This window comes from Chondromyces apiculatus DSM 436, assembly GCF_000601485.1.
In the GTDB taxonomy this organism is placed as follows: Bacteria; Myxococcota_A; Polyangia; order Polyangiales; family Polyangiaceae; genus Chondromyces; species Chondromyces apiculatus.
The window spans coordinates 1-57,671 of sequence record NZ_ASRX01000048.1 but is presented as its reverse complement, the minus strand read 5'-3'; the positions used below and the strand labels follow the sequence as shown (position 1 = coordinate 57,671).

General features: G+C 68.0%; 34 protein-coding genes and 1 tRNA gene (1 of these 35 running past the window's edge). 18 read left to right on the top strand and 17 right to left on the bottom strand.

Annotation, left to right across the window (positions count from 1 at the left end):
* On the bottom strand, positions 1-414 hold the 5' portion of the coding sequence (locus CAP_RS45610; RefSeq protein ID WP_156041173.1) for a hypothetical protein. The gene continues 156 nt to the left of window position 1, outside the view; 414 of the gene's 570 nt are visible here — the first part of the coding sequence; the start codon lies at positions 412-414; its stop codon lies beyond the left edge, outside the window.
* Between the two features lie 34 nt (positions 415-448).
* Between CAP_RS45610 and CAP_RS27040 the strand changes: the two genes are divergently transcribed.
* A complete protein-coding gene (locus tag CAP_RS27040; protein ID WP_156041172.1) occupies positions 449-1,111 on the top strand; it encodes a DUF4328 domain-containing protein in 663 nt (220 codons plus the stop codon).
* Between the two features lie 85 nt (positions 1,112-1,196).
* On the opposite strand, the gene CAP_RS27035 is transcribed toward CAP_RS27040, so the two are convergent.
* Positions 1,197-2,423 (bottom strand): DUF1015 domain-containing protein, encoded by a 1,227-nt coding sequence (locus CAP_RS27035; protein ID WP_044246306.1) that lies wholly within the window; start codon positions 2,421-2,423, stop codon positions 1,197-1,199.
* 267 nt (positions 2,424-2,690) lie between these two features.
* Here CAP_RS27035 and CAP_RS27030 point away from each other — a divergent pair, with 267 nt between their 5' ends.
* The 6 genes from CAP_RS27030 to CAP_RS27005 all read left to right on the top strand — a co-directional run bounded on the left by CAP_RS27030 (position 2,691) and on the right by CAP_RS27005 (position 13,597).
* A complete protein-coding gene (locus CAP_RS27030) occupies positions 2,691-3,896 on the top strand; it encodes a hypothetical protein (RefSeq protein WP_044246230.1) in 1,206 nt (401 codons plus the stop codon).
* A 107-nt stretch (positions 3,897-4,003) separates the two neighbouring features.
* Complete coding sequence (locus CAP_RS27025; RefSeq protein WP_052376017.1) at positions 4,004-6,487, top strand: hypothetical protein; 2,484 nt, start codon at positions 4,004-4,006, stop codon at positions 6,485-6,487.
* 98 nt (positions 6,488-6,585) lie between these two features.
* Positions 6,586-8,262, top strand: coding sequence for a helix-turn-helix domain-containing protein (locus CAP_RS27020; RefSeq protein WP_044246229.1), 1,677 nt, complete (start codon positions 6,586-6,588; stop codon positions 8,260-8,262).
* The gene (locus CAP_RS52615) at positions 8,255-10,099 is read left to right on the top strand and encodes a glycosyltransferase family 39 protein (protein ID WP_052376015.1); all 1,845 of its coding nucleotides are present in this window, start codon (positions 8,255-8,257) and stop codon (positions 10,097-10,099) included. Before CAP_RS27020 ends, CAP_RS52615 begins: the two co-directional genes overlap by 8 nt.
* Positions 10,096-11,445: a hypothetical protein gene (locus CAP_RS27010; RefSeq protein WP_156041171.1), complete on the top strand. Its 1,350-nt coding sequence runs from the start codon at positions 10,096-10,098 to the stop codon at positions 11,443-11,445. The genes CAP_RS52615 and CAP_RS27010 overlap by 4 nt, the downstream gene beginning before the upstream one ends.
* Positions 11,446-11,653: 208 nt before the next feature.
* Positions 11,654-13,597 (top strand): HD domain-containing protein, encoded by a 1,944-nt coding sequence (locus tag CAP_RS27005; protein WP_081865297.1) that lies wholly within the window; start codon positions 11,654-11,656, stop codon positions 13,595-13,597.
* Between the two features lie 43 nt (positions 13,598-13,640).
* Here CAP_RS27005 and CAP_RS27000 read toward each other — a convergent pair whose 3' ends face one another.
* On the bottom strand, positions 13,641-15,353 hold the full coding sequence (locus CAP_RS27000; protein WP_231511721.1) for an AAA family ATPase: 1,713 nt from the start codon (positions 15,351-15,353) through the stop codon (positions 13,641-13,643).
* A gap of 14 nt (positions 15,354-15,367) precedes the next feature.
* Complete coding sequence (locus CAP_RS26995; protein ID WP_052376012.1) at positions 15,368-16,390, bottom strand: OmpA/MotB family protein; 1,023 nt, start codon at positions 16,388-16,390, stop codon at positions 15,368-15,370.
* 246 nt (positions 16,391-16,636) lie between these two features.
* On the opposite strand from CAP_RS26995, the gene CAP_RS26990 reads away from it, so the two are divergent.
* From CAP_RS26990 to CAP_RS26950, 9 genes are all read left to right on the top strand, one after another.
* Positions 16,637-17,644, top strand: coding sequence for a LysM peptidoglycan-binding domain-containing protein (locus CAP_RS26990; protein ID WP_044246220.1), 1,008 nt, complete (start codon positions 16,637-16,639; stop codon positions 17,642-17,644).
* On the top strand, positions 17,641-18,900 hold the full coding sequence (locus CAP_RS26985; protein ID WP_044246218.1) for a serine/threonine-protein kinase: 1,260 nt from the start codon (positions 17,641-17,643) through the stop codon (positions 18,898-18,900). Before CAP_RS26990 ends, CAP_RS26985 begins: the two co-directional genes overlap by 4 nt.
* Positions 18,901-19,467: 567 nt before the next feature.
* Positions 19,468-20,889 carry an Ig-like domain-containing protein gene (locus tag CAP_RS26980; protein WP_044246215.1) on the top strand — a complete coding sequence of 474 codons (1,422 nt, stop codon included), beginning with the start codon at positions 19,468-19,470 and terminating at the stop codon, positions 20,887-20,889.
* Between the two features lie 122 nt (positions 20,890-21,011).
* Positions 21,012-23,348 (top strand): WD40 repeat domain-containing serine/threonine protein kinase, encoded by a 2,337-nt coding sequence (locus tag CAP_RS26975; protein ID WP_197041371.1) that lies wholly within the window; start codon positions 21,012-21,014, stop codon positions 23,346-23,348.
* 90 nt (positions 23,349-23,438) lie between these two features.
* A complete protein-coding gene (locus CAP_RS26970; RefSeq protein WP_197041370.1) occupies positions 23,439-27,005 on the top strand; it encodes a protein kinase domain-containing protein in 3,567 nt (1,188 codons plus the stop codon).
* Between the two features lie 57 nt (positions 27,006-27,062).
* Positions 27,063-30,623: a protein kinase domain-containing protein gene (locus CAP_RS26965; RefSeq protein ID WP_052376006.1), complete on the top strand. Its 3,561-nt coding sequence runs from the start codon at positions 27,063-27,065 to the stop codon at positions 30,621-30,623.
* A 118-nt stretch (positions 30,624-30,741) separates the two neighbouring features.
* Positions 30,742-32,310 carry a serine/threonine-protein kinase gene (locus tag CAP_RS55175; protein ID WP_052376005.1) on the top strand — a complete coding sequence of 523 codons (1,569 nt, stop codon included), beginning with the start codon at positions 30,742-30,744 and terminating at the stop codon, positions 32,308-32,310.
* Positions 32,311-32,315: 5 nt separating this feature from the next.
* Positions 32,316-33,359: a PEGA domain-containing protein gene (locus CAP_RS55170; RefSeq protein ID WP_156041169.1), complete on the top strand. Its 1,044-nt coding sequence runs from the start codon at positions 32,316-32,318 to the stop codon at positions 33,357-33,359.
* Between the two features lie 302 nt (positions 33,360-33,661).
* Positions 33,662-34,438 (top strand): RNA polymerase sigma factor, encoded by a 777-nt coding sequence (locus CAP_RS26950; protein ID WP_275936538.1) that lies wholly within the window; start codon positions 33,662-33,664, stop codon positions 34,436-34,438.
* 109 nt (positions 34,439-34,547) lie between these two features.
* Here CAP_RS26950 and CAP_RS26945 read toward each other — a convergent pair whose 3' ends face one another.
* A complete protein-coding gene (locus CAP_RS26945; protein WP_044246208.1) occupies positions 34,548-35,459 on the bottom strand; it encodes a DUF58 domain-containing protein in 912 nt (303 codons plus the stop codon).
* A 146-nt stretch (positions 35,460-35,605) separates the two neighbouring features.
* Between CAP_RS26945 and CAP_RS26940 the strand changes: the two genes are divergently transcribed.
* Together CAP_RS26940 and CAP_RS26935 are read left to right on the top strand one after the other, a co-directional pair.
* The gene (locus tag CAP_RS26940; RefSeq protein WP_044246205.1) at positions 35,606-37,510 is read left to right on the top strand and encodes an OPT/YSL family transporter; all 1,905 of its coding nucleotides are present in this window, start codon (positions 35,606-35,608) and stop codon (positions 37,508-37,510) included.
* A 10-nt stretch (positions 37,511-37,520) separates the two neighbouring features.
* Entirely contained in the window at positions 37,521-39,503 is a 1,983-nt protein-coding gene (locus CAP_RS26935; protein WP_044246202.1) for a vWA domain-containing protein, read from the top strand.
* A gap of 114 nt (positions 39,504-39,617) precedes the next feature.
* Here CAP_RS26935 and panB read toward each other — a convergent pair whose 3' ends face one another.
* From panB to CAP_RS26875, 12 genes are all read right to left on the bottom strand, one after another.
* Positions 39,618-40,553 carry a 3-methyl-2-oxobutanoate hydroxymethyltransferase gene (panB, locus tag CAP_RS26930; RefSeq protein ID WP_044246199.1) on the bottom strand — a complete coding sequence of 312 codons (936 nt, stop codon included), beginning with the start codon at positions 40,551-40,553 and terminating at the stop codon, positions 39,618-39,620.
* A 92-nt stretch (positions 40,554-40,645) separates the two neighbouring features.
* On the bottom strand, positions 40,646-41,992 hold the full coding sequence (locus CAP_RS26925; RefSeq protein WP_269324661.1) for a DUF2330 domain-containing protein: 1,347 nt from the start codon (positions 41,990-41,992) through the stop codon (positions 40,646-40,648).
* A 275-nt stretch (positions 41,993-42,267) separates the two neighbouring features.
* Positions 42,268-44,409 carry an HD domain-containing phosphohydrolase gene (locus tag CAP_RS26920; RefSeq protein ID WP_044246196.1) on the bottom strand — a complete coding sequence of 714 codons (2,142 nt, stop codon included), beginning with the start codon at positions 44,407-44,409 and terminating at the stop codon, positions 42,268-42,270.
* A 540-nt stretch (positions 44,410-44,949) separates the two neighbouring features.
* Positions 44,950-49,230 (bottom strand): DNA-directed RNA polymerase subunit beta', encoded by a 4,281-nt coding sequence (gene rpoC, locus CAP_RS26915; protein ID WP_044246194.1) that lies wholly within the window; start codon positions 49,228-49,230, stop codon positions 44,950-44,952.
* Between the two features lie 99 nt (positions 49,231-49,329).
* On the bottom strand, positions 49,330-53,463 hold the full coding sequence (rpoB, locus tag CAP_RS26910) for a DNA-directed RNA polymerase subunit beta (protein WP_044246192.1): 4,134 nt from the start codon (positions 53,461-53,463) through the stop codon (positions 49,330-49,332).
* A gap of 323 nt (positions 53,464-53,786) precedes the next feature.
* Positions 53,787-54,170, bottom strand: a complete 384-nt coding sequence (rplL, locus tag CAP_RS26905; RefSeq protein ID WP_044246190.1) for a 50S ribosomal protein L7/L12 — start codon at positions 54,168-54,170, stop codon at positions 53,787-53,789.
* 103 nt (positions 54,171-54,273) lie between these two features.
* Positions 54,274-54,798, bottom strand: coding sequence for a 50S ribosomal protein L10 (gene rplJ / locus CAP_RS26900; protein WP_044246188.1), 525 nt, complete (start codon positions 54,796-54,798; stop codon positions 54,274-54,276).
* Positions 54,799-54,800: 2 nt separating this feature from the next.
* Positions 54,801-55,505: a 50S ribosomal protein L1 gene (rplA, locus tag CAP_RS26895; RefSeq protein ID WP_044246185.1), complete on the bottom strand. Its 705-nt coding sequence runs from the start codon at positions 55,503-55,505 to the stop codon at positions 54,801-54,803.
* A 161-nt stretch (positions 55,506-55,666) separates the two neighbouring features.
* On the bottom strand, positions 55,667-56,110 hold the full coding sequence (gene rplK, locus CAP_RS26890; protein ID WP_044246183.1) for a 50S ribosomal protein L11: 444 nt from the start codon (positions 56,108-56,110) through the stop codon (positions 55,667-55,669).
* A 117-nt stretch (positions 56,111-56,227) separates the two neighbouring features.
* Positions 56,228-56,758, bottom strand: coding sequence for a transcription termination/antitermination protein NusG (gene nusG, locus CAP_RS26885; protein WP_044246289.1), 531 nt, complete (start codon positions 56,756-56,758; stop codon positions 56,228-56,230).
* Between the two features lie 28 nt (positions 56,759-56,786).
* Positions 56,787-57,407, bottom strand: a complete 621-nt coding sequence (secE, locus tag CAP_RS54050; RefSeq protein WP_081865294.1) for a preprotein translocase subunit SecE — start codon at positions 57,405-57,407, stop codon at positions 56,787-56,789.
* Positions 57,408-57,458: 51 nt separating this feature from the next.
* Positions 57,459-57,531, bottom strand: a tRNA-Trp gene (locus CAP_RS26875).
* Positions 57,532-57,671 lie beyond the last annotated feature (140 nt).

Sequence of the window (57,671 nt, the reverse complement as noted above, 5' to 3'; positions counted from 1 at the left end):
GCCGGTGTTCTCGCAGGTCACCGCGCTCCCAGGACCCACCACGGCCTCGCACGACCCCACGGAGGCGCAGGAGACGTCGCTCGCCGCCCCCGCCTTCACCTCGCACCGGCTGGCGTTGTCGCAGGCGTACCGGCAGCCATCCCCGCAGGCGGTGCCGCAGGCATCGACGCTGCTGCAGGTGACGTCGCAGTCGCGCCCGCACTCCGAGGCGCAGGAGGGCGTGCCCCTGCAGTCCACCGAGCAGCCATCGGCGCAGAGCGTGTCGCACGCGTCCGTGCTCTCGCAGTCGATGGTGCAGTCGGGGGTGTCGCCGCAGTCGATCGCGCACGTGGGCTCGTCGACGCAGAGACACTCGGGCCCATCGCAGTAAGGATCGTCGGTGCCGCACGCGACCAGCAGACCGGAGAGGAGCACGCTGAGGAGCCCCCTGCTCTGGTAGCCTCGCTCCGTGGCCCCGCGCGGATTCCAGTCACCCCGTCGTCTAGCCCAGATCTCCATCGCGCTCCTCTCCTTGGTACTCGCGCTCGATGTCGCGAACATCGTCTCGTACCTCATGCAGGTCGGCCTGCTCGAACAGATCGCGGCCGGGCAGAGCATCGACCAGGCGGTGGGCGAGTCCAACGACGCCCGCATCGAGGCGCTCACCCTCATCTACAACGTCGCCCTGCTGCCCGCGGCCATCGCGTTCCTCACCTGGTTCCACCGATTGTACTCGAACCTCAGGCCCATCACGGACGAGCCGGTCCTGCACTCCCCTGGCTGGGCGGTGGGCTCATTCTTCGTCCCCTTCATCAACCTGGTAATGCCTTACCAGCTCATGCGGCACGCCTGGTCCCACAACGCTCCGCCGAGCGAGAGAGACCGCGCCCCCCTCCTCGGCTGCTGGTGGGGAGCGTGGGTCCTGCGCCTCGTCGCCAGCCGCGTCGCTGCCGTCTACACCGAGATGGCCGGCGAGGACATCCATCGGCTCATCGCGATGACCTGGCTCCACATCGCCTCTGGCGTGATCAGCGTCGCGGCCGCCGTCCTCGCGATCCTGGTGGTGAAGCGCCAGACCGACCACCAGATCGCGCGCGCCAGCAGCGGCACGGTGGCCGACGTCTTCGGCTGAGCAGGGCGCACCGCCTGCACGCTGCGGGCTGGGATGAGCCGGATGGCAAGGCGGGCCGAGGGGACGCGCGTCCCCTCAGGGAGACTCAAAATGCGTGGACGAACAGCCCGCTCCGGAGCTTGGGCTCGAACCAGGTGCTCTTCGGGGGCATGAGCAGGCCGGCATCACTCACCGCGAACAGCTCCGCGATCTGCGTGGGGTACAGGTGCACGGCCAGGGTCATCTCGCCGCTGTCCACGCGCCGTTCCAGCTCCTTGATGCCGCGGATGCCGCCCACGAAGTCCACGTGCTTGTCCCGCCGCGGGTCCTCGACGCCGAAGATGGGGCCGAGGAGCTGATCCTGGCAGATGGAACAGTCGAGCGAAGCCACGGGATCTGCGGTGTCGTAGCTGCCCTGCCGGACGCGCGCCGTGTACCACTGTCCGCCGAGGTAGATCCCGAACGCCTTGGGCCCGCGCGGTGACGCCGCCTCGCCGCTCTCCGCGGGCGAGACGTCGAGGCGCTCCTTCAGCGCCGCGAGCAGCGCCTCTGTGCCGCGCCCCTCGCGGTCCCGGACCACCCGGTTGTAGGGAAGGATCTGCATCTGGTCGTGGGGGAACACGACGGCCAGGAACACGTCGTGCTCGCGACCGTCGCCGCGCAGCTTGCGGTGCACGCGGGCTGCCGCGGCGCTCCGGTGATGCCCATCCGCGACGTACAGGGCGGGGACCGCCATGAAGCGCTCTTCCAGCGCCGCCGTCGCCTCGCGGCCGAGCACCCAGAGGCGGTGCTCCACGCCGTCGGCGGTGGTGAAGTCGTAGATCGGGGGCATGCCCGTGGACGCCTCCGCGATGAGGCGATCGATCTCCGCGTCGGCGCGGTAGGTCAGGAACACCGGCTCGTCGTGGGCCGCGAGCGTCTCGATGTGGCGGGTGCGGTCGTCTTCCTTGTCGGCCCGGGTCTTCTCGTGCTTCTTGATGACGTCGCGCTCGTACTCGGCCACCGACGCGCACCCGACGACGCCGATCTGCCGGTGCGCGCCCATCTTCTGCGCGTACAGGTAGAGGTGCGGCTCCGGATCCTGCACCAGGCTGCCGTGCGCGATGAGGTCGGTGAGGTTCTCCGCGCCGCGCGCGTACACCTCGTCGGCGTGCTCATCCACCCCTTCGGGGAGGTCGATCTCCGGCCGCGAGACGTGCAGGAAGCTGTGCGCGTTCCCCTCGGCGAGGGCGCGCGCCTCGGCGGTGTTGATCACGTCGTAGGGAGGGCTGGCGACGACGGGAGCCAGCACGTGCGGTGGGCGAAAGGCGCTGAAAGGTCGGACGGTGGCCACGAGACCCGCGTAGCCGCAAACGACCCGAGCGTCGAGCACCAGCCGATGGGGCTGGCCAGAGGTCGGCAACGCGCCTGATCCCCGCGCGCCAACCATGCCGGCTTCACCGGGGCGTCAGCCGCTTTTCATCATCCCGTCATCGCTGTTCATGCTCCGGTCAGCTTCGCTTCGGCGTTCTATCAGCTCACGTGACACGCCCCGATTTCGGTATGCGTCGCGACACGTGCCGCCTTCACTGCGCTCGCTCCTGTCTGCTAGCTGCTTCGGATGAACCAAACCAGAGCTTCTCGCTCGCCCTTCTTCTTCCTGACGGCTGCAGCCCTGACCCTCGCCCTGACGGGGCTCGCGGCAGGCTGTTCCGACGATGGCTCCGACGACACTGGACCCACGACCACCACCACCACGACCGGCACCGGCGGCACTGGCGGCACTGGCGGGGGCGACTGCCAGACGATCTCGCTGGATGGCATCGAGCTGGTCAGCATGCACGAGGACCAGTTCGATGCCTCCGACTCCGTCCCCGTGATCAGGACCCCCGGCTCGCTCGCGAACCTCTCGGGTGACCCGGCGAGCGCCGACCGCCTCCGCATCCTCTTCGACGGGGATCTCGGCGTCGGTGTCCACGCGATGGACGGCGATCCCAACCAGGCGCTCCCCGACTACGCGGCCACGTTCGTGCCGAACTGCACCGCCTGCGCCGTGCTCCAGGAGGATCGCGATCCCAGCAATGCGTACCTCAAGACCTACACGGTCAGCTCGGGCGAGCTGGAGATCACCGACATGGTGACACCACACCAGACGGCGGGCGTCGCGCGCAACCTCGAACTCCGCGAGGTCGAGGAGACGGCTGAGGGCACCTATGCCTTCGTCCCCGGCGGCACCTGCTACCGGATCCAGGAGGCCACCTTCGACGTGCGCCTGCCGAACGGCTGCAAGCCCTTCGTGGCGGGCTCCTGTCCGGCAGACCAGTACTGCATGCCCCTCAACGCCGTCGGGACCGATGGGCAGTGCGTCACCGGAGGCGACGTGGCCCTCGGTGAGCCCTGTACCCGCGCGAGCACGACCTCGTGGGACTCGGACTGCCAGCTCGGCTTGCGCTGCATCGGCGACACCGGCGAGGACCCTACGTGTCAGCAGGTCTGCGACGTCCTCTCGGCGACCCCCGGCTGCCCTTCGGACACGCTCTGCGGCGGTGGCTACAGCATCTGCATGGACGTCTCGATCCTGCAGAACAGCGGGACCGATGACGCCCTCGTCGGCGAGGTCTGCGCCACCGACCCCGAGGCGCTCTACTGCGGCGGCGCAGGTCAGCGCGGGCTCTGCTACGACGACGACGGCGACGGCGCGCTGGAGTCGATGTGCGTGCCCTTCTCGTCCGCACCTTCGCAGTGCCCCGCCGGCAGGACCGCGGGCTACGTGGCCTACAAGGCGGGCATCGACCGGTCGACCCTGTTCTGCATCCCCCCGCTCTGATGCCGATCGCGCGCTGAGACACGTGGCGGGGGACGCGGTCCCCCGCCGCCCCGCCCTGACAGCACCGCGCGTGGTACGCTCCGCGGCCTCTTCACCTGGAGGCCACGGTGATCTTGCGCCGACCCACGCTGACCGCAACCTGCTCGCTCTCGCTCGCACTGACCGCACTCACCGCGCTCACCGCCCTCACCACGGGGTGTGATGGCTCGGACGAGGATCCTCCTCCGCAGGAGACCACCACTTCCTCGACCGACTCCAGCACCGACACGGAGACCGGCACGACCACCGAGACCGATCCGCCGGACGAGGACCACTCTGTCGGCGGCGAGGTCGTCGGCCTGCAGGGCATGGGGCTCGTGCTCCAGAACAACGGCGGCGACGACCTCACCATCGACGCGAGCGGCGACTTCACCTTCCCGACGGCCCTCCCGCAAGGCTCTCCCTATGCGGTCACCATCCTCACGCAGCCCGAGGGTGGGGCGCAGCGCTGCTGGGTCGAGCAGGGCGTGGGCACCATGGGCCCCGTCGACGTGTCGAACGTCCGGGTGCGCTGCGACATCGACCCGAGCACCATCGACGTCACCAGCGCCGACCGCTGCGACATCCTCGACCCCGGCTACTGCCTCTTCCCCTTCCCCAACGATCACTTCACCGTCCCCTCGGCGGACACCGACACCGGCCGCCGCGTCGCGCTCGACGTCGCCTCCATGCCCGTCAACGCGCCGGTCGATCTCTCGGGGCTCCTCGGCCTGCCGCCGGGCACCTACGTCACCGAGGGGGACCTCCCCCTGAACCCCGCGGAGTGGAACCGCAACGACGGCTTCTCGCCCGGCCAGATGATCCTCACCCTGGTGCCGGGCCTCGACCTCGCGCAGAGCGGCGTCGGCGGCATCACCCACATGGAGCGCTCGCTCCAGGTCAGCTCCCCCGTGGTGGTCCTCGACGCGGACACCGGCGAGCGCCACCTCGTCTGGGCCGAGCTCGACTCCTACGCCACCACCGACGCCACGCGCGCGTTCATCATCCACGCCGGCACGAACTTCCGCGAGGGGCACCGCTACATCGTCGCCCTGCGCGACCTGCGCGGCGCCGACGGCCTCCCCCTCGAACCCTCGCCAGCGTTCCGCGTCTACCGCGACGCCGTCCCCTCCGACATCCCGGCCATCGAGGACCGCCGCCCCCACATGGAGGAGCTCTTCGCGCGGCTCGACGCGCTCGGTGTCGATCGCGAGAACCTCTACCTCACCTGGGACTTCACGGTCGCCAGCGAGCGCAACCTCTCCGAGCGGATGCTGCACATCCGCGACGATGCCTTCGCCACGCTCGGCCAGGCCGCGCCGGCCTTCACCGTGACCAGCGTCACCCAGAACCCCGACGCGAACCGCTCGCGCCGCATCCAGGGCACCTTCACCGTCCCCAACTACCTGAACCAGGACGGCGGCGTCTCCGGCGCCTCGTTCAACTATGCCCAGCCGGACGACGGCCTCCCCGACCAGCTCGGAGGCACCGGCACCCTCGAAGCGAACTTCATCTGCAACATCCCCCGCGCCGCCCTCGCCGACGGCAACGTGCCGGATGGCCCCGTCGTCCCTGGCCGCGCGGCCATCTACGGCCATGGCCAGCAGGGCGCCGCGAGCCAGGTCAACGGCGGCGCCGCCACCGGCGAGCTGTCGAACCAGTACAACTACGTCTTCTGCGCCACGGACTTCATCGGCATGGCCGAGAGCGACGACCTCAACATCGTCAACCTCGTCACCGACTTCACCCGCATCAACACCCTCGCAGATCGCCTCCAGCAGGGCCTGCTCAACAACCTCTTCCTCGCGCGGCTCCTGGTCCACGCGGACGGCTTCGTCTCGCACAGCGCCTTCCAGGGCGGCAGCCCTGCCCAGCCCCTCATCGATACGAGCGAGGTATTTTATTACGGCATCAGCCAGGGCGGCATCCTGGGCGGCGCCCTCGTGGCCATCTCCCAGGACATCAAGCGCGGCGTGCTCGGCGTGCCGGGCATGAACTACAGCCTGCTGCTCGACCGCGCGACGGGGTTCGACGACCTCCGGCCGCTCATGGACACCGCCTACGGGAACGAGATCGATCGCCGCTTCATCTTCTCGGCGATCCAGATGCTCTGGGACCGCGGCGAGTCCAACGCCTACGCCCAGCACATGACGGGCGACCCGCTGCCCAACACGCCGCCGCACGAGGTGCTCCTCCACGTGGCCTTCGGCGATCACCAGGTGACCCACTGGTCCGCCGACGTCGAGGCCCGCACCATCGGCGCCTTCATCCACGACCCTGCGATCACCGCTGGCCGCTCCGAGGACGTGACGCCCTACTTCGGCATCCCCTCCATCGACGACTACCCCTACGCCGGCTCGGCCATCTTCATCTGGGACACGGGCCCCTTCGACGACGCGACCAACACCGGCACGCCCCCTCCTCCCTCCATCAACCAGCCTCCCCGCGACGGCGTCGACCCGCACAGCCGCCCCCGCGTGCAGCCCGGGGCGCGCCAGCAGATCTCCGAGTTCCTCAAGACCAACGGCGTCGTCATCAACCCCTGCGGCAACGCCCCCTGCATGGCGCCGTGACAGCCCTGCCCGCCTGACGTCCCGACGCACCCGGCGCCCCACCCGCGAGGGATCTGCGGCTTGACCCGCGCTCCCCGAGCCAGCACGGTGGCGGCGCCTTGTCGACGCCGTTCGATCCTCTCCGCCCGCCCGTACCCCCGACGCTCCCGCCGCCGCCGGGGGAAGACGAGGACGATGAGCTGACTTACCCGGGGAATTACGAGGTCCCCGGGGACCTGCCGGCGTTCAGCGCCCCGCGGACCCGCCGGGTCATCGCGGTCGGCGGGGGCCGCGGAGGCGTCGGCAAGACCACGCTCACCGTCAACCTCGCCGTCTACTTTGCCCAGCTCGGACGGGAGGTCGTGGTCATCGACACCGATCCGTTCAGCACCGGGCTGCACGGCGCGCTCGGGCTGGAAGCGCCGCCGCTGGTGAGCCGCACCGATGTCGAGGAGGGGCGCGCCGAGCCCGTGGCCACCACCGTCCCGGGGCTGCGCCTCGTCCCCACGGCCTTCGATGCGCTCAGCGCCACGCCGGTGAGGCCGAGCCGCGCTGCGTACTGGATGAAGCTCATCCAGGAGCTGAACGTGGACTACGTGCTCATCAACCTGGGCCCGTCGATGAGCTCCTCCACCATCGACCTCTACCTCTGGGCGGACGTGGGCATCGCGGTCACCATGCCCGAGCCGCTCGCGGTGGAGCACACCTACCGCTTCTACCGGGCGCTCTACCAGCGCACCTTGCGCCGGGCCCTCATGAAGGAGCGGTTCAAGCTGCGCCTCGTGGAGAAGGTCGCGTCGTCGCTGCCGCCCCTGTCCACGCCGAAGGACTTCATCACCGAGGTGAAGCGCTTCGACGAGAACGTGGCCGCCCTGGCCACCGCGCAGCTCCCCCGGATCACCCCGCGCCTCGTGGTCAGCCAGACCCGCGTCCGCGCCGACATCGAGCTCGGGCTCTCCATGAGCGCCGTCTCCGAGCGCTTCCTCGGCATCTCCATGGAGTACCTCGGGCACATCGAGCACGACGACGCGGTGTGGCTGACCATCCGCCACCGCCAGCCGCTGCTCGTCGAGAGCCCCACCTCGCGCGCGGCCCGCAACGTGGAGCGCGTGGCCCGGCGTATCCTCGCGCTGCTCGCCGCGCGCGACAGCCGGCCGGCGGAGGCCCAGGAGCGCGCGCTCGCCAACGTCAGGCCGCCCATGCCGCCGACCCTGTACGACGCGCTCGGGGTCGCGCGCACCGCCGCAGACGACGAGATCCGGCGCGCTTACAAGCGTCAGCGCGACATCTTCCGCGAGGGCAGCCTTCCGGTCGCCACCGTCCTGCGCAAGGAGATGCTCACCAAGGAGCAAGCCCGCATCGAGGAGGCGCACGACACGCTGCTCGATCCGGTGCGCCGCCGGGCTTACGATCTCTCCACCTACCCCGACGATCCCCGCCGCGCCGGCCAGAGCCGCGGGGAGAGCGCCGCCGCCGCCGCCGAGCTGGCCATGCTGCAGGCCGAGCTGGCGCGGGAGATCAACGCCGAGACCCAGTTCAACGGCGCCCTGCTCCGCAAGGTGCGGGAGTCACAGGGCGTGGAGCTGAGCGACGTCGCGCAGCGCACCAAGATCTCCATCACCCACCTGAGCGCCATCGAGAACGAGGCCATCGGCGACCTGCCCGCCGCGGTGTACGTGCAGGGCTTCGTGCGCGAGTTCGCCAAGTACCTGAAGCTCGATTCCACCCAGGTCTCCAAGACGTACATGCGACGGCTCCGCGACGTCGCGGCCGGTACGCGCGCGAAGCATGGCTGACGCGAGCACCGAGCGTGCCCCGCACGCCACGCCTGATGCGCCTGATGCGCCTGATGCGCCTGATGCGCCTGATGCGCGCGAGACGACCTCCGCGGACGCCGCGGTCCATCGCGACCTCGGGTTCTCGGCCGTGGCGTTCGTGCTCGCGCTCTTGCCGCGGCTCTACGTGGCCGTCGCCTGGGCGCGGGAGCCGGTCTGGGACGGGCACTACTACGACTTCGGGGCGCGCCGCATCGCCGAGGGCTTCGGCTACTCGGACGACATCCTCGTGGGCGGCCGCGCCGTCTGGCACCCGTGGTGCCACTACCCCGTCGGGTACAGCGGCTTCCTCGGACTCGTGTACCGCATCTTCGGCGATGGTCCCCACGTCGGCCCGGTGACTGGCGCCATCGTCGGCGCGCTCCTCGTGGCCGCCGTCCACCGCCTGGCGCGGCTCGCGACGACGCCGCTGCGCGCCCGCATCGCGGCCCTCCTCGCGGCGCTCTCGCCGGGCCTCGTGCTCTACGCAGCGGTGCTCATGACCGAGCCGCTCGCCGCCATGGGGCTGCTGCTCACCGGCTGGCTCTTCGCGCGCGACGTCCACGCCTCTCCCGGCGCCACCATGCCCGCCGCGCCCGCGAACACAGACGCCGCGCCCGCGAACGCCACGCGCGCTCCGTGGACATCACGCACGTCACTCACGTCAAGCGTGCGCGCCCTCCTGCGCCCCGGTCCTGTGCGCGGCGCGTTGCTCGCGGGCATCACCCTCGGCCTGACCACCCTCGTCCGACCGCAGACCCTGCTCTGCGCGCCCGGACTGGTGCTCATCGCCCTCGCTCGCCGCCCGGGCGCGAAAGGTGCCGTCACCGCTCCTGCCGACCTCGCCGCCCCTGCCGACCTCGCCACGCCTGCCGACTCCGCCGCCTCTGCCTCCCCTCGCCCCTCCCTCTGGAGCCGCGCCGCGCGCTCCCCTGCGGGCCGCGCCGTGCTCGCCGTGGGTCTGACCATCGCCGTGGCCCTGCTCGTGGTCGCGCCGTGGACCGTGCGCAACTGCCGGGTCATGGATGGCTGCGCCCTCGTCTCCACCAACGGCGGCTGGAACCTGGCCATCGGCGCCTTCCCGCGCGCCACAGGACGCTTCGAGACCCTGCGCGCCACCGACGGGTGCCCCGTGGTCCGCGGCCAGGTCGATCAGGATCGGTGCTGGATGCACATGGGCCTGCGCTGGATCGGGGAGGATCCCGTCCGCTGGATGGGTCTGATGCCCATCAAGCTCGGGTACACCTTCGATCACGAGTCCTTCCCGGTGGGCTACCTCGGCGAGGCGAACCCTGCCGCGTGGCCCGAGGAGCGGAAGGCGCGCTGGCGAGGCATCCTGTCCACCGCGCACCGGGCGCTGCTCGTCGCGGCGGCGCTCGGTGTGGTGGCCAGGCCGCGCTGGCCGGGTCGATCGCGACGTGGCCTGGTCGCCTTTGCGGCCCAGGTCTCCGCGATCCTCCTGATCCTCGGACTTGGCCTTCACGGCGCCCTCTCGGATGCCCATCCGTTCTGGCCGCTGGCCGTGGCCATCCCCCTTCTGGCGGCGATCCACCTGCCCGGTCGTCCGGACAATGGTGGCGTATCTGGCTACCTCGTGCTCGCGATCGCCTCGGTGGCGATCACACACGCAGTGTTCTTCGGCGAGGATCGGTATCATCTGGTGGTGACCCCGGCGCTCTGCATCCTCGCTTCCTGCGCGCTCCGGCCTGGTGCCTCCACCTCCGCGGGGGCGCCCGCGTACGCCTCGCGGCGCGCGTCACGGCGTGCATCACGGCGTGCATCACGGCGTACATCACGGCGATCCGAGGCGGGAGCATGAGCGCCTCTCCGCCCAGGAGAGGCCCCCGCGCGGCGCACCGACCACCGCCTTCCCAGCCCTTCGGGGGCGCGGCGCCGCCTCCTGAGTCGACCCGCCACCCCGGCGGCATCGCGCCGCCTCCCGAGTCGACCCGCGCCCTCGGGGGCATCACGCCGTTGCCCGACACCGTCCGCGCCCCCGGTGGGCCGTCGCCGCTGCCCGAGGGGGCGCGCGCCCTCGGGGGCATCACGCCGCTGCCCGATACCGTCCGCGCCCCGGGCGGGACCACGCCGCCTCCGTCCGAGATGGGGCGCGCCCTCGGTGGGACCACGCCGCTGCCCGAGACCATCCGCGGCCTCGGCGCGACCACGCCGCCTCCGCCCGAGGTGACGCGCGCCCTCGGCACCATGCCGCCGCCCTCGGACGTGATGCGCTCCCCGGCCGGCCCCGCCGCGCCTCCCGAAGCAGGCCGCGCGCTCGGCGGCACCATGCCCCCGCCTTCCGACGTCATGCGCTCGCTGGGCGGTACCACCTCGCCGGCCGACACGGGACGCGCTGCAGGCCCCGGGCGCCGCTGGCTGCCCTCGGATCGCCCGAGCAGCACCTCGACCTCAGGGCGCACCGTCGCGCCACCGCCGGAGCGTGCGGCGGAGCGTGCGGCGGAGCGTGCGCTAGACCGTGGGCTCGACCGCGGGCTGGACCGCGCCTCCGGTCACACCGCGTCGCCCACCGGGCGCACCATTGCGCCGCCGCCGGAGCGCTCTTTCGGTACCGTCGCGCCGCCGCCGCCGGAGCGCTCTTTCGGTACCGTCGCGCCGCCGCCGCCGGAGCGCGCTTTCGGCACCGTCGCCCCTCCCCCCGGGCGCACCGTCATTCCCCCACCGCCTGGCGTTCCGCTCACCGTGCCGCCCCCGAGGGCCTCGGAGCAGCCGGTCATCGATCTGGAGCGCGGCGCTCACCTCATCGTCCGCTACGTGGAGGCGTACCGGCTGGTGATCATGACCCGCACCTCGACCGACTACGCGACCCTCGACGAGCTGCGCACCACGCTCGATCGCGTCGGGCACGCGCTGCACGGCATCCCGCGGCACAAGGGGGCGCTGCTCATCGACTCCCGCCGCGCCCCTCCGCGGAACGATCCCGAGTTCGAGCGGGCCTTCGGCCCCCTCCGGCAGAACTTGATGCGCAGCTTCGCCCGCAACGCCTTGCTGATGCAGAGCGCGGTCGGCGTGCTGCAGGTGCAGCGCCACGCGCGCAATGACGGCATCACGGCCGGCATCTTCACGAGCGTGCCCGAGGCGCTGGTCTACCTGGGCCTCTCCCCCGACGAGCGCTTGTTGCAGCTCATCGCCCAGTCCGAATTTTAGCTCTTGCATCGCGACCGTCACACAGACGGTGCTGTGTCTCGGTCTACTCCCCGCCTGAGAGATGCAGGGACTATCGTTCAAACTCCTGCGAGTCCTCGCCGATGCCGGTAATTACGGCTGCCATCCTGGCACTGTTGCAGCGTCTACATGCTTGAGTGTGCTCATGCCGGCAGCTTGACCAAGCGTCTGCCAAGAGTAGCGTCCTCGCATGCCTTCCAACGCTGGACGGTTGCTGCGGCCTTACATCTTCCGCGATCCAGTCCATGGCGATATCGCGTTCCCGCGAAACTCGCACGGAGCCCTCGTCCGTAAGCTCATCGACGACGAACTCTTCCAGCGGCTCCGGAGCATCCAACAAAACGGAGTGTTGAACCTGGTCTTCCCTGGCGCCGAACACTCTCGGTTCGCTCACTCGATCGGTGCCGCCCACCTCGCGGGACGCATGTACGACGCTGCATGCCGGAACAGCGACCGCGATGCCGTGCAAGAAGAGCGCGAGCTGGTCACGATCGCCGCCCTACTGCACGACGTGGGACACGGTCCATTTTCCCATCTCCTTGAGGAGATCCTCGGAAAAAACAAGTTTCATCATGAGACGCTCACGAGCCGCATCCTCGTCGAGGAAGGCTCGTCGATCGCGAGTTCTCTGCGCGCACATGACCAGGGTCTGCCGGAAAAGCTGCTCCCTTTCATCGAATACCAGAAGCGGAAACCAGACCGCTGGTTCTACGCCCTTGTGTCGAGCCAGCTCGACGCTGATCGTCTCGACTACACCGCGCGTGACGCAATGATGTGTGGCGTTCTTAGCCACCGTTTCGACAGAGATCGACTGATCGGTGCGCTTTTCATCGGCGCGAGAACCCCGGACACAGCGGCGGAGACCGGAACTACCAGGGAGTTCATCGTCGTGGATGATCGAGCGCGTGACGTGGTTGAGAACTATCTTCACGCGCTCTACCACCTGTATCAATCAATCTACTTTCATCACACAGCCCGAGCTGTCTCGTGGTTGCTCAATGCGGCCCTGAGACGGGCGCGTGAACTCGCCATGGCAAGCGAGACCGACCGACTTCATCTCTTCGCCCCCGCCAGCAAGCCGGATCCACTCTGGGCACTGATGGAGCATGGGAACGAGGTCTCCCTCTCGGATTACATGCGCCTCGACGAGGCCCATGTATGGAGTCTCGTTCAGCGCTGGCGCGACTCGAACGATCCCACGCTGCGAGATCTCTGCGATCGACTCAAGCACCGTCGATTCTTCAAAGCGATAGACGTTCTGACTTCGGACTTCGACAAGCTCGTGACCCTGCAGGAAGAAGCCAAAGATAGGGTCCGAAAAACATTCCCCGATCTGAATGCCGATTATTACGTCCGTCTCGATCAAACCGACCGAGAGAACGACAAGCCTTACCGATGGGGCCAGGACGACAGTGGGTCCGACCCCATCTTGCTAGTTTCAAAACAAGGGTCGATCCGGCCCATCGAGGATGAAAAGCGTGGCAAGAGCATGCTCGACCTCTTCGATTCAGGCTTCAGGACACAGAGGCTTATCGTTCCCGAAGAGGTGCGAGAGGGCTTGCCGCCAAAGTTGTTGAAGGGCGAAGTCGAAGTGAGGAGAGCGGAGTTCATGTCGACGTTCCAAGATCAGCTTGACCTGGCATCGATGCTCGCGCTGATGGTCACCAAGGCGCGCAGGCTTGATGGGCGCCTCCGCGTTCAGAAGCTGATGTACCTTCTCCAACAGCGGGGGGCGAAGCCACTGCAGCCATTCCTGTTCCAGTACCATCACTACGGCCCCTTTTCGGCTGAAGTCGCTGACGCCATCAAGGGTGCAGTGAAGTCGAAGCTCATCGATGAGCGAGAAGAGAGCGACGAAAGTGGATGGAAGCGGTACGAGTACACGCCAGCGCAGCAGGCTGCGACGTATGCCGCCCGGGTCGATGGACCGACAACAACGCTCGTTGAGCAGGTACTCACGCTGTGCGAGAAAGCACACTGGCGTACGCTGGAGCTTGCGGCCACGATCGATTTCCTTCAGAGGACCGATCACCTCGAACGCGAGCAGGCGGTGCGTGAGGCTCTGGAACGAAAGCCTCAGTGCGCGAACTATGAGTCTCAGGCTCGTGCCCTTCTGAGCGATCTTCACCTGTAGAGCCTCTCCGAGTCGTCAGCGCGGTCGTGCGCGGGACTAGGCTTCAGGCCACCGTACGCACCCACACCCGCTTGCCCTCGAAGGCCACGGCGAAGGCGTGGACGGGCGTCGCGCCTGCCGCCGCGAGCGCTGCGGTGTAGGCCTTGCTCTGGATCTGGAGGGCGGCCTCGGAGAGCACCTGCTCGGGGGACCTGCCGGGCTTCACCACCTTCAGCTCCAGCACCACCCCGGGCTTTCCCGGCTGCCGGGGCTGCACCGTGACATCTGGGCGACCGAGGCCGGATTCACGGTTCGAGCGCACCAGGTACGCAGGCTCCAGCGTCGCCAGGAGGCCGATCACGAACGCATGGACCACCTGCTCCGTGCGCAGTGGCGTCGTGGTCTGACCCGGCGCGTTGACGAGGGCCAGGTCGTGGTACGAGAGGAGATTCACGGTGAAGGCGGTGAGCTGCTCCTCCAGGGCCTCGGCGTCGCCCGAGAGCAGCGCCGCCGTCAGCCGCTCCACGTCGCTGCCCTGCTGAACGAGGCACTCCTCCATCCACTCGCGGAACGTCTCGCTGTAGACCTGCCTCACCTCGCGGTTGGGGATCGACAGCCGGTACGGGGGCTCCTCGCCGTCGATGCCCTCACCCGCCTCCGCCTTGAGGTAGCCCGAGAACACCAGCAGGTTGAACAGCGCGCCCTCGCGCGTCGACAGCTCGTTGAGGGACACGTTCTCGTCGAGGCGCCGCTCGACGCTCCCGCCTTCGAGCAGTGCCTGGATCGCCGGCTGGTGGCGGAAGGCGCGCTGCCGGAGCTGGTTGCGGATCAGATCGTTCGAGCTGGTGGTCACCCAGTAAGGGCGCAGCATCCTGTCGTCGCTCGCGACGTAGTTGAGGATGGACCATGGGTTGTAGATGACCTGTCCCCCGAAGACGTAGCCGTTGTACCAGGCGCGCACGGTGTCGAGGAGGTCACCCTTGCCCGCGTCGGAGAGCAGGCGCGTCACCTCGGCCTCGGTGAAGCCGAAACAGGTCGAAAACTCGGGGCGGAGGAGGCTGTAGACGGCCAGGTTGTTGAGGCCGGAGAAGATGCTCTCCTTCGCCACCCGCAGGATGCCGGTGAGCACTGCCTTGAAGAGGTGCGGGTTGCCCTTCAGCCCCGCGCCCAGAAAGGGGCGGAGGAACGCGAGTGCCTCGTCGAAGTAGCCATGCACGTACGCGGCATTGATGGGATCGTCGTACTCATCGATGAGCAGGACCACGCGCTGACCGTGATGGCGTTCGAGCGCGCGACAGAGATCGAGCAGCGCGTTCTGGTAGGTCGCACGCTGCGCCGTGCCGTCGAGGATGGCCTGGAAATCGGCCTCCTCATGCGCCGAAAGGCAGCCGGAGCCCAGGAGGTCGCGGTGCTCGTCGAACAGCCGGGCGATCTTCTTCTGGATGGCCCCCCAGGCCATCTCCCAGGTCGGCGCCTTGATGTCCTTCAGGGTGACGAACACCACCGGGTAGCGCTGGAAGTGCGCGCGGTAGCGGTCCCCCGCGCGCGCTACCTCGAGGTCCTCGAAGAGGCCCCACAGGTCCTCCTCGCGCTTCTCGAAGAAGGAGCGGAGCATCGAGAGGTTGAGCGTCTTGCCGAAGCGCCGCGGCCTCGGCAGGAGCAGCACCTCGGCGCCCCGATCGAGCACCTCCAGGAGGAGCCGCGACTTGTCGACGTACTCCATCCCCTGCTCGCGCAGCTTGCGGAAGTCGTCGACGCCGATGGGGATGGGGCGCACGCCCGGCGCCCTCGTCATTTGCGGGGTGGGGCAGCAGGCGGGGCGGCCTTCGGCTCGGGTGGCTTCACCATCTCCGCGAGGTCGGGCACCAGGGCGATCTCGATGCGCCGGTTCCGGGCCTTGCCCTCGGTCGTGTCGTTCGAGGCGATGGGGGCGAACTCGCCGTAGCCGGCGGCCGACAGGGTGCCCGGCTTCATGCCGCTCTCGATGAGGAGCTTCACGACCTCCACCGCGCGCGCCGTGGACAGCTCCCAGTTGGACGCGAAGCGCGCGCCCTGCATCTTCACGTTGTCGGTGTGGCCGCCGACCTGGAAGCGCCGGTCGGCCATGGTGGAGAGCACCTTGGCCACCTCGACGAGCGCGGCCTTGCCCGCGGGCTTGAGGTCGGTCCGCGCGGAGTCGAAGAGCACGTCGTTGGGTAGCTCCAGGATCATCCGGCCTTCCCGCATGGCGACCTTGAGCTGGCCGGCGTCGACCATGCGCTTCAGGCGCGCCTCCAGCTCGCGGAACTGCGACGCGCGCGCGTCGGCGGCGGCCTGCTGGCGCGCCAGCTCCTCCAGCTTGCCGCGGGTCTCGGCGAGGGCGGCCGCGAGGGTGCCGCGCTCGCCGGCAAGCTCCTGCACGCTCTTGCCAGCCTTGCGGAGGCGCTCGCTCATCTCCGCGTTGAGGAGCGCGGCCTCGTCGAGGCGGCGGATGAGGTCTGCCTGCAGGGTGGAGGCCTCCTGGGCGGCGACCGCCTTCTCCTGCAGCTCGGCGTCGCGGGCCTTCAGGGCCTCGTCGCGCGCGGCGAGATCGGCGCCGGCACGCGCGAGCTGGCCGCGCTGGGCCTCGATCTCGGCGCCGCGCTGCTTCGACTCGGCCTGCGCCTTCTGGATGGCGTCGACGGCCTTGTCGTAGCGCTCGGCGCTGACGCAGCCGGTGGCGCCAGCAGCGAAGAAGGAAAGGGCGAGGGCGAGCGGCAGGAGGGTACGCGCGGCGCGGAGTACGCGCGGGAAGGGGAGTGCGCGCGGGAAGGGGGGCGTCGTCGGGGCTTGCATCGTCTGTGTCGGGCCTGCTTGCGTCGGGCTTGCTTGCGTCGGGCTTGCTTGCGTTGGGCTTGCTTGCGTTGGGCTCGCTTGCGTCGGGCGGCGCGGGAAATGCGCGGGGCCGTGACGCGGAGCCGTGCACGGGACCATGCCACATCTCGCGGCGTGCTTGCAGGACAGCCTCGCTCGCCAGGGTCGAGCACGTCCGCGCCGTGCGCCCCGTTCCTTCCGACCCGGAGCCCGGGTAGCCTCCCGGCGGTGAGCTTGCGCAGAACCTGGATCGTCGCAGGCGCCCTGCTCGGCGCCGTCCTCGCCTGGGGTGGGGCGGCCCGTGCGTTCCCTCACGTGGTCCGCCGCGGGGAGACGCTGGCGCAGATCGCCGAGCGGGTCTACGGGCGCGTGCAGATGGAGCAGGTCCTCGTGGCGGCCAACGGGCTGGACACGGGCAGCGGCGTCCCCATCGTGCCGGGGCTGCGGCTGGAGATCCCCGCCGTGGGCCACCGCCGCGTGCACGCCGGGGAGACGTGGGCGCTCCTGGCCGAGGAGCTGCTCGGGTCCGCGGAGCGGAGCGACGTGCTCGCGCTCGCCAACGACTCCATGCCCTGGCTCGAACCCGCCGACGGCCAGGAGATCCTGGTGCCGTACAACCTCCGCTACGTCGCCGGACCCACCGACTCGCTGCCGTCCATCGCCTACCGCTTCCTCGGGGAGCGGGACCGAGCCTGGATGCTCGACAAGTACAACACCCTCAAGCAGAAGCCGATCTCGCGCGGAGCCGTGGTCCTGGTCCCGCTCACCGATCTGCCCCTCACCGCCGCCGGTCGGGAAGAGGCGCGGAGCGCGGGGGCGCTGGTGCGGGCGGAGGGCGCGGGGCACGTGCGCGAGGCGCAGCGGCGCGCTGACGCGGAGCTCCCGCTGCTCGTCGCGGAGGTGCGCGGGGGCCGGTACATCGACGCGGTGGTGCGCGGCAACAAGGTGCTCGGTTACGGGGAGCTGGCCGCGCACCAGGTGGCGCAGGTGCAGCGGCAGCTCGTGGAGGCGTACGTCGCGCTCGACGCCACGGGGCTCGCCGAGACGGCGTGCGGGGCGTGGCGCAGGGCCGATCCTGCCGCCGAGCTCGATCCGGTGGACCTCAGCCCGAAGATCCTGCGGGTGTGCACGGCCCCGGGCGCGCTGCCCCCCGCGGGCGCGCCGCAGACCTCCGACCCCGACGCTGGACCGCCCGCACCCGACGCCGGAGTTGCCACTCCCGGTGGTCGCCGATGAGCGCGCCGCACGACGAGAGCGGGGCCCGGCGCGCGGGCTTCCTGCCGGGGCAGCGGGTCGCCGACCGTTACCGCATCGATGCGGTGCTCGGCGAGGGGGCCTCCGGCGTCGTGTACCTCGCCCAGGCGGAGGGCAGCGAGGGCGGGGGGCAGGTGGCGCTCAAGGTGATCCACCGGCACCTCTGCGGCGACCGGCAGGTGCACAAGCGCTTCCACCGGGAGGCGGTGATCCTGAAGCGCCTGGAGAGCCCCAACCTGGTGCGGCTGCTCGACTTCGTGGAGCACGACGGCCTCCTGATGATGGCGCTGGAGTACGTGGACGGCGTGTCGCTGGAGGCGCTGCTGGAGCGCGAGGCGCCGCTCGATCCAGGGCGGGCCGTGGAGATCGCGCTCCAGATCGGCGCGGCGCTCTCGGCGGCCCACGGCGCCGGCATCGTGCACCGCGATCTCAAGCCCGCCAACGTGCTGCTGGAGCGGGTGCCGCAGGGCGAGTCGCAGGGCGAGTCGCAGTCGGTACCTGCGGTGCCTCGGGTGAGGGTCGTCGACTTCGGGCTCGCCAAGGTGGTGCAGGGCGAGCAGATGACCACCGGCCTCACCGAGCAGGACATGATCTTCGGGACGCCGGAGTACATGTCGCCCGAGCAGGTGCGCGGGGAGGAGATCGATCCGCGCTGCGACATCTACGCGCTCGGCTGCATCCTCTACGAGATGTCGGTGGGCAAGCCGCCGTTCCCGCGCCGCACGGCCATGGCTTCCATGACGGCGCACCTCGGCGAGGAGGTGCCGCTGCCCCGCGCGACGCGCCGCGACGGCGCGATCTCCTCCGCCCTGGAGGCCGTGATCCTGCGTGCCCTCGCCAAGCGCCCTCAGGACCGCCACGCCGACGCGCGCGCCCTGACCGAGGCGCTCGTCGCGTGCCGGAGCGGCGACCGGGTGGTCGCCTCGCCGGGGTCCGTGACCATCAGCGACATGCGCCGGAGCGCTCTCGAGCACTCCCCTACCCTGCCCAGCGATCCGCCCTCGGACATGCCCACCCCCCTGCCGCCCCCGCGCGCTCCCGCAGGCTTCGCCGAGACCCTCCCCGTGGACTCGGCCCCTCCCGGCGGCAAGCCCGCCGCCCGCCCCGCGCCCCAGGTCCACGTGGCCAGGCCACCCCCCGTACGCAAGGGCCTGAGCGACAAGGTGCTCTGGCTGCTGATCGCCGTGGTGTTCGCGGCGATCGGCATCGCCATCGGGACCCTGGTGGGGCAACGGTAGAACCGCCCGCCGAGATCTGGAGCCGCGCAGAAGGGGAGACGCCGCACGCGCGCCGAGGAAGGCCGTGCGCACCTCAAGGAGACGGTTGCCGACTCCAGGGAGACCGTTGCCGACTCCAGGGAGACCGTTGCCGACTCCAGGGAGACCGTTGCGCACCCCAGGGAGACGGTTGCCGACTCCAGGGAGACGGTTGCCGACTCCAGGGAGACCGTCGCCGACTCCAGGGAGACGGTTGCCGACTCCAGGGAGCCCGTTGCTGACTCCAGGGAGACCGTTGCCGACTCCAGGGAGCCCGTTGCTGACTCCAGGGAGACCGTCGCCGACTCCAGGGAGCCCGTTGCTGACTCCAGGGAGCCCGTTGCTGACTCCAGGGAGCCCGTTGCTGACTCCAGGGAGCCCGTTGCCCACCTCGGAGAGAGGGTGAACGCGCTCCGGGATGTGACGAGAAGGACAGGGGAATTGCCGCGCGGGGTGCCGTCCCGGGAGGATGAGTGGGGGAAGATGGGGGGGACTGCCACAGCTAGCTGGTGTGGAAGAGGGAGATCCCTGACAATTGCCTCCCCGCCCATGCTTGTGCCCAGGCTTCGCCGCCCCCTCATGCCGCGTGTTGCTGCTCTTCCTCTTGCTGCCGTGGCGCTGGGCGCGGTGATGGCGGTCGCGCCAGGGGAGGCGGCGGCGTACGACGTTCTCGCCACGCCCTGCCCGGATGAGCTGCTCACGTGTGAGTCAGCGGCGCTGCGCTACGAGCGGACCAACGCGCTGCCCATCGAGTTCGACTTCGATACGGGGTGGGTGCCGGCGAACTCGCCGCTCCAGGTGCACCTGTGGGCGGCGGTGTACGCGAACACGCAGGTGCGGCTGCAGGGGTCGCTGGATACGGCGTGGCCCCAGGTCTTCGACCTGACCACGCCGGGCAAGCCAGGGGGCGGCAACTTCAGTTACCACTACGGGCTCGATGTGGGCGCGCAGGGGGCGATCCACATCTCGGTCTTCGGACAGGACTACTCGTGGGTGGGCGATATTCCGTACGTGCCCCAGATCGACTTCCAGGTGCAGGCGGACCAGGAGTTCGATGGGTGGGGATGGGATCCGGGGGTGTCGATGTCGAGCAGCACCGATGCGGTGCGGCTGGCGCAGGTCTCCATCGGAGACATCGTGGGAGGGTCGATCCCCGGCATCGACGGTGGCTTCGAGCTGGATGTCGCGCTCGAGGTGGGGGCCAACTACCAGACGGACCGCATCGTGGTGAAGGACGTGGACGGCGTGCCGGTCGCCGGGGGCGACGTGACCGAGGAGGGCGGCATGACGAGCACGGCGTACCCGGGAGGGCCCTCGATCGAGCTGAATGTGCACCCCGAGGGGTCGGTGGCATACGACGGGACGATCCACCTGATCCCCGCGTTCTACGTGGAGCTGCTGGGGCAGAGCTGGTCGATCCCCATCGCGGACATTCCGATCGGGTTTCCGATCACGAACGATCCGTGGATCTTCAAGCCGAAGCGGGTGCACGTGCCGCTGCCGGACCTGGTGGTGGAAGAGGTGGCGATCGACTTCGGGTCGGTGGAGGTGGGGCAGAAGAACCTGGAGCCGTTCCCGCTGTTCAACGCGGGGGAGGCGAAGATCGTGGCCACGGTGCTCACCGATGATCCGACGAACTTCGAGGTGTTCGATCCGACGGTGGAGATCGAGCCGGGGATCACGGTGGACTCGGCGATCCGGTTCGTGCCGAAGAAGAACGGGGAGTTCACGGCGAAGGTGCTGATCGGGTCGAACGATCCGGACGCGCCGGTGCAGGTGGTGGCGCTGCACGGGGTGGCCTTCGGGGGTGCGGAGGAGAACGCGGGCGGGATGGGTGAGCCGAAGCCGTCCGAGGAGGCGGGGTGCGACTGCAGCGCGGCCGGTCAGACGTCGGGCGGGGGCTCCGCGGGTGGGCTCATGGCCATCGCGGGGGTCGCGCTGCTGGCGACGCGGAGGAGGCGCCCGCGCTGAGGAAGGCGGGGCGCGCACCGGGCAGCCACGCGCGCGCGTCGAACAAGGACGCACCGAACGAGGACGCGCCGACGCTGAGCAGAGAGGGGGCGTTCGCGGAGACGATGCCCGCGAGGCCGGCGGTGAGGTCCGAGCCTGCCGCGCCGTGGACGGCGGAGCAGCTCCCCGAGATCGATCCGGCGCGCTACGTGGTGTCGGGGCAGATCGCGCAAGGGGGGATCGGCCGCGTGATGCGCGCCGAGGACGTGCAGATGAAGCGGCCCGTGGCGCTGAAGGAGCTGCTCGATCGCAGCCGGCACGCGGAGGACCGCTTCGTGCGCGAGGCGCTGCTCACGGCGCGGTTGCAGCACCCGGCCATCGTGCCGGTGTACGAGGCAGGGCGCTGGCCGACGGGGGCGCCGTTCCTGGCGATGAAGCTGGTGGCGGGCAGGTCGCTGGCGGAGGTGGTCGAGGAGCCGCGGGGGCTCGCAGAGCGGCTGCCGCTGGTGACGCACGTGCTGGCGGTGGCGCAGGCGATGGCGTACGCGCACGCGGAGCGGATCATCCACCGCGATCTGAAGCCCGCCAACGTGCTGGTGGGGGACTTCGGCGAGACGGTGGTGATCGACTGGGGGCTCGCCAAGGAGCTGACCGCCGACGAGGAGGGGCGAGGGTCGGCGCCGCCAGGCGGGGAAGTCGACGCGGAGGGGAAGGTCAGGGAGGCGCTCACGGTGATGGGCTCCGTGGTGGGGACGCCGGCGTACATGCCGCCGGAGCAGGCGGCAGGGCTGCCCGTGGACGAGCGCGCGGACGTGTACGCGGTGGGGGCGATGCTCTACCACCTGCTCTCGGGGGCGCCGCCGTACGAGGGGATGGCGGGGAAGGTGCTGCGCGAGGTGCTCCAGGGGCCCCCCGTGCCGCTCGCGAGGCGGACGCGAGGGGTGCCCGAGGATCTGCTGGCCATCGTCGATAAGGCGATGGCCCGGGACACCGAGGATCGCTACCCGTCGGCGCGGGAGCTCGCCGAGGATCTGGAGCGGTTCCTCGCGGGGCAGCTCGTGGGCGCGCACCGTTACTCGCGGCGGGAGTTGCTGGTGCGCTTCGTGCGGCGGCACCGGGGAGCCCTGTCGGTCGCGGCCGGGGCGCTGCTGGTGCTGGTCGCGGGCGGGACGTACGGGGTGCTGCGGGTGATGGCCGCGCGCGATCGGGAGGCGGGAGAGCGGAGGCGCGCCGAGAGCGCGCTCGGGCTGGCCGAGGAGGCGCGGGGGTCCGCCGTCATGCGCGCGGATCAGCTCATCCTGGCGCAGGCGCGCACGGCGCTGGAGAAGGATCCGAACGAGGCGCTCGGGTGGCTGCGCAGCCTGTCGCCCTCGTTCGAGGACTGGGCGGCGGTGCGGCGCATCGCGGCCGACGCGGAGGGGCGCGGGGTCGCCCGGAAGTTGCGAGGCCACGAGAAGCTCGTCAGCAAGATCGCGTACGCGCCCGACGGCAAGACGCTGTTCAGCGCCAGCGATGACCACACGGTGCGGGCCTGGGACCTCGTGGGCGGCAAGCACCGGGTGATCACGGCGCTCGAAGGCGAGGTGTGGTGGGTGGACGTGTCCCCCGATGGGCGCCGGATCGCGGCGGCGGGTCAGGACAGAGAGATCCGGATCGTGGATGTGGAGAGCGGGGCGGTGCGCACGCTCCTCGGTCCGGTCGAAGCCGTGGTGAGGGCGATGTTCACCGCTGACGGCCAGGGGCTGGTGAGCTTCGAGTTTTACGGCGTGGTGCGCCGCTGGGATCTCGCGACCGGGGAGAATCGCCGCCTGTGCAGCGATCCCGAGACCTGCTCGAAGGTCGTGGTCACGCCGGACCTGAGGCACGCGGCGGCCACGGGCGTGCAGGGCGCGCTGTCGCTGCTGGACCTCGAGACGGGGGTGGTGCAGCGCGCGGCCGGGGTGCGCGTGTCGACGGACGAACTGCGGCTGATGGTCGGCTCGGTCGCGGCGATCGTGCCAGGTGGACGGCTCGTCGCCGCGGGGGGTGACGATGGGCGCACCCGGGTCTGGGAGCCGGAGACGGGGAAGGTGCGCACGTTCAAGGATCACGAGGCGTTCGTGACACGCGTGCTCCTCTCCGCAGACGGGCGGCGGCTCGTCTCGGCCGACGAGCGCGGGCTGTTGCGGGTGCGCGATCTCGAGGATGGAACTCTGAAGTTCAGCCGCGGGCACGAGGGGTCGGTCGTCGGCGTGGCGCTTGGGACGGTGCGGGTCTGGGATCTCGCGACCGCGCAGGCGCAGGTGCTGCGGGGTCACGCCGGGGCGGTGCTCGATGCGCGCTTCCTGCCGGAGGGGCGGGGCTTCGTCTCGGTGGGGCAAGATGGGACGGTGCGGCTCTGGCGCGATGCGCTGCCGCGCGATGCGGAGGGGCTGCGCGCGTGGATCGCCGAGACGGTGCGCGCAGCGGATCCGGAGGAGGCCGAGGGCACGACGCCATAGCGCGCGTCGGGAACATGGTGGTCCAGGACCCCGCAGGCTGGCGGGCGGCATCCAGAGGCGAGGCGAGCGCGGTACGCTAGGGGTCGTATGGTGCACCCGCTGCGAAGGAACTTCGGGGCCCTCCTCACCCCGGACGACGTGCTGCCTGCCACGCTGTCCGCCGCGGGGTCTTCCCCCAGGGCCACGGTGCTCACGGAGACGATGCCGGCGGGGCCCTCGGGGCGGGCCGCGATGCTTGCGGAGACGGTGCAGGCGGGGCCCTCGGTGCCGGGACACAGGGTCCCCGGCGCATGCACCGCGGCGCTGCTCCCGGAAGTGGACCCGGCGCGCTACGTGGTGTCGGGCCAGATCGCGCAGGGCGGCATCGGCCGGGTGCTGCGCGCCGAGGACGTCCAGATGCAGCGCCCCGTCGCCCTCAAGGAGCTGCTCGACAGGGACGCCGAGGCGGAGGACCGCTTCGTCCGCGAGGCGCTCCTCACCTCGCGCTTGCAGCACCCCTCGATCGTGCCGGTGTACGAGGCAGGGCGCTGGCCGACCGGAGCGCCGTTCATCGCGATGAAGCTGGTCTCGGGGCGCTCGCTCGCGCAGGTGATCGAGGAGCCGCGGGGCCTCGACGAGCGGCTCCCGCTGGTGACCCACGTGCTGGCCGTGGCACAGGCCATGGCCTACGCGCACGCCGAGGGGATCATCCACCGCGATCTCAAGCCCGCCAACGTGCTGGTGGGGGACTTCGGCGAGACGGTGGTCATCGACTGGGGGCTCGCCAAGGAGCTCTCCGGCACGCGGGGGGAAGGGCCGCAGTCGCTGCCGCCCGGAAAGGAGATCCCCGTGGACGAGGCGGCAGCCGGGGCGCTCACGGTGGCGGGCGCAGTGGTGGGGACGCCCGCGTACATGCCTCCGGAGCAGGCATCGGGGCTGCCCGTGGACGAGCGCGCCGACGTGTACGCGGTGGGCGCGATGCTCTACCACCTGCTCTCGGGCGCCGCTCCCTACGAAGGGACGGCGCGGGCGGTGGTGGGCGAGGTGCTGAGGCGGCCCCCGGAGCCGCTCACGGCGCGGACACGAGGCGTGCCGGAGGACCTCCTCGCCATCGTGGACAAGGCGATGGCCCGCAAACCCGAGGACCGCTACCCCTCGGCCCGCGAGCTCGCCGAGGATCTCGGCCGGTTCCACGCCGGCCAGCTCGTCGGCGCCCACCGCTACTCGCGCCGCGAACTCGCCGTTCGCTTCGTGCGCCGCCACCGCGGCGCCCTCTCCGTCGCCCTCGCCGCGCTCCTCGTGCTCGTCGCGGGCGGCATCTACGGCGTCTTGCGGGTCATGGCCGCGCGCGACCGGGAGGCGGGAGAGCGGGTCCTCGCCGAACGCGCGCGGGCGCAAGCCGAGGAGGCCCGGCAGGCCGCGGTGGCGCGTGCCGATCAGCTCGTGCTGGTGCAGGCGCGCACCGCGCTGGAGAAGGACCCGAACGAGGCGCTCGGGTGGCTGCGCAGCCTGTCGCCATCGTTCGAGGACTGGGGGACGGTGCGACGGATCGCGGCCGACGCCGAGGGACGGGGGCTCGCGCGGGCGCTGCGCGGCCACGAGAAGTACATCAACATCATCAGCTACGCGCCCGACGGCAAGGCGCTGTACAGCGCCAGCGACGATCACACCGTGCGGGCCTGGGACCTCACGGGCGACGCCCACCAGGTGATGACGGAGCACGGGGACGAGGCGTGGCGGGTGAGCGTGTCCCCCGACGGCAAGCTGATCGCGACGGCGAGCAAGGACCGGGAGATCCGGGTCGTCGACGCGAAGAGTGGCGTGCTTTTGCGCACGCTCCGCGGTCACGAGTACCCGGTGGTCCTGGTGCTGTTCACGCTCGACGGGCAGGCGCTGGTGAGCGCCGCCGACGACATGACGGTGCGCCGGTGGGATCTCCGGACCGGAGAGCACCGCGTGCTCTGCCGCGGCACGGACGGCTGCGCGAAGATCGAGGTGGCGCCGGATCGGCGCTACGCCGTGGTCAGCGGCTCCGAGAATCACCCCCTGGTGTCGCTGCTGGACCTGGAGACGGGGGCCCTCCAGCGCGCGCCCGGGGTGAAGGTCTTCGCGGACCACCTGCAGCTCATGGGCAACCCGCCGACCGCGGTCCTGTCCGAGGGAAAGCTGGTCGTCGCCGGCACGGGAGACGGACGCCTCCAGCTCTGGAATCCGGCGACGGGCGAGGTGCGCGTGTACGCGGACCACGACGCGCCGGTGATGCGGGTGGTCTTCTCCCCGGACGGGCGGCGGCTCGCGTCGGCCGACATGCGCGGGGTGGTGCGGGTGCGAGACCTGGTGACGGGAGCGTCGCAGGTCAGCCATGGTCACCAGGGATCCGTCAGCAGCCTCGCCTTCTCGCCCGACGGGCGGTGGCTCGCCAGCGCCAGCGTGGACCACACGGCGCGGCTCTGGGACCTCCAGACCGATCAGCAGCGGGTGCTGCAGGGCGCGCGCGACGCGCTGGTCACGGTGGTGATCGCGCCGGATGGGCGCTCGGTCGCCACCGCGGGGGGCGACGGGGTGGTGCGCGTCTACCGGCTCGACAGCGGGTCGAGCACGCTGCTCGGCCAGCACGACAAGGCGGCCTGCAGCCTGGATCTGGCGCCCGGAGGTGGGCGCGTGGCCACCGGCGGCGCCGACGGGACCGTCCGGATCTGGAGCCTGGAAGGTGGCGCGCCCCGAACGCTGTCAGGCCACGAGGGCACCGTGGAACGGGTGCGCTTCTCGCCGGACGGCAAGCTCCTCGCTTCCGCGGACACGGAGCGGTCGGTGCGGGTCTGGAGCGCCGAGGGTCAGGCGCTGCACGTGCTCGAAGGTACCGCGAGGGAGGATGACACCCGCTGGAGGACGCCTCTGTTCGCGTTCTCTCCGGACGGGGCGGTGCTCGCAGCAGGCGGCGCGGCGAACCTCCGGCTCCTGCGGCTGGAGACGGGGGCGGTGCGGGAGCTGCGCGGGCTGTCCCGCACCCCGCGGGAGATCGCCTTCTCCGCCGACGGTCGGCAGGTGGGCGCGACGAGCCGGGGGAGCGACGTGTGGCTGTGGGAAACGGCGAGCGGCGAGGGCAAGCAGCTCGAAGCGCACCGCGACAGGGGCGGCGGCATCGCGTTCTCGCCGACAGGGCGCCTCGTGGCCACGGGCGCGGAAGATCACATGCTGCACCTCTCGGATCTCGCGTCCGGGAGCCGCCGGACGATCCACGCGGGGGGCTACCAGGTGACGAACCTGGAGTTCGCGCGCAGCGGCGACTACATGCTCGGGATCACCGGGCTGTCCGTGGTGCAGGTGTGGAGCGCGAAGGATGGCTCGGTCCTCCACGTGCTGCGGGGGCACGAGGGCGACGTGAGGAGCGCGCACATCGCGGACGACGAGCGCTCGGTGATCACCACGGGCGTGGACGGAACGGTGCGGGTGTGGGATCTCGCCACCGCGCAGGCGCAGGTCCTGCGGGGGCACGCGGGGACGGTGTTCGATGCGCGGTTCCTGCCAGAGGGGCGCGGCTTCGTCTCGGTGGGTCAGGACGGGACGGTGCGGCTGTGGCGCGACGGGCTGCCGCGCGACGCAGAGGGGCTGCGCGCCTGGATTGCGGAGGCGGTGCAGACGGCGGATCCGCGCATGGCAGGGGCGGCGTCGCCGTAGAGGCCGGAATGCAGCGCGGTTGACGTCCAGCGCAGGAGCGGTGTGTAGTTCGGCGAGATGACGCGTGGCCAGGGAGGTGACCCGGAGCGCGAGGTCGTCGCACCGGGAGAGAGGGCATCGGCCGCGAAGGAGGCCATGTTCGCGGAGACGCTCCGGGCGAGCCCGCCGACGGTGACCGCCGTGCCGCCCGGAGCGCTCATGAAGCACGGGGACGACAAGGGCGCCTCGCGGTGGACCGCCGCGCAGCTCCCCGAGGTGGACCCGGCGCGGTACGTGGTGTCGGGGCAGATCGCGCAGGGGGGGATCGGGCGGGTGCTGCGCGCGGAGGACGTGCAGATGCAGCGCCCCGTGGCGCTGAAGGAGCTGCTCGAGCGGGGCGGGGACGCGGAGGACAGGTTCGTGCGGGAGGCGCTGCTCACGGCGCGGCTGCAGCACCCGGCCATCGTGCCGGTGTACGAGGCGGGGCGGTGGCCGACGGGGGCGCCGTTCCTGGCGATGAAGCTGGTGTCGGGGAGGTCGCTCGCGGAGGTGATCAACGAGCCGCGAGGGCTCGACGAGCGGCTGCCGCTGGTGATCCACGTGCTGGCGGTGGCGCAGGCGATGGCGTACGCGCACGCGGAGCGGATCATCCACCGCGATCTGAAGCCCGCCAATGTGCTGGTGGGGGACTTCGGCGAGACGGTGGTGATCGACTGGGGGCTCGCCAAGGAGCTGCCGCCAGAGGGGGCGGTGCGGGCGTCGCTCGTGCCGGGTGAAGAGAGCGCGGCAGAGGAGCCGGCGACCGGGGGGCTCACGGTGGCGGGCGCGATCGTGGGGACGCCGGCGTACATGCCGCCAGAGCAGGCGGCTGGGCTGCCGGTGGACGAGCGCGCGGACGTGTACGCGGTGGGGGCGATGCTCTACCACCTGCTCTCGGGGGCGCCGCCGTACGAGGGGACAGCGCGGCAGGTGCTGCGGGAGGTGATGGTGGGGCGCGCGCCGCCGCTCGGGGCGCGGGTGCGGGGGGTGCCCGAGGATCTGCTGGCCATCGTGGACAAGGCGATGGCGCGGCGGAGGGAGGATCGGTACGCGTCGGCGCGGGAGCTGTCCGAGGATCTGGAGCGGTTCCACGCAGGGCAGCTCGTGGGGGCGCACCGCTACTCGCGGCGGGAGCTGCTGGTGCGCTTCGTGCGGCGTCACCGGGGGGCGCTGTCGGTCGCGGCGGCAGCGCTGCTGGTGCTGATGGCAGGCGGGACCTACGGGGTGCTGCGGGTGATGGCGGCGCGCGATCAGGAGGCCGACGAGCGGCGGCGCGCGGAGAGCGCGCGGGGGCAGGCAGAGGTGGCGCGGCAGGCGGCGGTGGCGCGCGCCGATCAACTGGTGCTGGCGCAGGCGCGCACGGCGCTCCCGAGCGATCCGAACGAGGCGCTCGGGTGGCTGAACAGCCTGTCGCCGTCGTTCTCAGGGTGGGACGCGGCGCGCACGCTCGCCGCGGACGCGGAGGGGCGGGGCATCGCGCGGGTGCTGCGGGGTCACCGGAAGCTCGTCAACACGATGGTCTACGCGCCGGGGGGCGAGGCGCTGTACAGCGCCAGCGACGACTGCACGGTGCGGCGCTGGGATCTGGTGGGCGGGAAGCACCGCGAGGTGGCGGTGCACGCAGACGAGGCGTGGTGGGTGAGCCTGTCTCCCGACGGGCGCCGGATGGCGACGGCGAGCAAGGATCGGGAGGTGCGGGTGGTGGACCTGGGGACAGGTGCCACGCGCGCGCTGCGAGGGCACACGGGGTCGGTGAACGGGGCGGTGTTCCTGCCAGGTGAGCGGGAGCTGGTGAGCTTCGGCGGCGACGGCCGGGTCCTCCGGTGGGACCTCAAGGCAGGGACGTACCGGGCGCTGTGCGAGGACAAGGCGCTGTGCTGGAAGGTGGTGGTGAGCCCGGAGCGGCAGCGCGCAGCGGTGACGGGGATGGGCGGGGCGCTCGCGGTGCTCGATCTGGAGACGGGGGCGCTACAGCGGGCACCGGCCGCGGTGAAGGTGTTCTCGGACATCCTGCGGCTGGTCGGGATGATGCCGGTCGATGCGGTGGACAACGCGCGGCGGGTGGCCGCCGGAGGCGAGGACGGGCGGCTGTGGGTATGGGAGCCGGGTACGGGCGAGGTGCGCACGTTCGTGGATCACGAGGCTCCCGTGCACCGGGTGCGCTTCTCGCCGGATGGACGGACGCTGGCCTCGGCCGACGCGATGGGGGTGGTGCGGCTGCGGGACCTGGAGAGCGGGGCGACGCGGGTGGCGCGCGGTCACGAGGGCGCGGTGAACCGGCTCGCGTGGTCCCACGAGGGTCGGTGGCTGGCGAGCGCCGGAGAAGATCACACGGCGCGGCTCTGGGACGTGGAGACCGATCAGCGACGGGTGCTGCACGGGGCGCGCGATGTGCTGATCGCGCTGGCATTCGCGCCGGACGGGCGCTCGCTGGCCACGGCGGGTGGCGACGGGGTGGTGCGGATCTACCGGGTGAACGCGGGGTCGAGCGAGGTGATCGGGCAGCACGAGGGAGCCGCGTTCACGCTCGCCGTGGCGCCCGGGGGGAGCCGGGTGGCGACAGGGGGCGCTGACGGGAAGGTGCGGGTGTGGCCGCTGGGGGGCGGGGCGCCGCGGGTCTTCGAGGGGCACCGGGACGAGGTGAGGCGGGTGGTGTTCTCGCCCGACGGGAAGCGGCTCGCGTCGTCGGGCGACGGGGGGGAGGTGCGGGTCTGGGACGGTGAGGGGCGCTCGCAGGAGGCGCTGCAGGCGCTGTACACGGTCGAGAGCAAGGTGACGGACAGGGAGCTTCTGGCGCCTGCCGTGGTGTTCTCGCCCGATGGAGCAAGGCTCGCGGTAAGCGGTGGGGCGCCGCAGATCTTGCACCTTGAGACGGGCGTGTCGCAGCGGCTGGAGGGGGTCGAAGGAGAGGTGTGGTCGGTCGCGTTCTCGCCCGATGGTCGGGAGCTGGGCGCCGCAGGGGGCGACAGGAAGGTGCGGATCTGGGAGGTGGCGACGGGAGGAATGCGGGTGCTCGGGGAGCACGAGAACGAGGCGGCGTCGGTGGCGTTCTCGCCGCGCGGAGACTGGATCGCGTCGGGGGGGCACGATCACGCGCTGAGGCTGTGGGAGCGCGGGGGAGGAGGACGAGGGGGCGGGGGCGGCGTGAGGAAGGTGATCCAGGCCGGGGGGCAGTGGGTGAGCGCGCTGGAGTTCGCGCCGGATGGGGGACTGCTGGTGGGGCTGACGGGTCACTCGGCCGTGCCGGTGTGGGACGCGAGGGCGGCCGTGCTGCGGCAGGAGCTGCGCGGTCACGGGGGGGTGGTGAAGAGCGTGCACCTCGCAGGGAACGGACGCGGGGTGATCAGCGCGAGCACAGATGGGACGGTGCGGGTGTGGGACCTCGCGACGGGGCAGGCGCAGGTGCTGCGGGGGCACGCGGGGGCGGTGTTCGAGGCGCGGTTTCTGCCGGAGGGACGGGGGTTCGTGTCGGTGGGGAGGGACGGGACGGTGCGGCTATGGCGCGATGCGCTGCCGCGCGATGCGGCAGGGCTGCGCGCCTGGATTGCAGAGGCGGTGCGGGCGGCGGATCCGCGGATGGCGGGGGAGATGGTGCCGTAGAAGTCGCTGAGGGTGTGCGCGGCTGGATGCGCTCGGTGGGACATGCGGCGCGAGCGGGCGCGGGCGGGCTGCGGCGCGGTTGACGTGGACGTGAAGGTGCGGTGTGTAGTGCAGCGAGATGATGCGTGGCCAGCGAGGCAGCCCGGAGCGCGACGGCGACGCGCAGGGTGGCGGGGGCAGCGGGAACGGCGGGAACGGCGGGAACGGCGGGAACGGCGGGAACGGCGGGGACGAGGGGAGGTTCGCGCCAGGGACGCTGCTCGCGGGGAAGTACCGGGTGGAGGGGGAGATCGGGCGCGGGGGGATGGGGGTGGTGCTCGCGGCGGAGCACATGGAGCTCGGGGAGCGGGTGGCGCTGAAGCTGATGCTGCCGGAGGCGCTGGAGAGCCCGGGGTCGGATGCGCGGTTCCTGCGCGAGGCGCGGGCGGCGGTGAAGATCAAGGGGAGCCACGTGGCGCGGGTGCTCGATGTGGGACGGCTGGAGACGGGGGAGCCGTACATCGTGATGGAGTACCTGGAGGGGGAGGACCTCGGGTCGCTGCTGCGGCGAGAAGGGGCGCTGGCCGTGGAGCGGGTGGCGGAGTACGTGCTGCAGGCGTGCGAGGCGATCGCGGAGGCGCATGCGCTGGGGATCGTGCACCGGGATCTGAAGCCGTCGAACCTGTTCCTGACGCGGCGGCCGGATGGGTCGCCGTTCATCAAGGTGCTCGACTTCGGGATCTCGAAGATGCTGCCGCGCGAGGGGGAGGCGTCGCGCGAGGGGGAGCTGGCGGTGACGCAGCCGCGGCAGATGCTGGGGTCGCCGCTGTACATGGCGCCGGAGCAGCTCTCGTCGGCGCACAAGGTGGTGCCGGCAAGCGATGTGTGGTCGCTCGGGGCGATCCTGTTCGAGCTGTGCGCGGGAGCGCCGCCGTTCGGGGCGACGACGCTGGGAGAGCTGCGGCGGCAGATCCTGTTCGAGGACGCGCCGCTGCTGCGCAAGATCAAGCCCGAGGTGCCGCGCCGGCTGGAGGCGATCGTGCAGCGCTGTCTGGAGAAGGATCCAGCGCGGCGCCACGAGGACGTGGCGGCGTTCGCGGAGGAGCTGGCGGAGCTGGCGCCAGCGCGAACGAGGGAGGCGGTGGGGAGGATCCGGGGGATCCTGCGGGGCGGAGCGTCCGGGGAGAGGTCGGGGAGCCGTTCCCGGAGGGCGGGGTGGGCAGGGCGTGCGGGGCGCCAGGGAGGCGCGCGGGGGGCGCTGCTGGCAGGCGGGGTGGCGGTGATCGGGGTGGTCGCGGTGGTGGCGCTGTTGAGGGGCAAGGGGATGCCCGAGGGGTCGGGGGCGGAAGGGGTGCCGTCGGGCAAGGCGACGCCGGGTGCGGTGCGAGGAGCGGCGCTGGGGCAAGACGTGGAGCAGGGGCAGGGGCAGCAGGGTGTGGAGCAGGGAGCCGGGGCGTCGAAGGGGGAGATGGTGCCGGCGCGTGTCAGTGCCGAGGTGGGGGTTCAGGCGCCTTCAGCGACGGAGCTTGCTCCCGCGCGGGCGGGGGCGTCTCCTGGACCTGCTTCGGTGCATCCGGTGACCGCCGAGCGTCGAAAGTCGACGGGCGCGGCGCCGAGCAGCACGGTGGCTCCCCTGCCCTCACCGTCAGCGGCTCCCCCGACGACGTCGACGGTGCCTTTCTCGTACCAGAACCCTCCGCTCAAGTGATGGCCGTGAACCAGCGTCGCTCTCCCGCCATGCGCCTCGTCGCCTTGCTCTCGGGCGCGGTCGTCGTGGCGCAGCTCGCGACTGCACATGCGCAACAGGCACCGGCGCCACCGCCATCCAGCCAGGCGGCACCGCCGACGCAGGCGGCACAGGCTGCACAAGCAGCGCCCGCCGCGCCAGCCGCGCCAGCCGCGTCGGCCGATGCTGATCCCTCGAAGGCCGTGTACGAGGCGGCAAGGGTGCTCTACGAGGACGGGGACTACGCGGGCGCGCTCCTGTCGTTCCAGCGCGCGTACGACCTGTCGGGCAGCGCGAACACGCTGTGGAACATGGCACTCTGCGAGAAGAACCTGCGGCGGTATGCGCGGGCGATCCGGCTGCTGGAGCGGTACCAGATGGAGGGGGGAGAGCGGCTCACGGAGGAGGATCGGAAGGGGGCGACGTACCTGATCACGACGATGCGCGGGTTCGTGAGCACGGTGAAGATCGCGGTGGATCAGCGGGACGCGACGGTGACGGTGGATGATGAGGCGGTGGGGATCACGCCGCTCGCGCGGCCGCTCCTGGTGGACATGGGGTTCCGGCGGGTCCAGGTGAAGAAGAAGGGGTTTCTGCCGTTCGACGAGCGGGTTCGCGTGGTGGGCGGGAACGAGATGAGCGTGAACGTGAAGCTCGAGGCCGAGGTTCACGAGGGGCGGCTGGAGGTGACCGCCGGTGTCCACGATCTGATTGCGCTCGACGGTCAGGTGGTGGCGCAGGGGCGCTTCGCAGGGAAGGTGCAGAGCGGGGGGCACACGCTGAAGGTGACCGGGCCGGGGATGCAGCCGTACCAGTCGGAGGTGGTGATCCAGGACGAGAAGCTGCGGCGGATCCAGGTGACGCTGCAGCCGGCGCCAAAGACCGGGTTGCCGGCGTGGCTGATGGTGGCCGGGGGGGCCGTGCTGGCGGCGGGGGTGGGGTTCACGGCGGGGTATCTGCTGTTCCAGGCGGGGGAAGCCGGGGAGCCGACGCGGGGGACGCTGGCGCCGTACACGGTTGAGATCCGGTGAGCTGAGCGGGGAAGCCTGCAGGGGGGCCGCGGGAAGCCTGAAGGGGACAGTGCGGCTGGGCTGCGGCCGCAGAGGGCAGAGCCGTCGAAGGGGTGTAATGGCGGAGAGGGCGGTGCGTCTGCAGGGTCGAAGGCGATGACAGGGACGCGCCAAGGTGGTGGGTCGCTCGTCAGGCCTCGATCGGAGATGGTCATGAGCAAGACGCAGAATCAGGGTTCGGGCGCTCCTTCGTGCGGGTGCAAGGTGGGCTGCGGGGAGGTCCGCGCGGAGCGGGTAGAGGTGCGGAAGGAAGCCGCAGCGTCGTGCCCCTGTGGCCCGAGCTGCCCGTGCGGCGCAGGGTGCTCGTGCCCCTCGGGGGCGTGCTGCGGCGGATGAGGCAGGTGGCGCCACGCCGTGGGGCTGTGCGGCTCCGCGGCGAGGCGCCATGGTTCGTGGGAGAGGTGAGGAGCAGGGCGATGGGCGAGTGCTGCGAGAACAAGGGGGCCGGCGCCGTGGAGGACACGGAGGAGGTGGCGCGTGGGCTGACGCCGGAAGGGCTGAAGCTGCTGGTGGAGAACCACGCGCGGTTCCTGGCGTTCCTGGAGCGGCGGGTGGGGTCGCGGGAGGTGGCGGAGGAGATCCTGCAGGAGGCGTTCGTGCGGGGGATCGATCGGGGTGGGTCGCTGCGGGCCGGGGAGTCGGCGACGGCGTGGTTCTACCGGCTGTTGCGCAATGCGCTGGTGGATCACTTCCGGAGGCGCGGCGCAGAGCGGCGGGCGCTCGATGCGCTGGCAGAGGAGCCAGAGCCTGTGGAGGCCGCGCCGGACGCGGAGCTGCTCGGTACGGTGTGCGCGTGCGTGGGGTCGCTGGTGGGGACGCTGAAGGAGAGCTACGCGGAGGCGCTGCGGCGGGTGGATCTGGAAGGTGCGAGCGTGCAGAGCTACGCGAGCGAGGCCGGGATCACGCCGAACAACGCGGGGGTGCGGCTGCACCGGGCGCGGGAGGCGCTGCGCAAGCAGGTGATGCAGTCCTGCGGGACGTGCGCGACGCACGGGTGCCTCGACTGTCACTGCGACAGGAGTCGGCCGGGCGGCTGCTGATCGGGAGGGGAACGGGGAGCGAGGCAGCGTCGCGGGGAGTGCAGGCGAGGAGCCCCGGTGAGGGGTGGGCCGGTGGGGGCGGGCGCGCCGAAGAAGGGTCGCGCTGTCGTTACCTGGCGGAGGCGGTCACGATGGAGCGGACCACCTCGGTGGCGTCGGCGGCGGTGGTGGTCTGAATGAGGCGGCCGCCGCGGCCGGTGAGCTCGCGGTCCCAGGTGGCGGCGATGGCGGCGAGGCGTGCCTTGTACTCGGCGCGCACAGCGTCGGCGTCGGCCTCGATGACGGCGCCGCCTTCGAGGGCGCGCAGGCGCACGTGTCCGTGGAAGTCGAGCTCGGCTTCGGCAGGGTCGAGCACCTGCACGGCGACGATGGAGCGGCCGCCGGTGGCGAGGACGCTGAAGGCCTGGAGGGCGCGAGGGGGGAGGTCGAGGAGGTCGGAGAAGAGGACGATGACGGCGCCGCGGCGGGCTTTGCGGGCGACAGGGGCAAAGGCGCGCTCGACGGCGGCGTCGTCGTCGCTGAGGTCGAGGGCGCCGGTCGTGGCTTCGAGGGCGCCGAGGATGCGGTCGTAGCCTTCACGACCGGCGGCGGCAGGGAGGGGGCGGGCGGCGTCGCCGCCGATCCAGGCGAGGCCGACGGGGTCGCCAGAGGCGACGGCGACGCGGGCAGTGGCAGCCGCGAGGAGGGCCGCGTAGGCGAGCTTGGCGCCCGGGGCGCGAGGGCTGCGCCAGGCCATGGAGGCGCTGGCGTCGACGCAGAGCCAGACGGCGCGGTCAGTCTCGGTCTCGAACTCGCGGACCATGAGGCGGTCGTGGCGGAGCAGGGCGCGGCGATCGAAGAAGCGGAGGTCGTCGCCGGGGACGTAGGGGCGCTGGCCGCCGAACTCGACGCCAGCGCCCTTGCGGATGCTGCGGTGCATGCCGGCAAAGACGCCGTCGGCAACGGCGCGCGCTTTGATCCGCAACGGAGCGAGCGAGCCCCAGTCGATGGGAAAGGAGGGGCGGCGCGTGGCGGCAGGCATGCGGCGGTGGTGCAGGCATGGTTGCCTGACGTCCCGAGGGGCTGTCAAGGCGCTGGGAGGGGCGACGCGGCGCGTGGGGGGCGGTGAACGTTCAGGGCGCGAAGCGAGGGGACCTGCGCGGTCACGCCAGATACACTGCGCGGCCCATGGCCTCTTCCGTCACACCGTCGTCCGCCGCTGGAAGCTCTCCGGGGGCGCCGCCCAAGTTCGGGTTCCTGCCGCGGATAGATTCGCCCGGCTACTACGTGCTGCTCGCCGCGGTGGCGATCTTCATCCTCGGGCCGCTCGGCGGGATTGCCGCGGCGTACATGAACTTCAGCCTGGGGTTCTTCGTGGGCGGGCAGGTGCTCGCCGGGATCCTGGGGAGCGCGGTGACGTACGGGTACGGGCCGGAGGGGAAGCACGGCGCGAACTACATGCAGACGATGGCGGCGTCGGTGGCGTCGCTGTCGGCGATGGCGGTGCTGATCCAGGCGATGGTGTGGATGAAGATGCCGATGCCGCCCGTGGGGCCGCTCGTGCTGTTCTTCTGCTGCATCGGGATGTTCGGGGTGGGGCTCGGGATGCTCTACACGCCCATCCTGGTCGATCGGCTGAAGCTCGAGTACCCGTCGGGGCACGCGGTCGCGAACATCCTGCGGGCGCTGACGGACAAGCGGCTGCTGAAGAACTCCATCAAGCAGCTCGGCGGCGGGGTGGGGCTCGGGGCGCTCTTCGCGTTCATGGTGGAGAAGGTGAAGGTGGTGGGCGCGACGGGGATCAGCGGGGCCACCATCGGCGCCGGGATGGTGGTGGGGTCGCGCATCGCGGGCGCGGGCCTGACAATGGGGCTCATCGGGTGGGCGATCACGCCGTACCTGGTGTCGATCGGGTGGCTGCAGGAGGGAGAGCCGTTCCGGAAGATCGGGTTCCTGATCGCGCTGGCGATGATCCTGGGGGCGGCGCTCGTGGACCTGACCCTGATCGGGGTGGAGGCGTCGCGGCGGCTGCGGACGGTGGCCGCGGAGCGGGCGGCGCAGCCGGAGGAGCCTGCGTGGAAGCAGGTGAACATGGGGCGGCTGCTGGCCTGGGTGGCGTTCTGGGGGGTTTCGCTGGTGCTGGTGGCGACGAAGCTGCTCGGGCAGCCGCTCGGGTTCATTCTGTTTGCGGTCGTGCTGTCGGCGGTGTTCGTGCTGATCAACGGGATCTCCTGCGGGATCAGCGACTCGAACCCGATCTCGAGCGCGTTCGTGATCTCGGTGCTGCTGATGTCGGGCCTCGGGCTGAAGGATCCGACGGTGGGGCTGATGGCGGCGGCGATCCTGCTGGCGTCGTGCTCGACCGGGGTGGACATGCAGCAGGACCGGTCGACGGGGTGGCGCCTGGGGACGAACCGGGTGATCCAGTTCCGGTTCCAGGTGGTGGGGATCGTGATGGGGGCGGTGCTCTGCGTGGTGCTGGCCAACGTGTTCATGAAGGCCTACCCGGTGCTGACCATCGATACGTTCGCGCACCCGGAGGCGAAGGTGGACCAGTGGCAGAGCGCGATGACCTTCAAGTTCGTGGGGGCGCTCCGGGACCTGGGGAACCTGCCGCCCTACAAGGTGACGGCGCTCGGTATCGGGCTCGGTATCGGGCTGGTGACCGAGGTGGTGCGCAAGGTGCTGCACAAGAGCGCGCGGTACAAGGCGTTCACCCACGGGTCGAAGGGCGGGTTCGTGACGGGGTGGGTGATGGACACGGTGCTGTTGCCGAGCCCGTATGCGTCGTCGTTCGGGGGGTTCGTGGAGCTGGCGGTGGCGGCGTGGTTCGCGGCAGGCGGGGCGCTGTCGTCGGCGATCAACACGCTGACGGAGAAGCCGGAGAAGGTGCTGGCCGCAGAGGGCGGGTCAGCCGAGGGCGAGGCGAAGGAGCAGATGGCGGACGCAGCCGGGCCGAAGGAGAAGGTGGAAGAGGACGCGCTGCCGGAGGACATGAGCTCGACGTCCCTGGTGGGCGGTGGGCTCATCGCCGGGGAGGCGCTGTTCGCGCTGGCGATGGGGATCTACGGGCTCGTGGCGCTGGTGAAGTAGCAGGGGCACGATGAGCTTCGTCACCGCGCTGGCGCTGCTCGTGGGGCTGCTCGTCGCAGCCCCCGTGGCAGCACACCTCCTCCGGCGGCGAAACGCCGAGGAGACCTCGTTTCCCGCGGCGAGGCTGGTGCCCGCGACGGCGCCAGCGGCGCGGCGGCGGAGCGCACTGGAGGACCGGGCGCTGTTCGCGGTGCGGGCGCTGGCGGTGGCGGCGCTGGCGCTGCTTGGGGCGACGCCGCTCTTCCGGTGCAGCCACCTGTCGCTCGCGCGTCAGGGGGGGGCCTCGGTGGCGATGGCCGTGGTGCTCGATGACTCGCTGAGCATGCGGGCGAAGCTGCCAGGAGGGCAGGCGCGCTTCGAGCGGGCCGTGGAGGCGGCGCGGCAGCTCGCGGGAGGGCTTGCGCCCGGAGACGCGGCGGCGGTGGTGCTCGCGGGGTCGCCGCCGCGGGTGGCGCTGGCCTCCACGACGAACCTCGCTGCCGTGCGCGAGGCGCTGGATGGGCTCACGCCGTCGGACCGGAGCACGGATCTGGACGGGGCGCTGGCGCTGGCGCGGGATCTGCTCGAGGGGTTGCCGCAGCGGGACAAGCGGGTGGTGCTGTTCAGCGATCTGGCCGATGGGTCACCAGGGGCGCCTGCGCTGGAGGGTTCGGGGGAGGTGGCGCTGTGGGTACCGCTGCCAGAGCTGGCGGCGTCGGGCGAGGACTGCGCGGTGCTGCGGGCTGAGCGGGCAGGGCGGCGCGCGCGGGTGCGGGTGGCGTGCACGGGGCCCGTGGGGGCCGGGAAGCGGGTGGAGATCCGGGCGGGAGCGGAAGCGCTGGGAGGGGTACCCCTGGAGCCAGGGTGGCGCGCAGGAGAGGTGGCCGTGGAGCTGCCGGAGAAGGCGCCCGAGGTGCTGTCGGCAGTGCTCGGGGGGGGGGACGCGATCGAGAGCGATGATGTGGCGCCGCTGGTGTCCACGGGGGGGCCGCTGTCGATCGCGGCGGTGGTGGACCAGGCATCGACGCAGGTGGCCACGGGAGGGCCGCCGCCGCTGGAGCAGGCGCTGGCAGCGCTGGAGCTGGAGGCGGAGGTGCGGCCGCTGCCCGCCGTGCCCGAGAGCGCCGAGGAGCTTGCGCCCCACGCGGCGCTGGTGGTGGACGATGCCCCAGGGTTCACGCCGGAGGTGCGGAGGGCGCTGGTGGGGTGGGTGGAGCGCGGAGGGGTCGCGCTGCTGACGCTGGGGCGGCGCGCGGCGGCGGCACCGCTCGGGGCGGGGTTCGAGCCGATGGTCCCGGGTGTGGTGCGCTGGGGGCCGAGCGCGGTGCGTGGGGCGGATGCGGCGGAGTCGTCGCTGCTGGGGATGTCGGGGTCGAGCCTGGAGGATCTCGCTCCCGAGGGGCGCGCGGTGCTGGAGCCCGCAGCGCTGGAGGCGCCCGCCGAGGCGCTGGTGCGCTGGAAGGATGGGGCGCCGCTGCTGCTGCGCAGGCCGATGGGTCGGGGGGTGGTGCTGGTGCTGACGCTGCCGCTGAGCACGGAGGAGAGCGATCTGGTGCTGCGGCCGGCGTTCCTGGCGCTGCTCGACCACTTCGTGTCGACGGCGCGGGCGCGGGGTGGGGCGCGGCGGATCGACGCGGGGGAGACGTGGACGTTCGATGGGTACCGCACGGTGGAGGTGGCGCGGGTGCTTCCGGGAGAGGGGAAGGAGGAGGGGGTGCCGGTGACGGAGGTGGAGCGGAGGCTGCGGGCCACACCGGGGGTTGCGGGGCTGTATGCGCTGACGCTCGATGGGGAGCGGTCGACGCGGGTGGTGTCGCTGGCAGAGCGTGAGGTCGATCTGAGGCCGCGGAAGGTGCAGGAGAGCGCGCGGGCGGCGTCGCTCGGAGGGAGGGATGCGTCGGTGGATGCGTCGCCGTACGTGGCGCTGGCGTTGCTCGTGCTGGTGGCGGCGGAGCTGCTGCTGCGGGCGCTGGGCGGAACCAGGGGGGAGCGCGAGGCGGCGGCAGAGGGGTGAGGGGGCGCCCGCTGGTGGAGGCCGGGTTGCGGCAACAGCGTGACGAGGCGGGCGGGTCGGGAGGGGAGAAGGTCGCTCAGAAGACGCTGAAGGCGCCCGAGGGAGGTGGGCGCTTCAGTGCGTTTGCCAGTGCGGCGGGATGTCGTCGAGCGTGGGCTCGACGGGCGGCGGGAGGGGGCGGTGGCGCGGGCCGTTCGGCTTGAAGGAGTGCTCGGAGGCGGGGAACGCGCGGGTGCGGACCTCGTCGACGTAGGAGCGCGTGGCCTCGACGATGGTGTCGCCAACCTCGGCGAACCGCTTGGCGAACTTCGGCGTGAGTTCGCGGAACATGCCGAAAAGGTCATAGCAGACGAGCACCTGGCCATCGCAGGCGGGACCAGCGCCGATGCCAATGGTGGGGATTGAGATGGCTGTGGTGATCTCCTCGGCGAGGTCTGGGGGGATGGCTTCGAGGACGATGGCGTAGGCGCCTGCCTCTTCGAGGGCGCGGGCGTCGGCCAGGACGCGCTCGGCGGCGTCGCCGCCCTTGCCCTGTACCTTGAAGCCCCCCATAGCGTGCACCGACTGGGGCAGAAGGCCAACGTGCCCCATCACGGGGATGCCGGCGGTGACGATGCGGCGGACGTGCTCGGCGATCTCCTCGCCACCTTCGAGCTTGACGCTCTCGAAGCTGCCCTCCTTCATAAGCTTGCCGGCGTTCTCCAGCGCATGCAGCGGCGAGAGCTGGAAGCTCATGAACGGGAGGTCTCCCACGACGTGGGCCCGACGGGCGCCGCGCGATACGGCGCGGCCGTGGTAGCAGATCTCGTCGACGGTGACCGGGAGCGTGGTCGGGTGCCCTTGCACGACCATGCCGAGTGAGTCGCCCACGAGGAGGATGTCGGCACCTCCCTCGTCGAGCAGCCGGGCCATCGTGAAGTCGTAGGCCGTCACCATCGCAAGCGGGTCCCGGCCCTTGCGGGTCCGGATCTCAGGGACGGTGACCTTGGTGGAACGCGCTGGGGTCGAGCGGTTGGGCTGCCCGCCACCATTGCCTTTGGGACCGTACATGGTTGCCTCCTGGTCGCGGCCGCAAGAGGCGGTCCGCGCCTGCTCTGGAGGCTAGGGCGAGCGCAGGATGAGAGCAAGCCCAGGACGCAGGGTCAGCTGCGCCGACGGCGACGAGAAAACGCGAGCGCCGCGGCGAGCGCGAGGCCGCCGAGAACGATGGAAGAACCGCTTCCGGTGCCCATCGAGCATCCACCTCGCGCTCCCCAGATATCGTCGGCCGCAGGCGCGTCGAGATCGGAACCCGTGCCACCGCCCTCCCAGGGGCTGCAGGGGGGGAAAGAGGGGCAAGCGGGTGGAGTGCCGATGGATACCTGGGCCTCGAAATACCGGGGGACGAAGCTCTGATCCGGCGACGCACCGAGGTCGAGATCGTCGTCGAGGGCTTCGCGCGTCAGCTCGCCGGTCATCCGGGAAATCCATGCCTGGTCGGGCGAGATCCCACCGTAGAGCTTGCCGAGATCCGCCATGAGCTCGTCGATGGGCGTCACGCCCTTGGCAGGGTCCCCCGTGTAGCCGCTTTCTTCCTGATCGTAGTTGACCAGATCTGTGAGCGTGTATTCGATGGAATAGGTGGAGACGGGCTCACCTGCCTCGATGAGCCATCCCCTGCCGCTGGTGGCGTTGTAGCCAATCTGCTTCAGCTCGGCGTAGTTGCTGCGGCTTTCGTCCCAGTTCCAGAGGAGGGAGGATTGATCGATCTGGAAGGAGGGGAAATTCACGGGCTCGTAGCGGCCTTCGCCCAGCATCCAGAGGGTGATCGGCGTGACTGGTCCTGTCCCTCCAGCCACCATGCGCAGCGGAAGGGTTGCTCCGGCACCGGGCGTGGTCACACGCACAGGCCGCATGGCATCCACACCCTGTCCCGGCACCAGCTTGAGGGCGAGGAAGTTGAATCCCTCGGCGACGTAATCGGCAATGACGGGCTCCAGATCCTGCGGGACGAAGTAGTTGTGCGTCTGGAGCCAGTCGTAAAGGGCGTCGGGATCATTCGACGAGAGCTGGACGGTCTCGAAGGGGCCGACGGTTTCCTGGGCAATGACCTGGACCGGCGGTCCACCGCCGCCGGTGCCGCCCGAGTCGGCCGAGGAGGGGCTGTCGATTCCGCAACTCGGCGGGGGCGGACAGTTGATGATCGGCGAGCTGATGGAGACCTGCGTCAGTCCCTCGAGCGTCTGGAAGAGTGCATCCGAGGAGAGGCCGACCTCCACGATGCCCTTCGTGGGAAGGACCCACGCGAAGGACTCGGGAGCACCCGAGTAGGAGAACTGATCCCAGAGCGTCGTCCCTTCCGGAGACACCGAGAGCACCATTCTGTGCCCCGTGACGAGGGTCGACTCACCCTGCGACACGATGCACGCACCGCAAGCGTCAGCGCTCTCAAGATGAGACACAACGAGGGAGAAGGAGGAGATCGCCAGGAGAGTTTTGATAAGCCGCATAGAGCCTCCCACGGTGGTCCGAGTTCGGAGAGCAGCAAGCAGCATACCAGGAATGCTGGAGGGAAATCCCTGCGGTTTCAAGCGCAGCCCGGAAGGTTCTTCGGCACAAGCAGGCACGCTCCTGCACCTTGTTGCAGAGGTCGCATGGGGACTGCGCTGGGTGAAGCGGCCGCGCGGCAACACACCCCTCTGAGGAAGGTGGTGGACCTGCCGAAGGTGGCCAAGCAGGTTGCTGGAAGTCGACGCTCCGGAGGTGCGGGAGCGCCGGCAGCGAGTCAGCCGATGGTGCCTTCGTCGAGACGGCGCATTCCTTCGAGCAGCAATCCCTCAGGGGAGACCTTAATGGTGCGCGCGCCAGGGGTGAAGTTGGGCTCCAGTCGGAAGTCACCCTCGTGGAGCGTCAGCATCTTGTAGAAGGCGTCTTCACCCTGCAGGCCGCTGTAGAGGGCGTGGATGATCTGCCCGTCAGCGAAGTGGATTTCACCGGGGCCAGAGACAGTCTGGATCTTGAGGGCGCATGTCCGGCGGCCGTGCCACAGGATCTGCACCATATCGGGCAGCCCCATCTCGGAAAGGGAGCCGGTGACGCCCTTGCCAGGCTTGTTGGAGGCCTTGCGTTCGATGATTTGACGTAGTCGGACGGCAAAGATGTCAGCAGTGACAGGCTTGGAGGCGATGTCGTCGACACCTAGCTCGAAGGCGCGCTGTGCCGTTTGCCGGTCGGTCTTGGACGTGAGGATCACCCAGGCCTTGTCGCGCCCGAAGCCGGCCTTGATGGCCTCACTTCGAAACGCGAGCCCGGCATCAGGCTCTTCGAGGTCCACTTCGCTCACCACGATCTCAATCTCGCGAGATTCTATCTCGCGTCGCGCCTGCGCTGCTGTACGAGCAATGTAAACGTCAAAGCCCTGCTCGATGAGCCTGAGTTCGAGCACCGTCGTCTCCTCGGGATCAGGATCCACAATCAAGGCCGTGTGGCGATCGGCGAGGAGCTTTGCCTTGATGTCATCGCCCGTCATCACCTGGCGAAACAGGTCGACGATGTTCGGATCGAACACGTTGCCGCGGTATTGGGCGAGCACGTCACATGCTTCGGCAGGACGCAGTGTCTTTCGGTAGGGATTCCTCGGGTTCTGCGAGAGGTCGGCATAGGTATCGACCACTGCGAGAACGCGCGCGCCGAGGGGGATCTCCTTGCCAGAAAGGCCATCGGGAAACCCTGTGCCATCGTATCGCTCGTACATGTGCGTGATCGCGGTGGTGACCTCTTGAGGCACCCCTGCTGACTCCATGAGTTGCGCCGGAAGCTCTACGGCCTTCGTGGCAGCCAGGCGGTGGCCCTCGTATTCTGCGACGTTCAGGGCTGTGAGGTGGTAGGGGCCCGCCTTGCCGAGATCATGCAGGTAGCAGGACGCCACGTATGCGGCGACGCTTCCCTGGGAAAGACCGATCCGCTCGCACAGCTTCCGGGCCAGGCGGGCAACGGTGGACGAGTGCCCACGCAGGTCTTGACGGTTGTTCTCGAGCAGCGTCACCAGCACATTGAGCGTCTCGAGGTACTCGTGCGAAGTCGTGGGCGCGGGCGGCGGCTCTGGCGGAGGAGCCGCAACAGGCGCCGCCATGACAGCGGGCGCAGTCGCCGGTTCGCTGCTCACGAGCGGCGGCGCTGGAGGAGGGGGGATCGGTGTTGCAGGAGCGAGCACGCGAGGAGGCACCGTCGGCGCCTGCTGCACGGGCATCTGGGTGATCCCCGCAGACGTCACCGGAGGAGGCGTTGGCATCTGCACCGGAGCTGGCCCAGTCATGGCGACTGGCATGGGCGCCGGCTGCGGCTGCGGCATCTGGAAGCTTGCGGTGACGCCGGTCTGTGTCCGCTCGAACGGGTCTCGTTGCTCCTTGTAGAAGAAGTCCTCGTAGTTATGGACGGGCCGGAGCAACGCGTTGAAGGCGGTGGTGTCCCCCCGGTAATGGTAGGAGATCGCAGCACGGACGGCCGCCGGTCGCGCCACGATCGCACGAACGTCGCGCACACCAGCGGCGAGCTTGATCTCGTGCAGTGCTGCGTCGTTGTCCGGATCTGCCGTGGCGACTGACAGCGTCAGAGTGCGGTCGTCGAGCAGGACAGGAAACACCCCGTGCAACGTTGCAGTGACCGAGGAAACCTTCGACAAAACGCGTGCGTCTATGATCGCCTTGGAGAGCTTCTCGCTCGAGACGAACCGCGTATTGTGCAGCGTAGCGATGAACTTCAGCAGATCCGCTTCACTCAAGATCTCGAGCTCGATCATCGCATCTTCGATGCGCGAGCGGTTCCGGGTCGCATGCTCGACTGCACGGCGATAGTCGTCGTGTGCGATGCGCCCGTCGAGGAGCAAGCGGTCAGCGATCCGCTGGTTGATGCCCTGAAACGCAACCATCGATGCTCTGATTGTACCCACAATCCGAGGGCGACGTGCGAGACGAGCAGCGCCCAAGGCTAGAAATAAGGCTACGACGTACTCTCACCGCAGTGAAGCCGTTGTGGCGACCCGTCCGTTGCCGACCCGCCGGGGTTCGCCGTGGTGCATCTCACATGACGCATCGCGCAAAGCGCCCTGGAACCGACAGGCGAGATCCCCGCGCATTGAGGTAGGTGGGGTTTCCAGCGGCTGGACATCTGTGAGGCGCTTTTAACGATCTGACTGCGTGCGCCGTATGTCGGCATTCCTCGGCCGCATCTGCACGGATGCCGAGCCGCCATGCAGTTCCGCCACTGTGGCGTACGGGTCTTGAGGTCTGTCACGTTCCTGCGTGCTGTGATGACGGTCCGAGGCCAATGAACCTTGGGTAAGCGGCTTCTGCCTGCTCTTCCTCTGGAGAGAACGCAGATGCGTTTAACCTTCACCCCCAAATGCAGCGAAGCTCCTGCACATTGAGATGCGCAGGAGCTCCGATGCTGTTTCTGTGACTGCTCGGGACTACTCTTCGTTAACCGCTGCCAGAGTATCCTCCGGCCGCGCCCTGGGGAGGGTCGCCATCGGGAGCGCGCCCTCACCGTCGATAACGATCTGAAGTCGCTTGTATGCAGGCAATCCTGTTCCGGCCGGGATCAGGCGACCCATGATCACGTTCTCCTTCAGGCCGCGCAGATCGTCGGTCTTCCCGTTGATTGCGGCCTCCGTGAGAACCTTGGTGGTCTCCTGGAAAGAGGATGCGCTGATGAACGACTCGGTCGACAGGCTGGCCTTCGTGATGCCCAGCAGCAGAGGCTCTGCAATGGCAGGCTTTCCGCCGCGCTCGAGAACGCGCTCATTCTCCTGCTCGAACATGTGCTTCTCGACCTGCTCATCGACGAGGAAGTTCGTGTCTCCCACCTCTCGCACGCGAACTCGGCGAAGCATCTGCCTCACGATGACTTCGATGTGCTTGTCGTTGATGTTCACGCCCTGCAGCCTGTACACCTGCTGGATTTCATTAACCAGCCATGCTGCAAGCTCCTTCTCTCCCTTGACCCGGAGAATGTCGTGGGGATTCGGGGGGCCATCCATCAGGGGGTCGCCTGCACGAACCCGATCACCAGGTTGCACTTGAATGTGCTTACCCTTGGGGATCAGATACTCCCGGGCTTGATCGATGAGCATGGCGCTATCGGGACCCATCGGTGTGATGACGACCTTCCGCTTACCCTTGGTGTCCTTGCCGAAGTTCACCTCACCATCAATCTCGCTGATGATTGCGTGATCTTTCGGCTTACGCGCTTCGAAGAGCTCAGCCACGCGCGGCAAACCGCCGGTGATGTCCTGGACCTTGGTCGTGTCACGCGGGATCTTCGCGATGACTTCACCAGCCTCGATCAGATCGCCCTCCTGAGCCACGATATGAGCGCCGACGGGCAAGAGATACCTTGCGTCGAGGGTGCTGTTCGGCAGCTTCAGCGTCTCTCCCGAGCCGGCATCCTTGAGCGTGATGCGAGGACGCACGTCGGTCGCCTTCGACTCGATGACAACCTTGCGTGAAAGCCCGGTGACCTCATCGACGCGCTCTTGAACGCTGACGCCTTCGATCAGATCGCCGAACTTAACGATCCCAGACACCTCCGTCAGGATCGGAGTCGCGAACTGATCCCACTCGGCCAGCAGGTCGCCGACCTTTACCCTGTCACCGTCGGTGTGCTTCAGGATCGCGCCGTAGACGAGCCGATTGTGCTCACGTTCGCGCCCTGTCTCATCAACGACGATGATCTCACCATGGCGATTCATGACCACCATGGTTCCATCTTTCTTCTTCTGAACCACGGCTCGGCGGAGGCGCACCGTTCCTTCAGTTCGAGCCTCGAGGTAGCTCGCCTCGATCTTGCCACGAGCTGCAGTTCCACCGATGTGGAACGTGCGCATCGTCAGCTGGGTACCAGGCTCACCGATTGATTGAGCCGCGATGATACCCACGGACTCACCGATGTTGACGCGATAGCCACGCGCCAGATCGCGTCCGTAGCAAAGCGCGCAGACCCCGCGTCGCAGCTGGCACGTGAGGACGGAGCGAATCGCTACCTCCTCGATGCCGGCATCCTCGATGATGCGAACGGCCCCCTCTTCGAGCTCGGTGTTCGCCCGCACCAGAACTTCGCCGGTCAAGGGGTCTACGACATCATCGAGTGCTACGCGACCCAGAATACGCTCGCCCAGGGGCTGGATAACCTCTCCAGCTTCCTCGAGCTTCGTGACGCGGATCCCGTCGAGGGTCCCACAATCGAAATCAGAGATGACGGCATCCTGAGCAACGTCGACGAGGCGGCGAGTGAGATAGCCGGAGTTGGCGGTCTTGAGAGCAGTATCCGCCAGACCCTTCCTCGCACCGTGAGTCGAGATGAAGTACTGCAGAACGCTGAGGCCTTCACGGAAGTTGGCGGTGATCGGCGTCTCGATGATCTCACCGGAGGGCTTCGCCATGAGCCCGCGCATCGCGGCAAGCTGCCGAATCTGCTGGGTCGAGCCACGGGCTCCTGAATCAGCCATGATGTAGATGGGATTGAAGCTCTGTTCCTGGTGCTCCTCTCCCGTCTCCGGATCCGTCACGCTCTCGTTCCGGATACCGCCCATCATCTCGCTGGTTACTTGGTCGGCGATGCTGGCCCAGATATCGACGATCTTGTTGTAACGCTCGCCATCCGTGATCAGTCCCTCTTGGTACTGCTCGATGACGCGCTCCACTTCCTTCTGAGCCTCGCCCAGAAGGACCTTCTTGGCTTCCGGGATGACCATGTGGTCCATGCAGATGGAGACGCCTGCTTTCGTGGCGTGTTCGAAGCCCAGCGTCCTCAGCCGGTCGGCCAGCAGCACGGTCTCCTTGTTCCGGTGGATCCGGTAGCAGACGTCGATCAGCTGCGAGAGTGCCTTCTTGTCGAGCACCTTGTTCACGTACTCAAAGGGCAGCTTCTTCGGCAACACCTCCGAGATGAGCACGCGACCGACCGTCGTTTGCACGACTGTCCGCTTGATCAATCCATTCTCATCGAGAGTAGGATTGCCGTCGTCGTCGATGACCGGAACGCGCACCCGGATGCCTGCGTGCAGCATCACGGCACCGTGATCGTAGGCCATTCGGACCTCTTCCTTGGAAGCGTACACGCCTCTCAGGTGACCGACGGCTTGCCCCTCTGCATTCGTCGACAGCGAGCCTTCCCGGAAAGCGCCTCGAGCAAACTTGCGCTCACGGGTCGCATAGTAGAGGCCGAGCACGATATCCTGCGTCGGATTGATGATTGGCTTCCCGCTCGCGGGAGAGAGGATATTGTTCGTGCTCATCATGAGCACGCGGGCTTCCATCTGCGCCTCGATGGACAGAGGCACGTGCACGGCCATCTGGTCGCCATCGAAATCAGCGTTGAATGCTGCACAGACCAGCGGGTGTAGCTGGATCGCCTTACCCTCGATCAGCACGGGTTCGAAGGCTTGGATGCCCAACCTGTGCAGAGTGGGAGCGCGATTGAGAAGTACCGGATGCTCGCTGATAACCTCTTCGAGGATATCCCAGACTTCCGGCCGCTCTTTCTCCACCATCTTCTTGGCGCTCTTGATGGTGTTCACATAGCCGCGCTCTTCGAGCTTGTTGTAGATGAACGGCTTGAACAGCTCGAGCGCCATCTTCTTAGGCAGCCCGCATTGATGCAGCCTGAGCGTCGGGCCAACCACGATGACCGAACGGCCCGAGTAATCGACGCGCTTTCCGAGCAAGTTCTGACGGAAACGCCCCTGCTTGCCCTTCAGCATGTCCGAAAGTGACTTCAGGGGCCGCTTGTTCGGACCGGTGATCGTCTTGCCACGCCTGCCATTGTCGAACAGAGCGTCGACTGCTTCCTGGAGCATACGTCGCTCGTTCCGGATGATGATCTCCGGAGCGTTCAACTCGAGCAGTCGCTTCAACCGGTTGTTGCGGTTGATCACACGACGGTACAGGTCATTGAGATCGCTCGTGGCAAATCGGCCCCCATCGAGCGGCACCAGCGGCCGAAGATCGGGTGGAAGCACAGGAATCACGGTCAGCATCATCCACTCGGGACGATTCCCGCTCTCGCGGAATGCCTCCACGACCTTCAGGCGCTTGGCGAGCTTCTTCCTCTTGGCTTCGCTGGTCGCGCTCCGCATCTCACTTCGCAGGAGTTCAGCGAGTGCGTGCACGTCGACCTGCTTGAGCATCTCAAGGACGGCCTCGCCTCCCATCCCAGCCGCGAACCGGTCGTCGCCATACTCTTCGATGATCTGCATGTAGCGCTCCTCGCTAAGCAGATCACCGCGCTGCAACGGGGTGTCCTTGGGATCGATGACGATGTACGCTTCGCAATAGAGAACCTTTTCGAGGTCCTTCAGCGTGATATCGAGCATGTTGCCGATGCGCGACGGCAGGCTCTTGAGAAACCAGATGTGGGCAACCGGCGTCGCAAGCGAGATGTGGCCGAGTCGTTCGCGTCTGACTTTGGACTGAATGACCTCGACCCCGCACTTCTCGCACACGATACCGCGGTGCTTCATGCGCTTGTACTTGCCGCAGTTGCACTCGTAGTCTTTGACCGGGCCGAAGATCTTCGCGCAGAACAGGCCATCGCGCTCTGGCTTGAAGGTGCGGTAGTTGATGGTTTCCGGCTTTTTAACTTCGCCGTGGGACCATTCACGGATCTTCTCTGGACTTGCCAGAGAGATGCGAATGGCGCTGAAAGACAGCGGGTCCTTGGGCTTCTCGAAGAAGCTGAAGATGTCACGCATGAAGACCTCCGAAGACGAAACCCATTCTGTCGAGGAGCGACACAGGTACGGATCGCTCAATGCGATGCAAGCATGCTATCTTCGCTCGGGAGCCTCGCATCACTCCTCCTCGGCAGCAGAAGCTTCAAGACTGCTGGACTCAACCAGTTCAACGTTGAGGCACAATGACTGAAGCTCTTTGATCAGAACATTGAAACTCTCAGGAAGTCCGGCTTCCAGAGTGTACTCTCCTTTGACAATGGCTTCGTACATTCGAGTCCGACCCATCACATCGTCGCTCTTGACGGTCAGGAACTCCTGGAGCGCATAGGCAGCACCGTATGCCTCCATTGCCCACACCTCCATCTCACCGAGACGCTGGCCGCCAAACTGGGCCTTACCGCCCAGGGGCTGCTGCGTGACCAGTGAATAGGGGCCGATGGACCGTGCATGAATCTTGTCGTCGACCAGGTGGTGCAGCTTCAGCATGTACATGATGCCGACGGTAACGTTTTGATCGAACGCCTCTCCTGTGCGTCCATCGAACAAGATCGTTTGACCAGTGGACGGCAAACCCGCGAGCGACAACGCCCCCTTGATGTCTGCCTCATGGGCTCCATCGAATACAGGGGAGGCCATGTGCACGCCTCGCTTCAGCTTGCTTGCGAAGCGATGGACTTCATCCTCCTGGATGATGTCCACGACCTCTTCCACGAACTCATCGCCGCGATAGATCTTCCGGATCTGCTCGCGAATATCGTTCGTCGCCCGCTGCTCTTCGAGCATGCGGTTGACCTGCTGCCCGAGCTCGTAGGCGCCCCATCCGAGGTGAATTTCAAGGATCTGGCCCACGTTCATACGACTGGGCACACCAAGGGGATTCAGGACGATATCCACCGGGCTGCCATCTTGCAGGTAAGGCATGTCCTCCTCAGGGAGGATGCGGCTGATGACACCCTTGTTTCCGTGGCGCCCAGCCATCTTGTCCCCGACCTGGAGCTTGCGCTTGATGGCGATATACACCTTCACCATCTTGATTACGCCAGGCGGAAGCTCATCTCCCTTCGACAGCCGCTCGATCTTGTCGCGGAAGTGCTCTTCTCTCGCCCGGACCAGCTCCTCGAGATCCCGGAGAATCTGCTGGGCCTGGTCCGCATCTTCGACGGGAATTTCACCCCAGTACTTGCGCGGGATCTCGCTGAGGGCCGCGTCTTCGACGACTACGCCCTTCTGCAGAAGCACCCTACCCTTGTCGTCGACGAGCTTCCCGTTGGTCTCTTTACCAAGCAGCAGCTCACGAACGCGCCGATAGAATGAATCGCGGAGGATCTTGATCTCTTCGTCTCGCGTGCGCTCAATACGAGCACGTTCCTGATCCTCAATGTCGCGCGCCCGCTCGTCTTTATCAGTCCCCTTGCGAGAGAAGACGCGAGCGTTGATGACGATTCCGCCAACGCCAGGCGGAACCTTGAGCGAGCTGTCGCGGACGTCTCCGGCCTTCTCGCCGAAGATGGCGCGGAGCAATTTCTCTTCAGGTGAAAGCTGCGTCTCGCCCTTGGGAGTGATCTTTCCGACGAGAATGTCTCCGGGACGAACTTCGGCACCGATGCGCACGATCCCGGAGTCGTCCAGATCCTTGAGCGCCTCTTCCCCGACGTTGGGGATGTCCCGGGTTATCTCTTCCTTCCCGAGCTTCGTGTCACGCGCTACGCATTCAAACTCCTCGATGTGTATCGAGGTGAAGACGTCGTCCTTGGCGATGCGCTCCGACACGAGAATCGAGTCTTCGAAGTTGTAGCCCTGCCATGGCATGAAGGCGACGAGCACGTTTTGACCCAGTGCAAGCTCCCCCATGTCGCACGAGGGGCCATCAGCGAGGACATCACCGACCTTCACACTGTCGCCAGTGCGAACGATGGGCTTCTGCGTGTAGCAGGTGCTCTGATTGGAACGCTGGAACTTCATCATGTGGTAGATGTCGGGGACTTCAGCGCCCTCACCGCCAAGCGCGCGCACCACGACGCGCGTGGCATCGACACTCTCCACCACACCTGGCCGGCGCGCGACGACGCAAACGCCAGAATCACGAGCGAGCCGGGCCTCCATACCGGTTCCAACCAGCGGTGCCTCGGACTTGATGAGCGGGACGGCCTGTCGCTGCATGTTCGCGCCCATCAGTGCGCGATTGGCGTCATCGTGCTCGAGGAACGGCACCAGTGCAGCAGCAACGCTGACCATCTGATTCGGAGCCACGTCAATGAGTTCGATCATCTCTGGGGCGACGATCTTGAACTCACCGTTGTATCGCGCCGAGATTGCCGATTCACGGAACTGGTTATTGTCACCGATATCGACCGTGGCCTGCGCGATGTACTTTCCTTCCTCTTCCAGCGCGGAAAGCCACACAACCTCGTCGCTGACTCGCCCGTCGATCACCTTCCGGTAAGGCGTCTCGACGAAGCCGAATTCGTTCACCCGGGCGAACGTCGAAAGCGAGGCGATCAAGCCGATGTTCGGTCCTTCCGGCGTTTCAATCGGGCAAATGCGTCCGTAGTGAGTGGCGTGCACGTCACGCACCTCGAACCCGGCTCGCTCACGGGTGAGCCCTCCAGGGCCGAGAGCCGAGAGCCTGCGCTTGTGGGTCACCTCGGAGAGGGGATTGGTCTGGTCCATGAACTGCGAGAGCTGAGAGCTCCCGAAGTACTCCTTGACCACCGCGCTCACTGGCTTTGCATTGATCAGGTCGTGGGGCATGAGCGTGTCAATCTCTTGAGACATGCTCATCCGTTCCTTGATCGCACGCTCCATGCGAACCAAGCCGATGCGGTACTGGTTCTCCATGAGCTCACCCACGGCGCGGACGCGTCGATTACCGAGGTGATCGATGTCGTCCACGGAGCCGCGACCATTCTTGAGTTCGATGAGATGTCGAACCGTCTCAAGAATGTCCTGCGGCGTCAGGACGGTCATGTCCAGCGAAGGTCGCTGCTCATCGACGACGTCTCTGTAGAATTTGTAATTGAGCTTGAGCCGACCCACCTTGGAGAGGTCATAACGCTCTGGATTGAAGAAGAGATTGTGGAAGAGCGTCTTGGCCGTCTCCAGCGTCGGCGGGTCTCCAGGGCGCAGGCGCCTGTAGATTTCAAGAATCGCATCTTCGGTCGTCTTCACCTTGTCTGCGAGCAACGTGTCTCGGAGATAGGAGCCAACGTTGAGGCCATCGATGAAGAGGATCTTGAACTGATCGATGCTGGCGTCCCGGATGCGCTCGAGCTTCGACTCGGTGAGTTCCTCGTTCACCTCAACGATGACTTCACCCGTTTCGGGGTCCACGACATCGTGCGCGGCCACTTTGCCCGTGAGTTCTTCGGGCTCCAGCGGAAGGCGATCGAGCTTGCCTTCCTTCATCTTGCGGATGGCTGCACGAGTGAACTTCGTGTTCTTCTTGACGATCGTTTCGGAACCGATCTTGATGTCCTTCGTGGTTCGCTGCCCCGGCAATAGTTCGTACTCGATGCTCTTCGAGTACCTCGAGCCCTCCTCGAGGTAGACGGTCTCTGTCGAGTAGAAGTAGTTGAGCAGATCCTGCGTCGTGTAGCCGAGTGCACGCAGGAGGACAGTCGCGTGCATCTTGCGCCGCCTGTCGATGCGCACATAAATGATGTCCTTGGGATCGAACTCGAAATCGAGCCATGACCCTCGATAAGGAATCACACGCGCAGAATAGAGTAGCTTGCCGCTCGAGTGAGTCTTGCCCTTGTCGTGGTCGAAGAAGACCCCGGGGCTGCGGTGGAGCTGGCTGACGACGACGCGCTCTGTGCCATTGATGATGAACGTCCCCGTCTCCGTCATCAGGGGGAGCTCACCGAAGTAAACTTCCTGCTCCTTGATGTCGCGAACGATCCGCTCTCCACCATCGCGCGTGTCATAAATCATGAGCTGATTCGTGACTTTGATGGGGGCTGCGTAGGTCATGCCACGCTGGCGGCACTCCTCCACATCGTACTTGGGGGGTTCCAGATTGTATGAGACGAATACGAGTTCACTCGTCCCATTGAAGTCCTTGATGGGAAACACAGAGCGGAACACCGCCTGCAGCCCGACTTCCTCCCGCTCATGCGGGGGAATACTCATCTGAAGGAATTTATCGTAGCTCGACTTCTGAATATCGATCAGATTGGGGACGTCGATGATGCGACGCACGCGACCGAGGTTTTTACGGACGCGAAAGTTGTTCTGGACGACGGGCGGCATCGATTTCCTCCAGCTCTTACGAGCAGCGCGAAGCAGGCGCACTGCACGATCCGAGCAGCGAACACGAAGAAGCTACGGAACAGAGGTGATTTCGTATCCCCGAATGATCGAGCGTATTCTGGCGAGTTGGGGCAACTACTAGCCGAACCGGGCGGATAGCCATTCGCTCAGTGCAACGACGTGAGACAAAAAAGATGGGCACGGCAGAGACATGTGTCTCTGCCGCCCGCATTCGGCGGATCTCAAGTCCCGTGGTCGCATAGCCACCCCACCTGGAGATCCAGGTGGAGGGGCCACGAGTTGGGACTGAGAAGCGTCGATCCTTACTTGAGCTCGACGGTCGCACCTGCCTCGACGAGCTTTTTCTTCATCTCCTCCGCGTCCGCCTTGGAGACCTGCTCCTTCACGTTCTTGGGCGCGGCCTCGACCAGGTCCTTGGCCTCCTTGAGGCCCAGACCAGTGATCTCGCGGATTGCCTTGATGACGGCGATCTTGTTGCCACCGGCATTGGCCAGCACGACGTCGAACTCCGTCTGCTCCGGAGCCTTCTCCGCGGGAGCAACAGCCGGGCCAGCGGCAACCGCAACGGCCGCAGGAGCCGCCTTCACGCCCCACTTGTTCTCGAGCTCCTTGATGAGCTCCGCGATCTGAATGACGGGAAGATTGGAGAGGTAATCAACAACCTGCTCGCGGGTGATCTCAGCCATGACAAGGACTCCTTCGACGAAACTTCTTACCACCTCGAAAGGTGGGCCACATGCACTAATACCTGTGGGGCGCAAGCGCCCCGCTCACACGGAACCAGCTGGCTCAGCCGCCAGCATTCTCTTCCTTCGCCTTCAGCAGGTAGGCGAAGTTCTGTAGCGGCGCATTGAGCTGCTGAACGAACTGCTGCAAAGGCGCCTGGAGCGTCGCGAGCAGCGTGGCTCGGAGCTCATTCTTGCCAGGCATCGTTGCAAGCTGCTCTTCGACAGCTTCGGCTGAGAGGAGCTGCCCCTCGATCAGACCAGCCTTGATTTGCAGCTTCTGATTATCCTTGCGGAACGCCTTGACAACCTTGGCGGCCGCGCTCGGATCCTCGAAACTCCAAGCCACTCCTGTCATGCCCCGGAGCGTCTGGTCGAGCTTCTTCGCCCAGGCCTGACCCTTCACGGCCTGGTGAACCAAGGTGTTCTTCACCACCTTGTACTCCACGCCTGACTTCATGAACTCCTGGCGAAGCTTCGTGACGGCTTCGACATCCAGTCCCTTGAAGTCAACGAAGACGACCGAAGTCATTCGGTCGAACTTCTCGCGTACAGCACCGATGAGGACTTCCTTCTGCGCTTTCTCCATGGCTACACCTCCTTCGAGCTGAACTGAAGGGGATCGATCCGGACCCCGGGGCCCATCGTGGAAGCAATGGTGATGCTGCGCAGATAGATGCCCTTGGCCGTCGCCGGCTTGGCGCGGATCAGAGCCTGCAGAAGGGCATCCGCGTTGGCAGCCAGCTTGTCCTCGGTGAATGAGCACTTGCCGATGCGTGCGTGCACGATGCCCGCCTTCTCGACGCGGTACTCCACCTTGCCAGCCTTCGCTTCACCCACTGCGGTCTTCACATCGAAGGTCACAGTGCCGACCTTGGGGTTCGGCATGAGACCTCGCGGGCCCAGGATCCTGCCGAGCTTGCCGACGAGACCCATCATGTCAGGCGTCGCGATGACCCGATCGAAGTCCATGAAGCCTTCCTGGACCTTCGCAACGAGCTCCTCGGCACCGACCGAATCAGCCCCGGCAGCCTCAGCTTCCTTGGCCTTTTCGCCCTTTGCGAACACAAGGACGCGGAGCGATTGCCCCGTCCCGTGCGGCAGGACAACAGCTCCACGGACCATCTGGTCGGCATGCTTGGGATTCACTCCAAGCCTGACAGCCAGATCAACCGTTTCGTCGAACTTGGCGGGTGCGGCTTTCTTCACCAGCCCACACGCATCAAGCAGTACGTATTTCTGGCTGCGGTCAACGACTGTGCGTGCCGCAACTTTCTTTTTGGCGACTTTAGGCACATATCCTCCTTACTAACGGCTTTCGCCTCCCACGGTTCGCCTTGGCCGTGGTGAACCATCTGCGGCTGCAGCGCGCGACATCTTTGCGACGTTTTGCAGGCCGCGAAACCAGTGAACGCCGCCGCTCGGAGCCTTTGCTCGTTCGCGGGCGTCCTGTGAACCTACTCGGTGATGTCGATACCCATTGAGCGGGCAGTCCCCGCCATGCTGCGCATCGCCGATTCCAGGTTCATCGTGTTCATGTCCTGCATCTTCAACTGCGCGAGTTCCTGCAGTTGCTTCTGGCTAATCTTGCCGACCTTGTTCTTGTTGGGTTCTTTGGACCCTGCGCCGGGCTTCTTGGAAGTAGGCAAGCCCGCTGCTTTCTTCAGCAGAACGGAGGCCGGGGGCGTCTTCATGATGAAGGTGAACGACCGATCAGAGTAGACCGTGATCACCACGGGGATGATCATGTCCCCCTGCGACGCCGAGCGCGCGTTGAAGTCCTTGCAGAACGCCATGATATTGACGCCGTGCTGACCTAGCGCCGGGCCGACGGGGGGCGACGGGTTGGCCTTCCCTGCAGGGAGCTGGAGCTTCACAAGTCCGGTGACTTTTTTCGCCATGTTCTTCGCACCCTATCGACCCGTGCTTTGAGACGGGCGTTTCATCTATCTACGCGCAGACGTATTGAGGCGTTTGCAGCGCGCTAGCCGAAGCCAATTTGACTTGCCGCGGCTCAGCTAACGCTTTTCCACGGCTGAGAAATCCAGTTCGACGCTGGTTGGACGACCAAAGATGCTCACCTTCACCTTGAGCTTCTGCTTGTCCAATTTCACGTCGTCCACCGTGCCCGTGAAGTTGGCGAATGCCCCGTCCAGCACACGGACTTCCTCACCCACCTCGAACGTGAGCTTCGGCTTGGGCTTGACGGCGCCTTCTACGATTCCCTTACGGAGGCGCTCAATCTGAACCGGCGGAACTTCTTGCGGCGTCTGGTTGCCAATGAAGCCAGTGACCTTCGGCGTCTCTTTGATCAGATGCCAGGCTTCCTCGCCCATCTCCATCTCTACGAAGATGTAGCCTGGGAGGCTCAACTTCTGACGCACTCTGGTTTTGCCACCAGGCTTGGTCTCAGTCACTGTTTCGCTCGGGATGAGAATCTCCCCGAACCGATCTTCCATTGCATACTGCTTCATTCTCTGAAGCAGCGCGTCGCGCACCTTTGCCTCGTACCCCGAGTAGGTGTGGATGACGTACCACTTTTTCGCCATGGCGCGTGGCTCCCTCAGGATCTCGGCGTCAACTGCCATCGCCGTAAACAATGCTCGTTACGAAAGACCAGAAGCGGTCGAGTAGCGTCAGATACACCGTCGCCACTGTCGTAGCTGTGATGACAATCAAGGTCGCGTTGGTAACGTCTTTCTTGGTCGGCCACTTCACCTTGGTGAGCTCCGTAGCCACCTCATCTGCCCAGGTACGAATGTCGGGGTTCCGGTACAGCCTCAGGACCAAGACCAGCGCAACGATCCCGCCGACGACCATTCCGTAGGTCGTCTTTTGCTCATCACCGACTCCCGCCAAGACAGGAAGTGTCCTGCTGAACCATGAAGTGTTGGCTGCAGAGGCCCACACGCCGTGGATCAACCGGCCGGTGATATACGCGACGAGCATGCCGGCCGCGAAGAAGGCCGCAAGAACGTACTTGTCTATTCCCAGTTGCGCGGCAGAGGTGTCCGAGTCGTCTTCCTCGGCTTCCTCATCTACCTGAGCAAGCTGGGCAGTATCGCCCTTCAGCACTATGCCTTCGCTGGGTTCCCCATCAGCGTCGACAACGCGAGCCGGATCCTCGGCAGACTGCTCCCCTGCCTCTTCAGGGTCGTCCGCCTTCGACCTGCGCTCGTTTTTTTTGCCTGTCGCCATGATGACACCAGCAACACTGCTACTTACCGGGCAGAGGCCTAAGATTCTCGGCAGGGGCAGAGAGGCTCGAACTCCCGACCTGCGGATTTGGAATCCGCTGCTCTACCAACTGAGCTATACCCCTAAACTTGCCGACGTCTTCGTAACTCACGCTCAATCAGACCGAGAGGTTGGTTTTGAACCTTGACCTCAACGGTCTGATTGAACTCTGAGCACGTGAAGCTCGTCAGGCGAGGATCTTCGTCACGACGCCGGCGCCCACCG

Coding starts and splice junctions, on each gene's coding strand:
- CAP_RS27030 (WP_044246230.1), top strand. CDS start 2,691: ATGAACCAAACCAGAGCTTCTCGCTCGCCCTTCTTCTTCCTGACGGCT.
- CAP_RS52615 (WP_052376015.1), top strand. CDS start 8,255: ATGGCTGACGCGAGCACCGAGCGTGCCCCGCACGCCACGCCTGATGCG.
- CAP_RS27010 (WP_156041171.1), top strand. CDS start 10,096: ATGAGCGCCTCTCCGCCCAGGAGAGGCCCCCGCGCGGCGCACCGACCA.
- CAP_RS27005 (WP_081865297.1), top strand. CDS start 11,654: ATGCCTTCCAACGCTGGACGGTTGCTGCGGCCTTACATCTTCCGCGAT.
- CAP_RS26995 (WP_052376012.1), bottom strand. CDS start 16,390: ATGCAAGCCCCGACGACGCCCCCCTTCCCGCGCGCACTCCCCTTCCCG.
- CAP_RS26985 (WP_044246218.1), top strand. CDS start 17,641: ATGAGCGCGCCGCACGACGAGAGCGGGGCCCGGCGCGCGGGCTTCCTG.
- CAP_RS26980 (WP_044246215.1), top strand. CDS start 19,468: ATGCTTGTGCCCAGGCTTCGCCGCCCCCTCATGCCGCGTGTTGCTGCT.
- CAP_RS26965 (WP_052376006.1), top strand. CDS start 27,063: ATGACGCGTGGCCAGGGAGGTGACCCGGAGCGCGAGGTCGTCGCACCG.
- CAP_RS55175 (WP_052376005.1), top strand. CDS start 30,742: ATGATGCGTGGCCAGCGAGGCAGCCCGGAGCGCGACGGCGACGCGCAG.
- CAP_RS26945 (WP_044246208.1), bottom strand. CDS start 35,459: ATGCCTGCCGCCACGCGCCGCCCCTCCTTTCCCATCGACTGGGGCTCG.
- CAP_RS26940 (WP_044246205.1), top strand. CDS start 35,606: ATGGCCTCTTCCGTCACACCGTCGTCCGCCGCTGGAAGCTCTCCGGGG.
- CAP_RS26935 (WP_044246202.1), top strand. CDS start 37,521: ATGAGCTTCGTCACCGCGCTGGCGCTGCTCGTGGGGCTGCTCGTCGCA.
- panB (WP_044246199.1), bottom strand. CDS start 40,553: ATGTACGGTCCCAAAGGCAATGGTGGCGGGCAGCCCAACCGCTCGACC.
- CAP_RS26925 (WP_269324661.1), bottom strand. CDS start 41,992: ATGCGGCTTATCAAAACTCTCCTGGCGATCTCCTCCTTCTCCCTCGTT.
- CAP_RS26920 (WP_044246196.1), bottom strand. CDS start 44,409: ATGGTTGCGTTTCAGGGCATCAACCAGCGGATCGCTGACCGCTTGCTC.
- rpoC (WP_044246194.1), bottom strand. CDS start 49,230: ATGCGTGACATCTTCAGCTTCTTCGAGAAGCCCAAGGACCCGCTGTCT.
- rpoB (WP_044246192.1), bottom strand. CDS start 53,463: ATGCCGCCCGTCGTCCAGAACAACTTTCGCGTCCGTAAAAACCTCGGT.
- rplL (WP_044246190.1), bottom strand. CDS start 54,170: ATGGCTGAGATCACCCGCGAGCAGGTTGTTGATTACCTCTCCAATCTT.
- rplJ (WP_044246188.1), bottom strand. CDS start 54,798: ATGGAGAAAGCGCAGAAGGAAGTCCTCATCGGTGCTGTACGCGAGAAG.
- rplK (WP_044246183.1), bottom strand. CDS start 56,110: ATGGCGAAAAAAGTCACCGGACTTGTGAAGCTCCAGCTCCCTGCAGGG.
- nusG (WP_044246289.1), bottom strand. CDS start 56,758: ATGGCGAAAAAGTGGTACGTCATCCACACCTACTCGGGGTACGAGGCA.
- secE (WP_081865294.1), bottom strand. CDS start 57,407: ATGGCGACAGGCAAAAAAAACGAGCGCAGGTCGAAGGCGGACGACCCT.